Raw genomic sequence first — 56,086 nt, 5'->3', positions numbered from 1 at the left:
TCGCCGGCAAGGAACTGCGCGAGGCCACCCGCAACCGCTGGGTCGTCGCCACCACGCTGCTGATGGCGGCGCTGGCCCTGACGCTGAGCTTCCTCGGCTCCGCTCCCACCGGCACGGTCGGCGTCGGCCCGGTGGAGGTCACCATCGTCAGCCTGTCCAGCCTGACCATCTTCCTGCTGCCGCTGATCGCGCTGCTGCTGTCCTTCGACGCGGTGGTGGGTGAGATCGACCGCGGCACCATGACCCTGCTGCTGTCCTACCCGGTGGCGCGCTGGCAACTGCTGCTCGGCAAGTTCCTGGGTCATGCCGCGGTGATCGCGCTGGCCACCGTGGTCGGCTACGGCGCCGCCGGGGTGGCGATGGCGATGGGCGACGCGCCCATCGGCAATGAAAGCTGGCGCGCCTTCGCCTCGATGATCGGGTCCAGCGCGATGCTGGGCGCCGCCTTCACCGCGCTCGGCTATCTCGCCTCCACCATCGTGCGCGACCGCGGCACGGCGGCCGGCATCGCGGTGGCGGTCTGGCTCGGCTTCGTGCTGCTCTATGACATGGCCCTGCTCGGCCTGCTGGTCGGCGGCAGCGGCATCGGGGTGGAGGCGCTGAACTGGCTGCTGCTCGCCAACCCGGCCGACGCCTACCGCCTGTTCAACCTGACCGGCTTCAAGGGCGTCAGCACCTTCGCCGGAACCGCCGGCCTCGCCGCCCATGTACAGCTTTCGGTCCCGCTGCTGCTGGCCGTGATGGCCGGCTGGATCGCCGCCCCGCTGGCGCTGGCCGCCGCCCTCTTTTCGAGGAAGCAGATCTGATGCGCACCACCTCACTCCTGCGGACCGCCGCCGTCGCCGCCGCCCTGCTGCTGTCGCTGTCCGCCTGCAAGCAGGAAAAGGCGGAGGTCGCCCCGCCGCCGCCCGTGACCCTGACCGCCGACGCGATCGGCCATTACTGCGGCATGAACCTCGCCGACCATCCCGGTCCCAAGGGCCAGATCCTGGTGAAAGGGCAGCAGCGGCCGATCTGGCTGTCGTCGGTGCGCGACACCTTCGCCTTCACCATGCTGCCGGAGGAGCCGAAGGAGATCAGCGCCATCTACGTCACCGACGTCGGCAAGGCCAAGGACCCCACCGCCCCCGACCTGACCGTCTGGGTCGAGGCGCGCAAGGCCTGGTACGTGCTGGGCAGCAAGCTTCGCGGCGGCATGGGCGATGCGGAGCCCTATCCCTTCGCCGAGGAATCCGCCGCCCGCGCCTTCGCCGCCGCCAATGGCGGCACGGTCCAGCGCTTCGCCGACGTGCATGAGGACCAGATCCTCACCCCGCCGGCTAGCCCCGTCGCCGAGGGAGGCCACTGATGGCCGCCACCCTCACCAGACGCCGCGTCCTCGCCATCGGCGCTGCCGCCGCCGGCCTGTCGCTGCTGCCGCACCGGCTTCTGCATGCCGCGGGCGTGCCTGTCCGGGTCTGGCGCGGCGTGGCGCTGGGGGCGGATGCCAGCCTGACCATCGCCCATCCCGACCCCGCCGAGGCCGACCGCCTGATCGCACTGAGTCTTGATGAGGTATCGCGGCTGGAGCGCGTCTTCAGCCTCTACCGCGCCGACTCCGCGCTCCGCCGTCTCAACCGCGACGGTTCGCTGGAGGCGCCGCCGACCGACCTTGTCCGCCTTCTGGCCCAGGCCGCCGCCTTCGGCCGCAGCACCGGCGGCGCCTTCGACCCCACGGTTCAGCCGTTGTGGCAGCTCTATGCCGGCCATTTCGCCCGGCCCGGCGCCGACCCCGCCGGCCCGCCGGCAGGCGCCGTCCGTGCCGCGCGGGCGCTGGTCGATGTCCGGGCGCTGCGCGTGGAGCCCGACCGCATCGCCTTCGACCGTCCTGGCATGGCGGTGACGCTGAACGGCATCGCCCAGGGCTACATCACCGACCGGGTGACGGAGCGGCTGAAGGCCGAGGGCATGGACCGCGTGCTGGTCGATATGGGAGAGTTGCGGGCGCTCGGCCATCACCCCTCCGGCCGCCCCTGGACCGTCGGCCTCGCCGATCCGGCCGACCCCGACCGGACGGTTGCGACGCTGGAGCTTGCCGACGGCGCGCTGGCGACCACCGGCGGCTACGGCACCCGCTTCGATTCCGCCGGCCGCTTCACCCACCTGTTCGAGCCCGCGAGCGGTGCTTGCGCGGTCCATTGGCAGGCGGTTACGGTACAGGCACCGGACGCCACGACGGCCGATGCCCTGTCGACCGCGCTTTCGGTGGTGCCGGAAGATCGGGTGCCGGCCATCCTCGCAGCCCATCCCGGCGTCACCGCCCGCTTCACCCGCCCCGACGGCCGCATCCTGCGGCTGCCCGCCTAAACAGATCGGATCATCGTCATGGGAAGCTTCAGCCTGTTCCACTGGGCCATCGTTCTGCTGGTCGTTCTGCTGCTGTTCGGCGCCGGCAAGCTGCCGAGCGTGATGGGCGACTTCGCCAAAGGCATTAAGAGCTTCAAGTCCGGCCTGAAGGACGACGAGGAGGAGCGCAAGCCGATCGCGTGATGGGGAAGGGGGCGGCGTAATTGAACGTCGGCTCCGATGCCCCCACCCCAACCCTCCCCCGCCCAGCGGGGGAGGGACTGCCGCCGCTCTCCCGCACAAGCACTTGCCCCCTCCCCCGCCCAGCTCTCGCACAAAGCTACGCTTTGTGCTGACGCGGCAGGCGGACCGTAGGTCCGCTGAGAGCGGGGGAGGGTTGGGGTGGGGGTCTGACTTCCCACCTCCAAACAGTCCCCTCACGCCACCCGCAGCGCCCCCGCGGTGTCGTGGTAGAAGCCGTTCACCAGCGGCGCGTCGATCAGCCCGCCCAGTTCCGCCGCGACCTCGGCCCCGTCGCGCCGCCCATCGAGCACCGCGCGGAACGCTTCTGCCACCCGCACCATGTCCATCGCCTGCGGCGACAGGCGGAAGCGCGAAACACCCATCCCCACCAATGCCGGCAGCTCCGCCGTCAGGCACAGGCAACCGTGCGACATCGTCTGCGTCCCGTTGACCGTCAGGAAGGGCTGGCCGTCCATGGTCGTCACCGGCAACCCGTCCGGGTCGTTGCCGCAGACGAATTGGCAGCCATCCTTGTGCAGCCCATGAGCGCGCGCGTGATAGCAGCGGGCCGAGATGGCGAGCGGCGCCCGGCCCCAGGCCTGCACCTCCACCGCGACGCCCAACTCCCGCCCGGCCTTCGCCAGCGCCGCCACGGTGGCCGCCGGCAGTTCGGCCGGCAGCGACACCGCCACCGCGCCGCGCTCCGCCATCCAGGCCAGCGTCGCCTCGTTGTAGACGTTGATCGTCGGCCCGACGGCGTGCGGGCGCCCCGCCAGCAGCGCCAGCGCCCCCATATCGTTCGCCTCGACAATCCCGGCATCGGCCGACACCAGATCGCGCATCGCCGACCGTTCGCGCTCGCTGCCGACCAGGATCGGGCTGGCGAGCCACACCGTCTTGCCGGCCGCGGTCAGACGTTCGACCACCTCCCCCATCGCCTCGGCGAAGAAGGGCGCCCGCTTGAAGCAGACGATCTCGCCGACGATCACCGTGTCGACCGGGGCCTCGTCGGCGATGCGGGCGTAGAAGTCGCGCCAGCGGTCGACCGGCCAGTTGAACAGCACCGGCCCCAAAGTGAGTGACGCAGTCATTCCGTAATGCTCCTTACCGCCCGATGCTCAGCGCCAGGCGCGGGTGTAGGCGCCGGTGGTCTGGGTTCCGCCCTCGACCATCGCCTGCAGGTCGATGTGCGGCACCGGCCGGCCGGCGGCGAAGCTGTCCAGCGCCTCGCGATAGGCGCGGACGACGGCGCCGATATAGGCCTTGCCGCGCTGCCGCCCCTCGATCTTCAGCGCATGGACGCCGGCCGCCTTCAACTCGGGCAGCAGATCCATGGCATTCAGGCTGGTCGGCTCCTCGAACAGGTAGGCCGGCGCGCCGCCGGCGACGAAGCGGCCCTTGCACAGCGTCGGATAGCCCGCCTGCTCGCCCTCGCCGAAGACATTGATGGTGAAGCCGCCCAGCGTGGAGGCCAGCGCGCCGCCGCGTTGCTCGTAGCGGACATGGGTCGCCGGGGAACAGACGCCCTGCTTGTTCGGCGACAGGCCGGTGGCGTAGGAGGACAGCGAGCAGCGCCCCTCCGCCATTGGGCAAAGGCCGCCGAAGACGAACACCTCGGTCTCGACGTCGACCTCGGCATTCAGCTTGGCGATCTCCGGCACCGTCAGCACGCGCGGCAGCACCACCCGGCGCACGCCGAAGGCGTCGCGGTAGAGCCGGATCGCCTCCACATTCGCGGCCGAGGCCTGGACCGACAGGTGCAGGCGCAGGTCGGGATGGCGCTTGGCGGCATAGGCCAGCAGGCCCGGATCGGCCAGGATGACCGCATCCACCTTCAGCCGCGCCGCGTCGTCCACCGCCTTCTGCCAGGGACCGAGATTGCCCGCCTGCGGATAGGTGTTGATGGCGACATAGACCTCCACCTTGCGGGCGTGGGCATAGTCCACCGCGTCGGCCACATCCTGCCGGGTGAAGTTCAGCCCCGGAAAATTGCGGGCGTTGGTTTCGTCCCGGAAGCCGAGATAAACCGCGTCGGCCCCGGCATCGACGGCGGCGCGCAGGGCGGCGGGCGTGCCGGCCGGGCAGATCAGTTCGAAATTGTCCATGGTCCTCACGCCCCCGCCCCCGGATTCGTCCCCGGAACCGTCCCGGTCAGGCGTGCTTCGATCCTCGCGCCGATCCGCTCGATCCCGCGCCGCAGCGGCGGCGGCAGCAGCCGGCGCGCCGCTTCGACGCGGTCCAGCACCGGCCCGGCATTCCGGCGCAGCACCGGCAGGGCGCGGGCCAGCGGCCCGGCGATGGAGGCGGCGTCGGCCATCAGATCCATCTCGTCCTCGCCGTCCAGCGTGTTGCGCAACGCCAGGATCAGGGCGGTGTCGCCGGAAATGGTCAGCTCGCGCCGGAAGAACAGGGCATCGCCGTCGATCCGCCCCTCCAGCAGGTCGAGCAGCCGGGCATAGGGGCCGCGGATGACGGCATCGGCCGCAGCCGCACCGGTCCCAACCGCCCCGCGGGGCCGGGCATGCAGGGACAGCTCAGGCCCGACGCGCATCATCAGCGCGACCGGTGCATCCACCGGCTCGATCAGAACGCAGGCGTCCTGCATCTCGCGCAGTGCCTCGAAGGCGCGCGGATGGCGCTCCGCCAGCACGCGGAGAAGGCGGGCCAGCAACGCATCGCTGACCCTCTCCCCCAGCCGCGGGACGAGCCCGAGCCCCGCACGGCTCAGGCTGGCTTCGAAACGTCGGGCCCGGTCGTCATCAATCGCGGTCGGTGCGACAGCGGGCTCACGCATGGGCTCACGCATGGGCGGAGTCCCTCCTTATCGGTCATTCCGCCGCCCATCAAATCCGCTAATCGCCCGCCGTCATTGACGTCGGTCAAGTTTAAGCTTGAAAAGTCGCTCTCAGGCGGCGCTGGCCAGCCCTGCGCGGTCGATCAGGTCGTACAGTTCGCGGTCCTCGCGGCCGATGCGATGTTTCAGCGCAGCCACCACCTCGCGTGTCTCGCGGACAAAGGCTGCCGGATCCTTGGCGACCGCCACCGGTCCGGGCCAACGCGTGCGGTACAGGTCGAACCGTGCCCGCAAGTTCCCCATCTCCGCCTGGAAACGCGCCGCCGTGCTGCGCAGTTTCGCATCCGGGTGGGCGAGCAGGCGGGGGTAGAGCGCGCTGTCCTCCAGCGACAGGTGGACGGCGAAGATGCCGAACAGCTCCCGCACCGTGGCGGTGAGCGCCGCCGTGTCCGACTCCACGGTCTTCGAAGCGAGCAGCGCTTCGATGCGGCCGACCAGCTGGCCGACGCCGGCATGGTGGTCGCGGTAGAGTGCGGTGCTGACGGTGACGTTGGCCATGATTTTGTCTCCAACCGTTGCCACCCTTCATGGGCGGCGTTGAAGCCAGCATGCCGGCCCACCCATCCGGCATCGTTGCGCCACAGCAAGCAGTTCTCCGAAAGATCAGGGTAACGCGGTTCCGGCGTCCGCGCACTACCTGACTGTCCATGCCGCCGACAGGCTTTGCGATACAGCCGCGTGAGGGAGGGGAGCATGACAGCGACAAGACGGATGTTTCTGCAGGGTGCTTTGGCCGCGACAGCCATGGCGATGCAGCCGGCATTCGCCAAAGCACAGGCCACTCCGCAGGCCGGCGCACCGGCGATGCGCCGCATTCCCTCCACGGGCGAGGCGATTCCAACCGTGGGGCTCGGCACCTGGATCACTTTCAATGTCGGGGACGACGACGAACTGCGCGACGAATGCGCGGCGGTCATGGACGCCTTCTTCCGGGCCGGCGGCGGGATGATCGACTCCTCTCCCATGTACGGCTCCGCCCAGCAGGTGGTCGGATACGGCCTGCGGAAGCTGGGGCAGCCCAAAAGCCTGTTCTCGGCCGACAAGGTCTGGATTTCCTCCGGCAGCCGCGGGCCGTCGCAGATCGAACAGTCGCGCAGCCTGTGGGGTGTGCCGCGCTTCGACCTGCTGCAGGTCCACAACCTGCTGTCCTGGGAAGAGCATCTGCAGACGCTGTTCGCGATGAAGGCGGCAGGCCAACTCCGCTATGTCGGCATCACCACGTCCGAAGGCCGGCGCCACGACCTGCTGGAGACGATCTTGGCCAGCCGGCCGCTCGACTTCGTGCAGCTCACCTACAACATCGTCGACCGCGAGGTGGAGGACCGCATCCTGCCGCTGGCGGCCGACCGCGGCATCGGCGTCATCGTCAACCGCCCGTTCCAGCAGGGCGTCCTGCTCCGCCGGCTGGCCGGCCAGCCGCTGCCCGCCTGGGCCGGCGACATTGGCGCCTCCAGCTGGGCGCAGGTCGTCCTGAAATTCATCATCTCCCATCCCGCCGTCACGGTGGCCATACCGGCGACCAGTCAGGTCGCGCATGTGCGGGAGAATATGGCCGCGATGAGCGGACCGATGCCCGACGCCGCGATGAGAAAACGGATGGCCGACCATGTGAGGGCGCTCTGATGCCGGAATGGTGGACCTACTCCGCCGAGGATTTCCTGCTGTTCAGCCCGCGCACCTACTGGCGGCTGATCGAACGCCACAATGAGGCACTCTGGCCGGCGCAGTTGCTGACGCTGCTGGTGGGCATCGCGATCCTGTGGTTCCTGGTCCGGCCGCGGCCGTGGTCGCACCGGGCGGTCGCGGGAAGCCTTGCGGTGCTGTGGGTCTGGGTCGCCTGGAGCTTCCTGTGGGAGCGCTACGCCACCATCAACTGGGCGGCAGCCTACGTCGCACCGCTGTTCGCGCTTCAGGCCGTGCTGCTGGCGTCGGTCGGGAGGCGGATGCGCTGGTCGTTCGACCGGACGGGGCGTGGATCGGTGGCGCTCGGGCTGTTCCTCTATGCCCTTTTCCTGCACCCGCTGACGGCGGTGCTGGTGGGCCGGCCGATGCGGGGAGCGGAGGTTTTCGGCATCACGCCGGACCCGACCGCCATCGCGACGGTCGGGCTTGTCCTGATGGCGGTCGGGCGCTGGTCGTGGCTGCTGCTCGTCATCCCATTGCTCTGGTGCCTTGCCGGCTGGCTGACCCTGTACGGCATGGGAGCAGCGGAAAGCTGGGTCATGATGCTGGCTGCGGCGGGGACAGCGGCGGGGGCAGGGGCGGTGCTCGCCGTCCTGTCTGCCACCCGCCGGCCCGGTCAGAAATGAACCCACCTGTGGGACAGCCCACAGCGCTGAAGCGGGAATGCGCTCAGGATCGCTCCGACATCGCAATCGGCCTCCGGATGGAGCGATCCCATGACCGTCCTCTTCATCGCCATCGCCTCGTCGATCCTCAGCATTGCGCTGCTGGTCGGCTTCGAGCTCTGCATCCATCTGCCTTCGGAGCTCGCCGGGGCTAAGACCATTCCCTGCAACGGCAGAAGGCTTGGCGAGGACATCATGGGGTGATGGCAGGACGGATTCGTCCGTCGGTGCCCTTACGGCTGGCCGCTGCCGCCGGCGGCACCATAGATGTGGCCGGTGGTGTAGCTGCCGTCCTCCGCCGCAAGCTGGACATAGATGCCGGCAAGCTCGGCCGGCTGGCCGGGACGGCCCAGCGGGGTCTGGCCGCCGAACTGCTTCAGCTTCTCCTGAGTGGCGCCGCCGCTGACCTGCAGTGGGGTCCAGATCGGGCCGGGGGCCACGCCGTTGACGCGGATGCCCTTCGAGGCGAACTGCTTGGCCAGCGACTTGACGTAGTTCATCGTCGCCGCCTTGGTCTGGGCATAGTGGTACAGCTCCGGCGTCGGATCGTAGGACTGTTCCGAGGTTGTGCCGATGATGACCGAGCCGGGCTTCAGATGCGGCAGCGCCGCCTTGATGGTCCAGAACGGCGCGTAGATGTTGGTCTTCATCGTCGCGTCGAACTCCTCGCTGGTCAGGTCGAGGATGGATGGGCAGGCCTGCTGCCGCGCGGCGTTGCACACCAGGATGTCGAGCCCGCCGAGCCCGGCGACGGCATCCGCCACCATCTGCCGGCAGAACGCCTCCTCGCGCAGGTCGCCGGGGATGGCGACGGCCTTGCGGCCCGCCGCTTCGATCAGCGCCACGACCTCGCGGGCATCCGGCTCCTCGGTCGGGAAATAATTGATGGCGACGTCAGCGCCCTCGCGGGCATAGGCGATGGCGGCGGCACGTCCCATTCCGGAATCGCCGCCGGTGATCAGCGCCTTCCGCCCGGCCAGCCGGCCGGAGCCCTTGTAGCTGGTCTCGCCATGGTCCGGCGGCGGATCCATGTCGCGGGCCAGTCCCGGCCAGGGCTGCGACTGGCCGTTGAAGGGCGGCTGGGGGTATTTGTACCGCGGATCCTGCGGCGATACGGTGTCGTCACTCCGGTCCATGTGCGTCTCCTTGGTCGGGCGTCACACACAGAACCGGGTAGGGCCGGATTGGTTGCCGGCCGGGGCGGGCGGCAGCCATTCCGAAACTGGGAACGGCCGCCACGTCCCCCTGTCCTCACCCGCACATGCCGCCGCAGCAGGAGCCGTTGCGCCGCGCCAGCAGCCGCTCATAGGCGATGCTGACCACGCCGGCCGGCGGGATCACGCCCTGCAGCAGCGACAGCACGTCGGCCGTCAGCGTGCCGGGCGGGCAGTCCGTCACCTCGCAAACCGATGCGCCGCTGCCGTCCGGACCCAGCCGCGCGTCGTCGGCCGCGACCGCCACGTCGCCGTTGCGGTCGATGCGCACGCGCAGGCTGGTGGCCGCCGCCCCTTCGGGCCGGGCGATGCGGACCTGCCAGACCTCTGGACCCTGCTGCAGGTATTCCCAGGAGAAACCGGCGCCGAACAGGCTGAGGAGTTGGTGGTGCAGCGGGCGCGGGTCATGGTCGTTGACCAGCGAGAAGCCGTCGCCGGGAGTCAGATCCTGCACCGACTGGAAGATCAACTGGTGGCGCTGGTAGGGCGGGATGGCGCGGAGGTCGAGGACCGGTTCGGCCCGTGTGGCCTGGGTGCCTTGGAGGGTTGTGGTCGGCATCGTCGTCCGTCTGGCTGTGGGGGAGCGGCAGGATCGCCATGCACCGCTGTAACCCGGATCGCCAATGCCTTCTTTGCTCCAGCACAAACGCCGGAGAGGGTTTGCGCCGGAGAGGGTAGGGACGTCAGCCGCCCATCGCCTTGGTGAAGGCGTGGTCGTCGTCGGCCGACAACAGGGCGTCGGTTGCCGGCAAATTATGCAACAGAACCCTGCCGTCAGTACGCTTGGCGGTATAGGGCCAAGGCATCTTCATAGGTGACTTCGCGCGGATTGTTGATCAGGAGCCTTTGCACCTTCATGGCATCGGCAGCCAGCATCGGCAGATCATCGCGCCGCACGCCGACCTGCTCCAGTCGCTGCTCCATCGGCATGGCGGCGACCAGATCGCGCATGGCGCCGAGGAAGGCATCCGTCGCCTCGACCGGCGTGGTAAAGGCGCTGCCGGGCAGGATCGCCGAGGCGAGTTCGGCATAGAGCATCTCGGCCGCTGGCCGGTTGAACTCCAACACCGGTCCGAGCATGAGTGCGTTGCTCAACCCGTGCGGCACATGGAAATGGCCGCCCAACGGGTAGGCCAGGGCGTGGACCGCCCCGACCGGCGCGTTGGCGAAGGCGATGCCGGCGAGCAGCGAGCCCTGGAGCATCGCCGCGCGCGCGGCGACGTTGCGTCCGTCGGCGATGACGGTGCGGATGTTGCCGGCCAGCAGGCTCAACGCCCGCAGGGCGAGGCTGTCGGACAGGGGGTTCTTCTTATGGCGGGTGGTGTAGGCTTCGATGGCGTGGACCATCGCGTCGATGCCGGTCATCGCGGTGACCCGCGGCGGCAACCCCAGCGTCAGATGAGCGTCCAGCACCGCCAGATCGGGATAAAGCAGGCTGGAAACCACCCCCTTCTTCTCGCTGGTGGGCGTGGTGACGATGGCGATCGGCGTCACCTCCGACCCGGTGCCGGCGGTGGTCGGCACCTGGATCAGCGGCAGGCGCGGCCCCCTGGCGAGACCGATGCCATAGATGTCCGACAGATCCTGCGGCGTGCCGGTCAGCAGGGCGACCAGTTTCGCCGTGTCCAGCGAGCTGCCGCCGCCGACCCCGATCACGCCGTCGGCCCCGGCCTCCCGCGCCGCCTGCACTGCCAGCGCGACCGACTGCTCGGGCGGGTCGGCCACGACGTCGGAGAACAGGGCGCAGGCGGTGCCGGCGGCCCTGAAGCCGGCCTGCACCGCCTCCAGCAGCCCGCCTGCGACCAGACCCGCGTCGGTGACGATCAACGCGCGGCGGATTCCCAGTCCCTTTGCCATTTCGCCCAGCCGGGTCGCCGCCCCCGCCTCGCACACCAGCTTGGGGGTGGTTTCGAACACGAAGTCCATCATGTCTCGGTCCTCACCGGAAGGGGGGATCAGGCGGTTTCAGCCGGCGCGACCAGCCGCTCCAGCACGGCGCGAAGCGTCTCCGGCAGCGCCGCCGGACGGCGCGTCTCGCGATCGACGTAGACATGCACGAAATGGCCGCAGGCCGCCGGAGTCGGATCATCGTTGCGGAACAGCCCGACCTCGTAGCGGACACTGCTGGTGCCCAGCCGCGCCACGCGCAGCCCGGCCTCGACCCGGTCGGGAAAGCTGACCGGCGCGTAGTAGCTGCAGCCGGTGTCCACGACCAAACCGATCACCGGGCTGGTTTCGATGTCGAGCGCACCGTTCTCGATCAGGTACTGGTTCACCACCGTGTCGAAGTAGCTGTAATAGACAACGTTGTTGACGTGGCCGTAGGCGTCGTTGTCCATCCACCGGGTCGGGATGGTCTGGAAATGGGGGTAGGCGGCGCGGGTGTCGTGCTTGCGGTCCATGCGGGTTCCTCTCTGTCTCGGGTGGGCTTTTTTTGAGGGCTCAGGCAACGTCGAACAGGCCGGCGGCGCCCATGCCGCCACCGACACACATGGTGACGACGACATGGCGCACACCCCGGCGCTTGCCTTCGATCAGAGCGTGGGCGACCAGGCGGGCGCCCGACATGCCATAGGGATGACCGATGGCGATGGCCCCGCCGTTGACGTTCAGCCGCTCGTCGGCGATGCCGAGCCGGTCGCGGCAATGGATCACCTGCGCGGCAAAGGCCTCGTTCAACTCCCACAGCCCGATGTCGTCGACGGTCAGGCCGTGCTGCTTCAGCAGCTTCGGCACGGCGAAGACCGGACCGATCCCCATCTCGTCCGGGTCGCAGCCGGCAACGGCAATGCCCCGGTAGATGCCCAGCGGGTGCAGACCCCGCCGTTCGGCCTCCGCCGCCTCCATCAGCACGCTGGCTGACGCACCGTCCGACAGTTGCGAGGCGTTGCCGGCGGTGACGAAACGCCCTTCCCGGATCTGCTGGCCGTCGCGGAACACCGGCTTCAGCGCCGACAGCCCGGCCAGCGTGGTGTCCGGCCGGTTGCTCTCGTCGCGGTCCAGCGTGACGGTATGACGGGTGGTCTCGCCGGTCGCCTTGTCGAAGCGGGTCATGGTGGTGGTGAGCGGCACGATCTCCACGTCGAAACGCCCGGCGTCCTGCGCCTCGGCGGTACGGGCCTGGGAGCGGGCGGCGTAGGCATCCTGCGCCTCGCGCGGCACGCCGTAGCGCGCCGCCACGATCTCCGCCGTCTCGATCATGGCCATGTAGACGTCTGGGCGGTGCTCGACCAGCCAGGGGTCGCGCCAGCGGTCGACGTTCAGGCGCTCGGTCTGCACCAGCGACAGCGATTCCAGCCCGCCGCCGACCGCCACGGTCATGCCGTCGACGACGATCTGCTTGGCGGCTATGGCGATGGCCATCAGGCCGGAGGCGCATTGCCGGTCCACCGACTGTGCCGCCACCGAGGTTGGCAGCCCGGCGCGCAGCGCGCATTGCCGGGCCATGTTCATGTGGGTGGCGCCCTGCTGCAGCGCCGCCCCCATCACCACGTCGTCGATCTCGGCTGGGTCGATCCCGGCGCGGGCGACGGCGTGGGCGATGGCGTGCCCGCCCAGTGCCTGCGCCTGGGTATCGTTGAAGGCGCCGCGGTAGGCCTTGCCGATGGGCGTGCGGGCGGTCGATACGATGACGGCTTCTCTCAACGGTCCTCTCCTTGGCCGCGGCCCGCGTTCGGACCGGCGGCCTCCGCCGCGCGCTTCAGGATGCGGTCGACATGGCTCAGGCCGGCGTCGATCTCGTGCTGGCGGTCGAGCGAGGCGATCTCGGCGAAGCGGGCGGCCACGGCTTCCGGCGTCCGCTCGCCCTCCGGCAGAAAGACGCCATCCGATTCGACGATGGCGAGCCGGGCATAGGTACCGGCGCCGGCAAGGATCACCGTGCGGCTCGGCGCCTGCTCCGACACCAGGAACAGCGCCGCCGGGGTGACGAAGTCGGGGTTCAGCCGGGCCAATGCCGTCTCGTCGAGGATGTCGGAGGTCATGCGGGTCGCCGCCGTCGGAGCGACCGCGTTGACGTGGATGCCGTTGCGCACCCCCTCCAGATGCAGGACGTTCATCAGCCCGACCAGACCGGCCTTCGCGGCGCCGTAGTTCGATTGGCCGAAATTGCCGTAGACGCCCGAGGTCGAGGTCGTCATCAGGATGCGGCCGTAACCCTGCGCCCGCATGGTCGGCCAGACCGCGTGGGTGACGTTGGCCGCCCCCATCAGATGCACGTCGACGACCGAACGGAAATCCTCCAAATCCATCTTGGCGAAGCTCTTGTCGCGCAGGATGCCGGCGTTGTTGATCAGCACATCGATGCGGCCCCACAGACCCAGCGTGCGCTCGACCATGGCAGCGACCTGCGCCGGGTCGGTGACGTTCGCGCCATCGGCGATGGCCTCGCCGCCGCGGCTGCGGATCTCCGCGACCACGGTTTCGGCGGCGGTCTCGGCGTCGTCGGGGGCGCCGCGGCCGTCGCGCCCGCCGCCCAGGTCGTTGACCACCACCCTGGCACCGCGTGCCGCCAGTTCCAGCGCATAGCCGCGCCCCAGGCCGTTCCCCGCCCCGGTGACGATGGCGACGCGCCCGTCGAAGCGGATGCTGTCAGATTGAATGCTCATGCCGCGTCCACCTGTTCTTTCAAGAGGGTCAGGATGATCCAGTCGGCCGCCAGTGCCGGCTTACCGCCGCCTTCGATCTCCACCGTCACCGCATAGCGTGCGACCAGTTCCCGGTCCGACCGGCGGGTCGCCTCGCTCAACACGAAGCGCGCGCGGACCCGCGCGCCGGACCTGACCGGCGCCAGGAAGCGGACGCGGTCGAAGCCGTAATTGATGACCATCGCTTCCCCGGCAATCGTCGGCAGCACGCCCGTGCCCATCGCGGTCAGCAGCGACAGTGACAGGAATCCGTGGGCAATGGTGCCGCCGAAGGGGGTGTCGCGGCTTGCCCGCTCGGGATCGACATGGATGAACTGGTGATCGTCGATAACGTCGGCGAAGGCGTCGATGCGCTCCTGGGGGATCGCGAACCAACGCGACACGCCGATTTCGCCGCCGACGCGCCGTTCCAGGTCCCCAGGGTCAACAGGTTCGATCATTGAGGGTCTTCCCTGTGTCCGTTTGGCCGTTGAATGGCCGTTGATCGGATGCGGTCGCCACAAAGTTTGCTTGCGCCACGCACAAAAAACATACCAAGTAGTATGTGAGCGTGCCGATCCTGTCCAGGCAGAAATGTTGCCTGAAGCATGGATTGGTCCTAGCTTCGCCGCACTGACCGGCGCCGCGCCGTCGCGGCGGGTCGGGGCGGGCGAAACGGGTTGGTCGTCGACGAACATATTGAGCTGGAACTGGATGATGAGCAGTGAAAAGAACCCGCTGTCGCCCCGCATAGACAAGACCGGGAACATCGACATCCTGATCGCTGCTGCCGAATGCTTCATGGAGCAGGGATACCATGCGACGAGCATCGACGATGTGGCACGGCGTCTAGGCGCCACGAAAGGCCGCATCTATCATTATTATCGCTCAAAGACGGAGTTGTTCTTCGACGTCCACCGCGAGGGGATGCGGCGCAACTTCGAAGCCGTCACCCCAGTGATGAAGGGGCCGGAGCCGGCGGCGCGGCGCCTCAGCGCCATGTTCCGCCAGCACGCCCTCTCGATGATGGAAAATCTCGCCCTTGAGGCGGTGGTGGTTCAGGGCGTGGAGATGCACCGCTTCGGCGCCACGACGCCCGAGCAGCGCCGCACGCTGGCCGAGCTGATGACCGTGCGCAACGACTTCGAGAGCCTGTTCAAGCGGGTCGCCTACGAAGGCGTCGAGGACGGCTCGATCCGCACCAGCGACGTGTCGGTGGCGGTCAAGGTGGCGTTGGGCGCCATCAACTGGCTGTCGATCTGGTACCGCCCCCGTCCGGCGGAGACCCGCGACGACCGCGAGATCCTGGCCGACAAGATCGTTGATTCGATCATGCAGGGGCTGAACGCGCCGGACTGAAAAATGAGAAGCCCCTGAAAATGGAGAAGCCCCCGATCCCGCATCGGAACGAGGGCTTCGGTGTCCATGACGCCGCGGGCCGAGGCCGTGGGCTCGTCAGGCGAGGGTTTCCCGCTTGAAACGGATGCCCGCCGCCTCGCGGTCCCAGCACTCCTCCGTCAGCCCCTCGGCGCGCAGCGTGTGCTTCTGGAGCTTGCCACTGGCCGTCTTCGGCAATTCCTCCACCACCCGCACGTAGCGCGGCACCATGTAGTGCGCCACCCGCGCAGCCAGGAAGCCGACCAGTTCCGCCGGATCGATCGAGGCGCCGGGAACCGGGGCGACGACCGCCAGCACTTCGTCCTCGCCGACCGAACTGGGCACCGCGACCGTCACCGCCTCGCGCACCGCCGGGTGGGCGCAGATCTCCGCCTCCAGTTCGAAGGAGGAGATGTTTTCGCCGCGGCGGCGGATCACGTCCTTCAGGCGGTCGACGAAGAAGAAGCGGCCGTCCGCCTCCATGCGGAAGGCGTCGCCGGTGTGGAACCATCCGTTGCGCATGGCCGCCAGCGTCGCCTCCGGGTTCCGGTAATAGCCGGAGCCGAGAGCCCATGGGCGATGGGAGCGGATGATCAACTCGCCGACGGTGCCCGGTGGCAGCTCCGCGTCGTTGCCATCGACCACGCGCAACTCGAAGCAGGATCGTGCGCGGCCGCACAGGCCCGGCACCATCCCCTCCGGCCCTGCCGTCAGGGGGCTGGCGATCTCGGTCATGTTGTAGACGGTGTGGAGTTCGACGCCGAAGCGCGTGCCGAAGCGCGGTGCGTCTTCGCCGAAGGGGACGATGAAAACCTTCTTGAGGGTATGGTCGCGGTCGTCCGGCCCCGGCGGCGCCTTCAGAAGGAAGCTCGCCATGACTCCAAGCAGCAGAACCACCGTGCTGCCGGTGTCGCGGATCGAGTCCCAGAAGTCCGACGTCCGGAATTCCGGAACCATCGCCATGGACCCGCCCTTGCCCAGCATGCAATAGACGTAAAGCGTGCTGCCGCAATGGAAAATCGGACCGCAGATCATGCAGCGGTCGTCGGCCGTGATGCTGTCGAAGGCGTCCGGCCCCATCGTGTAGATCTGCACGTAGGACGTCACGACCCCCTTGGCCGCCCCGGTCGTGCCCGATGAATACATGATCGCATGCGGGTCCCAGGGCTGGATCGGCCGCTCCAGGTCCAGGTCCAGATCGGCGTCGGCGGGCGCATCGACCAGCGGCGCGATGGTGACGCCGGGCAACTCGGGTGGGTCCGAGTCCGCCGCGCCGACGGTCAGGACCGTAGCCACAGGCCCCCGCTCGATCTCCGCCAGGCGGCTGACCAATGCCGTGTGGGCGATGAGAAGTGCGGCACCGGCATTGTCCAGCATGTGCTCCAGCGGGCGTCCCCGGCTCGCCGTGTTGAGCGGCACATAGACCGCCCCGAGATAATTGATGGCGAACCACGAGGTCAGCAGATCGGGCCCGTTCCCCATCCAGCACAGCACATGGTCGCCCTGGCGCACGCCTTGAGCGCGCAGGGCCGCGGCGCGGCGGCGGACACGCTCCAGCATCTTCCGGTAGGTCCAGGTCTCGCCCCGCCAGAAAGCGACGAACACCGCGTCGGGCTGCAGTTCGGCCTGTCTTTCCAGAAGATTGCGCAAGACGCACTCGTCCGCCGTGGGGATCCGCCCCCGATCATCTCCGTGCATCGCCGAAAACCCTCCCTCTTCTTCCAACCTCGATGTCCAGCCGTTGGGCTGCCCACCGCCCGGCAGCGGCTGCCATTCATATGTTTGCATCACCAACTAAGCGATTGCAACATACTCGGTAGAATGTTAGATCATGAAGGCCGGCTCGAATGGCCGTCGGCTCGGGAGGAGAGGGGGGTGAACGAGATGGGCTTTGTTTCGGTTGAGCGGTCGGACGGGATGGCGCTGGTCCGCTACGACCGTGGCGGACGGGCCAATGCCTTGAGCGCGGAGGCCATGACGGAGCTGACGGACGCGGCCCGCCACCTGCGCGCCGACACCACCATACGGGCGGTGGTGCTGACCGGCACCGCCACGGTGTTTTCCGGCGGCATCGACCTGTCCGACCCACAGCTCTGGCCGACCGGCGGGGATGTCCTGGAGCAGCATGCCGCCATCGAGCGCGGCCGGACCCTGTGCGACGCCTGGGCGGCGCTGCCCCAACTGACCATCGCCGCCGTTGAAGGGCCGGCGATCGGCGGCGGAGGGGTGCTGGCGATGGCGTTGGACTGGCGGGTTTTCGGGCGCGGCGCACATCTGCGCCTACCGGAAGCCCGGCTCGGCTTCACCCTCGCCTGGGGCGGCCTCCCCCGTCTGGTGTCGCTGGTCGGCCCGGCCCGGGCAAAGCGGCTGCTGTTCACCGACCTGCGCGTCGATTCGGGGCTGGCCTTCGACTGGGGCCTCGCCGACCTCGTCGCCGAGGACGGCGCCGTTGTCGCGGACAGCCTGCGGCTGGCCCGTGACGCGGCAACGGTCCCGCCGCTGATCTTGCGCATGACCAAGCGTGCCATCGACGCCCAGACCGACCAGACGCGTCTGGCCCATGGCGACAGCGACCAGTTCCTGCTCGGCCGCCTGCTGCGCGACGCCGCCGGTGCCTGAGCCTTTCCCTCAAAACAGCACAAGAACCGGGAGGATAAACGCATGAAGACGTTCAAGACGGCCCTGCTTGCGGGCTTGGCCACCTTCACTCTGGCCGGCACCCCGATCGGCGCGGCCCAGGCGCAGGTTTCCGACAATGTCGTGAAGATCGCCGTGCTCGACGACATGACCGGCATCTACGCGGACCTCGCCGGACGCGGTTCGGTGGTCGCCGCGCAGATGGCCGTCGAGGATTTCGGCGGCAAGGTCAAGGGCGCGCCGGTCCAGGTCGTCTTCGCCGATCACCAGAACAAGGCCGACATTGCCGCCAGCATCTCCCGCCAATGGATCGACCGCGAACAGGTCGACGTGATCGTCGATGTCGGCAATTCCGCCGCGGCACTGGCGGTGCAGGAGGTGACGCGCGAGACCGGCCGGGTTCACCTGAACTCCACCGCCGGCACCACCGAACTGACCAACGAAAAATGTTCGCCGACCGGCGTCCACTGGACCTACGATACCTACGCGCTCGCCAACGGCGCCGGCCGTGCCCTGACCCAACAGGGCAACAAATCGTGGTTCTTCATCACCGCCGACTACACCTTCGGCCGCAGCCTGGAGACCAACACGGCGAACGCGGTCAAGAAGGCCGGCGGCGCGGTTCTGGGCGCGGTGCGGGCGCCGGTCGCGACGCCGGACTTCTCGTCTTTCCTGCTTCAGGCGCAGGCGTCGGGCGCGCAGGTGGTGGCGCTCGCCAACGCCGGGGGTGACTTCGTGAACGCGGTCAAGCAGGCCAACGAGTTCGGGCTGACCCAGGGCGGCCAGAAGATGGTCGGCATGCTCGTCTTCCTGACCGACATCGACAGCCTCGGCCTCGAGGTGACCAAGGGGATGGTCATCACCACCGGCTGGTATTGGGACACCGACGAGCGGACACGCGAGTTCGCACGGCGTTTCGGCCAGCGGCACGAGGGCAAGATGCCGACCATGGCCCAGGCCGGCGTCTACTCGGCGGTGCTGAACTACCTGAAGGCCATCGATGCCGCCGGCACCGACACGGGTCTGACGGTGGTCAACCAGCTGAAGAGCATGCCCATCGAGGACATGTTCGCTCGCAACGGGAAGGTCCGCGCCGACGGTCGCATGGTCCACGACATGCACCTCGTCGAGGTCAAGAGCCCCGCCGAATCAAAAGGCCGGTGGGATTATTACAAAATCCTCAGCACCATCTCCGGCGACGACGCCTTCCTGCCACTGTCCGAAAGCAAGTGCCCCCTGATCAAGGGCTGAGGATGGCGGGCTGCCGGCACGGCGCGGGAACGTGAGGGAGGCGACGGAGGTGCCGAAGAGTGACGACATCATCCCTTGGCGCCACCGCCGCACCGGAGAATTTTCGCGCATCGCGGCGATGCGCAGCGTAGATTCCGCCGGGTTACAGGACGCCCCTCCATTCTACCAAGGACGTCGATGGCCGGGGGCGACCGACGGGAGAAGCGGCGGACCGTCCGCCACCCCAGGGCCGCCAAGCAGGAGACCGATCCGATGGCCGAAACCGCCGTAGGCCGCTTCACCACCGGTTCGCCGATCCGCCATGTGATGGTGATGACCGCCACCGGCTCTGTCGGGCTGATCGCGGTGTTCGCGGTCGATCTGCTGAACCTGTTCTACATTTCACTGCTGGGCGAACGCGAACTGGCGGCGGCGGTGGGCTTCGCCGGCACCGTCCTGTTCCTGCAATCGTCGCTGTGCATCGGGCTGTCGATTGGCGCCGGAGCGCTGGTAGCGCGCGCGATAGGCGGCGGCCGGCGCGCGGAGGCGGAGAGGCTGGCGGGCTCCAGCCTGATCCTCACCGCGCTGGTCGCCGCAGTGGTCGGCCTGCTGACCTTGCCGCTGCTGGGGCCGGCGATGGATCTGCTGGGTGCCAGGGGAGCCACCAAGGACCTTGCGGTCGGCTATCTGACCATCCTGTCACCGACCCTGCCGTTGCTCGGGCTCGGTATGGGCAGTTCGGCGATGCTGCGGGCGCAGGGTGATGCGCGCCGCGCCATGACCGTCACACTCTATGCCGCACTGCTCACCGCGGCGCTGAACCCGGTTCTGATCTTCGGCCTGCGGCTGGACCTGACCGGTGCAGCGGTGACGGTCGTGCTGTCGCGCTGCCTGCTCGCCGCCGTCGGCTGGCACGGTGTGGCGCGGGTGCACCGGCTGTTCGCCGCCCCGGGTTGGACCGGGCTGATGAAGGATGCCAGGACCCTGGCCGGCATCGCCGGCCCGGCGGTCCTGACCAATCTCGCCACCCCGATGGCCGGCGTCTACGTCACCACCAGCATGGCCCGCTTCGGCGATGCGGCAGTCGCCGGGGCGGCCATCGTCGACCGCATGGTTCCGGTCGCCTTCGGCACGATCTTCGCCCTGACCGGCGCGGTCGGCCCGATCCTGGCGCAGAATCTGGGAGCAGGCCGTCTCGACCGGGTGCGGGCGACCCTGCAGGCCAGTCTGGCGCTGATCGTAGTCTGGGTTCTGGCGGTCTGGCTGGGTCTGTTCCTTGCCCGCGACTGGGTGGTGATCGCCTTTTCCGCCGAGGGCGTGTCGGCCGATCTGGTCCGCCTGTTCTGCACCGCCGTGGCCGGCGGGTTCCTGTTCGTCGGCTTCCTCTTCGTCGGCAACGCCGCGTTCAACAATTTGGGCTTCCCCCTGCTGGCGACCGGGTTCAACTGGGGCAGGGCGACACTGGGAACCATGCCGTTCGTGGCGGCGGGCGGTTGGCTGGGCGGGGCGCCGGGGGTGCTGATCGGACAGGCGGCGGGATCGGTGCTGTTCGGTATCGCGGCGGTCTGGGTGGCGTTTCGGGTGACCGGACGGCTCGGCCATAAGCAGTTGGGCCGGCCCGGAGGCGGCCCGGCACCGGAGGCCATGGCGGTGCCGGCCGACGTTCCGCTGTCCGACAAGGCGGCGGCGGCGCTGACCGTGCAGATCAACCAGCCGTGAGGCGGCACCGGGGGTGCCTCCACGGTGTCCTGCACCGAAGGAAGCGGAATTCCCCCATAGAGCGCGTACAAAGACACGCACAGGATTCACAGTCCAGATTTCACCGATTTTCCGATGAAACCAATGGGTCCCAATTGCACTTTATGGTTCCTTCCAGTGAAAGAACCGGCCGGGCGTCGGCGGCGGCGAGATCGTCCAGCAGGGCGTCAAGCTCCAGCCCATAGGCTTCGGCCGCCTCCCGCACGGTCATGAAAGGCGCCATGGCGCAGCCGGGACAGGCGAGGCCGCGGCGAAGCAGGACCGGCACCACCGCGGGGCGCTCGCGCATCAGCTCGGCCATGGTCATGTCGGCGAGCGTCATCTCGGCCACGGATGATGAGGCGGCCATGGTGGCATGCTCCTGCGCAGGGGACAGGCAACCACCATAGCTGCCCGGCGGCGAGCGATCTTTGCGCCACCGCAAGCGCCCCGCATTCAGCCGCGCGGCGGAACCGGCGGCAGATCCTCGGCGATGGCGACCAGCGCGTGGGGCTTGCGGATCACCACCTGCTGCCGGCCGCTTTCGACGATCCCCTGGCTTTCCCAGGCCGACAGGGTGCGGCTGACGGTGTGCAGCGTGGTACCGGTCATCTCCGCCACGTCCTGGCGCGACAGGGGGAAGTCGATCTCCACCCCCGCCTCCACCCGCCGGCCGGCATGGCGCACCAGACGCAGCAGGGCGTGTGCGATGCGGCGCTCCACCCGTTCGGTCGCGACCTCGCGCAGGCGGTTCTGCACTTCGCGCAGACGGCCACCGACGATGGACAGCGCGTTGCGGGCGATGACGGGATGGCGGTCCATCAGCTCGGTCATCGCGGCGGCCGGCCAGGACAGCTCGACGCAATCCGCCACGGCGACGGCATCGGCCGGATAGAGGCCGTCAGTGAAGATCGCCAGCGTCCCGAACATCTCGCCGGGGCCGATGAAGCGCATCACCACCTGCTGGCCGTCGGGACCGGTCTGCACGATCTTCACCCGCCCGTCGATCAGCGCATGGCCGGCGGCGGCCGGCTCCCCCTGGGTGAACAGGGCGGCGCCGCGGGCATGGCGCCGGGGACGGGCGAGCGCCACCGCCTCTGCCAGAGCGTCGGCATCCAGCCCGGCGAACAGCGGCATGCCGCGCAGAACGGCGGGATCGGGGGGCGGGGGCATGGCGGTCGTCCTGGCTCGGTCCGGGTCTGGCCCGACAGTGTAGCGGCCAAAGCATACCCATTCGTAAGCGAATTTGTTGCCGGTCAAAGCGCGCCCGCCCCCCGGTCGCCAGAATGACCGGACCGGACCACCGAAGAGCCCGCCAATGCATGCCCCCGCCCCCGTAACCAGCGCCCCCATCACAAGTGCCCCCATCACAAGTGCCCATCGCCTGATGTATCCGGCAGCCGCCCTCTATGCCGCGCTTGCCGTGCCGCTGTGGCTGGCGGCGGTCGGCGGCCTGCTGCCGGTGGGCTGGTCGCCGGCTCTGCATGCCCACGAGATGACGCTGGGATATGCGCTGGCGGTGGTCGGCGGATTCCTGATGACGCGGCTGTCGCGGCGAATGGTGGCGGTGGCCTTCCTGTGCTGGCTGGCCGGGCGGCTGGCGCTGCTGGGCGGGTTGCCGGCGGTGGTGGCCCTGCCGGTCGGCATCGCCTATCCGCTGCTGCTGTTCGTGGTCGCCGGCCTGCCATTCCTGCGCACCAGCCGCAGCGGACACAACGCGGTGTTCGGCCCGCTGATCGGCGCCTTCCTGGTGGCGGAGGCGCTGTTCTGGGCATCGGAGTTCGGGCTGGTCTCAGCCGGCCGAATGCCTGTCGGACTGCTGCTGATCGCGACGCTGCTGCTGACCATGGGCGGGCGGGTCATCCCGGCGGCGACGGCCGGCGCCCTGCGCCGCCGCGGCATCACCCTGGCGCAGCGGGTGCAGCCGCGGCTGGAGGCGATGGGCGTCGCCGGTGCCGTGCTCTGCCTGCTGTCGGCGGCGACCGGCCTGCTGCCGCCGCTGGGAGCCGCCGGTGCGGCGATGGCGGGGGCGAGCGCACTGCTGCGGCTGGCCCGCTGGAAACCGCTGCTCCTGCTGGGACAGCCGGAGATCGCCAGCCTGCATCTGGGCTATTTCTGCCTCGGCATCGGCTGGCTGATGATGGGTTTCGCGGAGCTTGCGGGTCTGCCGGCGGCGGCCGGCTGGCACATGCTGGGGGTGGGCGCGCTCGGCATCCTCGCCAGCGCCATGATGATCCGCACCACCCTGCAGCGGGAGGCGGAGCCGGAGCGCTTCCCGCCCGCCGCCACCGCCGCCGTCGCACTGATGGCCACGGCCACGGCTCTGCGCTTGGCGGCGGTCTGGTGGCCGTCGATGGCGCTGCTGGCGGCGGCGGGAGCCTTCTGGACTCTCTCCCAGTTCCTGACCGCCGCCGTCCTGCTCACCCGGCCGAGGCGTGGAAAGCGATGATCCCTCACCCCCGCCGCCAGATCCCCTTGCCCGGCAGCCGGTCGCGGTCATGGCTGCGGTCGAAATCCAGGGCCGGCCCCTTCGGCACGATCATGGTCGGGTTGATGGCGGGATTGACGTAGTAGCCCGCCTTGATGTGGTCGAGCTTCACCGTGTCGCGGATGCCTGGCCATTGGTACAGCTCGCGCAGATAGGCGGACAGGTTCGGGTAGTCCTCGATCCGGCGCAGATTGCATTTGAAGGCGCCGTAATAGGCAGCGTCGAAGCGCACCAGCGTGACGAACAGGCGCCAGTCGGCCTCGGTCAGATGCTCGCCCGCCAGATAGCGGCTGGCCGACAGGTGATCCTCCAGCCGGTCGAGCGTGGCGAACAGCCCGTCGAACGCCTCGTCGTAGCTGGCCTGCGACTTCGCGAAGCCGCAGCGATAGACGCCGTTGTTGACGCTGGCATAGACCAGCTCGTTCCAGTGGTCGGTTTCCGACCGCAGCGGCTCGGGATAGAGATCCAGCCGGTTGCCGGTCAGCCGATCGAAGGCGCTGTTCAGGATGCGGATGATGTCGGCCGATTCGTTGTTGACGATGCGGCGCTCCTGCCGATCCCACAGAACGGGCACCGACACCTTGCCGGTATAGGTGGGATCGCTGGCGGTATAGAGCCGGTAATGGTGGCGGAAGAGGTCGATGCCCTCGCCCGCGTCCTGATCCTCGGCATAGACCCAGCCGTCCTCGCCCAGCACCGGTTCGGCGGCGGACAGGCCGATCACCCCCTCCAACCCCTTCAGCACGCGGAAGATCAGCGTGCGCGAGGCCCAGGGGCAGAGATAGGAGACGTAGAGGTGATAGCGTCCGGCCGCCGCCGGCAGGGTGGGGCGCCCCTCCGCGTCCGGCGCGCCGTCCGGCGTGATCCAGTCGCGGAAGCGGGTCGGCTCGCGGTGGAAGGCGCCGTTTTTGATCTCGCTGGCCGCGATATCGCCCTTCACCCAGACACCATTCACAAGCTGCGGCATCGCGGCCTCCAATCACAAGGGGGTGAAATCGGGGGGTGGAAACGGGAAGGGACCGGCGAACCGGTCCCCTCCACACTGCAACAGACCGGAAAGGCCCTTCGGTCAGGACTTGACCGCCTCGATCTCGATCAGCAGCTGGATGTCGTCGCCGACGGCCGGGGCGCCGTACTTCATGCCGAAATCGGTGCGCTTCACCGTGCCGCGGGCGGAGAAGCCGGCGGTTTCCAGCTTGCTGGCCGGGCTGACGCCGTCCTTGTTGAAGGTGATGTCCAGCACCACCGGCTTGGTCACGCCCAGCATGGTCAGGTCGCCGTGCAGCTTGCCGGTCTTGTCGCCGGTCTTCTCGATCCTGGTGCTCTTGAAGGTCAGCTTCGGGAACTCCTTCGCGTTGAAGAAGTCGGGGGAGCGCAGATGCTCGTCACGCTTGGCGTGGTTGGTGTCGATGCTGGTGGCATCGATGGTGACGTTGACCGTGCTCTTCTCGACCGCGTCCTTGTCGAAGCTGATGTCGCCGCCGACGGTGTTGAAGCGGCCGATCACGTTGGAGAAGCCGATGTGGTTGACGATGAAGGCGACGGCCGTGTGCGCCGGGTCGATCTTGTAGCTGACCGGGGCGGCGAAGGCGGGGGTCAGGGCACCGGCGGCGGTCGCGACGAACAGGGCGGCGGCGAACAGGGTCTTCTTCATGAACGGAGCTCCGGGGATTGGGGGAGAATGACGGGGATGGAGGATCAGTAGGGCGACGCTTCGCCGCCGGTCAGCGCATAGGCCGCACCGATGGCGACCAGCGCCGGAAGGACAGCGACCACCGTGACGGCGGCCGACGAGGCGGCCCGGCCGACCGGACCGTGACCCTGGGGAACGAAGCGGCTGACATGGCCGGCCAGCAGGGCCGGCAGCGCCAGCAGCAGGACGGCGGTCTGCGCCTGGGTGAAAAGAGTCAGCACACCGGCCAGCAGAACCGCGATGCCGGTGGCGACCCGGCCCGACAGGCCCCAGCCATGGCGCTCGACCGGCCAGTTCCACAGCAGGAAGCCGCCGGCCGACGCCGCCAGCGCCAACGCCATCTGGGCGATGGAGGCCGACGAGCCGATCAGCGCCGTGCCGCCGACGGCCAGCGCCAGCGCCAGCAGCGAGGCGGCCGGTGCGGTCGGGCTCTCGGCCTTCTCGGCACCATGCGTCTGCGAACCGCGGGCAAAGGCGACCCACACGGCGGTGGCGAGCAGGATCACGACGCTGACGACCGCCGCCATGGAGTCCAGTGCGGGCAGGGCGATCCACAGCAGCGAACCGGCCAGCCACACCGCCAGCGCCGCCGAAACCGCCCGGCCGCGCAGGCCCGCCGCATCGGCAGCGACACCCAGCAGCAGACCGGCGGCGGAGGACCAAAACAGCTTGCCCATGCTCGACGGCGGGGGCAGGGCCGGCTGGCCGACCACCATCGCGAAGACCACCAGGAACCCGGCGGCGATCCCGGCGGCGGCCAGCGGACGGCGCAGCAGGTGCAGGGCACCGACGAGGATCAGGCTGACTGCCAAGGGCAGGGCGCTGGACTGGACGAAGGGATCTTGAAGCAACTCGGACATGCGGACGGCCGGCTTTGGATGGGGTGGCGCAGGATACGCTTGGTGCAGACCCTAACCTGTGCTCTGGTGAGCGCAAATTGACCAGTTTTGCAAAAAGCATCTGCAGGAATGAGCGGGAATAAATGGGAAACGGTAACAATTGGGATGACCTGCGTTACCTGCTGGCCGTGGCACGGCATGGCTCCCTGTCGGCCGCCGCCCGCGTCCTGGGGGTGAACCACAGCACGGTGCTGCGCCGGGTGACGGCGCTGGAACAAGCCATGGGCGCCCAGCTGTTCGACAAGCTGCCCGGCGGGTATGTGCTGACCGCGGCGGGCGACGAGATGCACCGCGTGGCGCAGAAGATGGAGGAGGATCTGGCCGCCGCCAACCGCCTGCTGTCCGGCCGCGACACCCGGATCGGCGGCAGCCTGCGCGTGACCACCGTCGACATCCTGACCCTCTACATCCTGCCGCACCACATCGCCGCCTTCCGCCGGCTGCATCCCGAACTGCGCGTCGATCTGGTGGCGGCGGAGGCGTCGCTCAGTCTGACCCGGCGCGAGGCCGACGTGGCGATCCGCGCCACCAGCCGGCCGCCGGAGAACCTCGTCGGGCGGGCGGTGTCGGGACTGGCTTTTGCGGTCTATGGCGCATCCTCCCATCTGGACCGGGTCGGCGGTTCCGACGACCTGGACAGGCATCCGTGGGTCGGGCTGGACGAGTCCTTCGAGCACACCTCCCTTGCCCAGTGGATGAAACGGACGGTGCCGGCGGCGTCCATCGGCTACCGGGTCAATTCGGTCGCCGGGGCGGTGGAGGCGGTGCGGGCCGGGATAGGACTCGGCCTGCTGCCCTGCGGGGTGGTGGACCGCGACCCCGCCTTCCGCCGCATCGGCGATCCGGTGCCGGAGGCCGACGCCAAGCTCTGGCTGCTGACGCACGAGGATCTGCGCCACATGGGCCGCGTCCGCGCCTTCCTCGACTTCATGGCCGACGCGCTGACCCGCGAACGCGACCTGCTGGAAGGGCGGTGTCCGATCCCCCTCTCTCCCCCCGATATCCTCCTCTCCCCCCCGCCGTAAGCTTGGCTTACGGCGCCGACAGGCGAAGCGCAGCTTCGCCGAAAGGCGGGGAGAGGGTCGGGGTGAGGGGGCGGCGCGGCGAGGATTCCTCGGAAGGCACACAGTGCATCCCCCTCACCCTAACCCTCTCCCCGGGGGGGAGAGGGGATTCTCCCGGCATCGCGGCCACGGGGCATGTGCATCCGGGCGCCCTGCCCCCGCCGCCGGGTGGACCACTGGAACTGCGGGTCGTCGGCGATCAGGTGGCGGTGGTCGGACAGCCGGTTGCGCTCCAGCCAGCCGACGGTCGCCTCCAGCTCCGACAGCGTCATTTCGGAACGCGCCTTCTTCATCAGTCGCTTCAGCACGGCGTTGTAGATGTGGTAGCCGGTCGGCCCCTCGGCGACGAGGTTGTTGTCCTCGTCCTCGATCACCTGCGCCGCGACCAGCTGGCCGATCCGCTGGCGCAGGTGATGCTCGGCGGCGCTCGGCGTCAGCGGCAGCTCCCCCGGATCGCGCGAGTGGGAGCCGAAATCGGGGCCGGGCGCCACCACCGCGAAACTCAACGCAGTGGCGTTGGATTCCAGCGGGATGATCTCCGGCTCCCGCTCCGTGCTGCGTTCGAAGGGAAGCTCCTGCTGGGGACGGCGGGTCTTCACCATGGCGCGGGTGCCCTGCTGGGTCTCCACCATGGTGCGGAACTGCTCGAACAGCGCGTCGGACGGATGGTAGATCAGCGCCCGCTGCCGGTCATAGGGGCCGCCATGCGGGTCCACCCGCGTCGCCCGCGCGATCGCCTGCTCCAGCCAAGGGCGCGAGCGGATGTGGGTCAGGCAGGCCACATGGGTGATGGACGGCGCGTCCAGCCCCTCATAGGCCATGGCGACGGAGACCAGCACCGCCGGCTCGGGCCGCAGGCGGAAGGCGGCCACCACCTCCTGCGCGTCGCGGCATTCGGAGATGGCAAGCCGCGCCATGCGCCCGGCCTGCTCCTTCGGCATCCAGCCCTGCAACGTCTCCAGATAGAAGCGCGCCGTCCCCTGGTCCGGCGCGATGACCAGCAGCTTGCCCAGTCCCGGATCGTCGCGCCCGCGCGACAGCTTCAGCTCCGCCCGCCGCTTGGCGCGATGCTCCCGGCAGGAGCGATAGGCCTCGCGCAGCATCGCCTGGGCGAAACCGGTGCGCAGCGCGGTGAACAGGGCGTCGCGCGTGTTCTCCCCCGCCTTGGACAGCGCATCGACCCAGCGGTTGGTGCGCTCCGCATCCAGCCACGAGGCCGACCCGTCCATCGCGCCGAAGGTGACGGGCAGGATCGCCTTCTCGGCCAGCGCCTGTCGGCGGGAATAGCCGACCACCGCCCAGCCCGGCGCCTTGAAGTCGATCTCCCGCACCTTGCGGGTTCCCTGCGGCGCGCGATAGGGCAGCCACAGGATCGGACGGCCGTCGGCGCGCTCAAGCGTCCCGCTCATCAGCAGCCGGGCCGACGCATTCTCCAGAAGCGGCAGGATCGACCGGCTCCAGGCGGTTTCCTCCTCGACCGCCGCCATGCGGTCGGTGTCGAACACCGCCGGCAGATGGTGCAGCTCGTCCACCGCCAGCAGGTAGCGGTGACGGCGGAACTCCTGCAGGTGCAGGTCCGGCGCCGCGGCGACCGCCTGGTATGTCGTGATGTAGCCCTGCAGGCCGCGGCAGAGGTCGCGCCCGTTCTCCGCCGCGCGCAGGGCAAGAGTGTGTCCCAAAACTTCGCGCCAGCGCGGATCGACGAAGGCCTCCTCCGCCTGCTGGCGCAGGCTGTCGCGCGGCACGATCCAGCACACCCGGTCGATCCGCCCCGCCTTGTGCAGCGCCGCGGCCATGATGACCGGCAGCAGCGATTTCCCCCCGCCGGGCGTGACCGCCGCCAGAACGTCGCGAACCTCCGTCTGCTGCTGGCCGATGGCGTCGGCGATGGCGCTGACCAGTTGCTGATGGGTTCTCAGCTGCGGCATTCAACCCTGCTCTCGCTGTGGCACGAGGGAGGAGCAAGCCTAAATTCCCGCGAGTCCCCCGGTCATGGGTGCAATCGGAGGTGAGGGACCCCATCGGGAGTAGTGCCGCCTCCGGTCGGGGGCAGCGATTTGCGCCGCCTAAGCCCTATGATGACGGCGGACTGCCGCAGCCTGATGTGCGTACCTGAAAGGGCATGAACCAAGCGCTGCCATACTCCAGACAAAAGGCCGAGTGCCGCACGAACGTCAATTTCTGAGTTGCGTACCTCAAAGCGTCGGAATATGGTTTGTGGCATGAACAATCAAATCAACGATGCACCCCTGACCCTGCGCGACGTGGCGGCGGCGGCCGGCGTCAGCCTTGCGACGGCGGATCGAGTGATCAACGGAAGGCCCGGCGTCAGCGCCAAGACCGCGCTCAAGGTGCATGAGGCGGTGCAGCGGCTGGGTTTCCGCCCGCTGGCGGCTGCGGCGGAGTTGGCGCGGTCGCGCTCCTGGCGCTTTGCCGTGGTCCTGCCCAGCGGCGGCAACCGCTTCATGATGGACATCGCCGACAATGTCCGCGCCCAGGCCGACTGGTTCCGCGCACGGCGCATCGCGGTGGAGATCATCGAGACTGACGTGTTCGACGCCGACATCCTGGCTACGGAATTGACCGGGCTGCCGGGCCGCTTCGACGCGGTGGCGCTGGTGGCGCTGGACCATCCGCGCATCCGCGCAGCCATCAATGATCTGGTGGAAGGCGGCATGTCGGTGGTGACACTGGTGTCGGACGCCCCGTCGTCGCGGCGTCAGCATTATGTCGGCATCGACAACATCGCCGCCGGCCGCACAGCCGGGTCTCTGCTCGGCCGTTTCCTCGGCCCGCCGCGCAAGGGTGAGGCCGGCGGCTCGGTCGGCATCGTCACCGGATCGGGCAGCCTGCGCGACCATGCCGAACGGCGCTTCGGCTTCGGGCAGGTGCTGGCGGAGGAATTTCCCCACCTGACCCGCCTGCCGCCGGTGGAGGGGCGCGACGATCCCGACCGCAACCGCGATCTGGTCCGCCGCATGCTGGCCGGCACGCCCGATCTGGTGGCGATCTACAACACCGGCGAAGGCTCCGTCGGCCTCGGCGAGGCGCTGGCCGAGGCCGGTCTCGCCCGCAAAATCCTCTGCGTCGGGCACGAGCTGACGCCCGCCACCCGCCGCATGCTGCTGGACGGCACCTTCGCCGCCCTGGTCGCCCAGGATCCGGGGCACGAGGCGCGCTCCATGGCTCGGGTGCTCCACGCCCTGGTTACGGGCCAAGAGATCGTCGCGGCGCAGGAGCATATCCGGGTCCAAGTCATCCTGCGCGACAACCTGCCCTGAAGACACCAAAGCCTGAAGGGGCATCAGATAAGGTCGACCGTCATGTTTCTCGGGATCGACATCGGCACATCCAGCGTCAAGGCGGTTCTGACCGACGCCGACGGGGCCGTCGCCGGCAGCGCGTCCCGCCCCTGCACCGTCTCCCGCCCCCATCCCCTGTGGTCGGAGCAGGAGCCGGAGGACTGGGTTTCCGCCGCCGTCGCCGCGGTGGACGAACTGGCCGAACGCCAGCCGGCAGCCCTTGCCGCCGTGCTCGGCATCGGCTTCTCCGGCCAGATGCACGGCGCGGTTCTGCTGGGCGCCGACAACCGGGTGCTGCGCCCGGCCATCCTGTGGAACGACGGCCGATCCCACCGCCAATGCGCGACGCTGGAGGAAACCCTTCCGACACTGCGCTCCATCAGCGGCAACATCGCCATGCCCGGCTTCACTGCGCCCAAGCTGCTGTGGGTGGCGGAGGAGGAGCCGGAAATCTTCGCAGCACTCGCCAAGGTGCTGCTGCCCAAGGCCTATGTCCGCTGGCGCTTCACCGGCGCGATGGTGGAGGAGATGTCGGACGCCTCCGGCACGCTGTGGCTCGACGTCGGCCGGCGCGACTGGTCGGACGACCTACTCGCCGCCACCGGCATGACCCGCGCCCACATGCCGGATCTGGCCGAAGGCTCCGACGCCGTCGCCCGGCTGTCGCCCGATCTCGCCCGCCGCTGGGGCATGCGGGAGCCGCCGGTGGTGGCGGGCGGGGCGGGGGACTGCGCGGCCAGCGCAGTCGGGCTCGGCGCCATCACGCCCGGCGACGGCTTCCTCAGCCTCGGCACCTCCGGCGTGCTGTGGCGAACGACGGACCGCTTCCTGCCCAACCCGGCGATGGCGGTCCATGCCTTCTGCCACGCGCTGTCTGGCGTCTGGCACCAGATGGGCGTCATGCTGTCCTCCGCCGCCTCGCTGGCCTGGGCCGCCTCCACCCTCGGCGCGCCGGAGGCGGAGCTGCTGGCCCCGCTCGGCGATGCGGTGGACGGCCCGTCGCCGGTCGCCTTCCTGCCCTACCTGTCGGGCGAGCGTACCCCCCACAACGACGCCACCGCGCGCGGCCTGTTCGCCGGCCTGTCTGCGGAGACCGGCCGGAACGCCATGGTACAGGCCGTGCTGGAAGGCGTCGCCTTCGCCGCCCGCGACAACCTCGTCGCGCTGGGGGCGGGTGCGCCCACTTCCTTCGACCTTGCCGGCGGCGGTTCCCGCTCGCGTCTGTGGGCGCGGATCTGCGCCGACGCGCTGGGCGTCACCATCCACCGCATCGAGGACGGCGAGGTCGGTGCCGCTCTCGGCGCCGCCCATCTCGGCCGCATGGCCGCAACCGGAGAGTCCCCCGCCACCGTCTGCCGCAAGCCCCGCCGCCTTGAGACCTTCACCCCCGATCCGGCCCGCACCGATGCGTACAGCCAGGCTTGGCTGCGCTGGCGCCGGCTCTACCCCCTTGCCAAGGAGTTCGCGTCTTGAGCACCGCCTCATTCTTCGGCGACCTGTCCCCGGTGGCCTATCGCGGACCGGACAGCCGCGACCCGCTGTCCTACCGCTGGTACGACAAGGACCGTGTGGTGCTGGGCAAGCGGATGGAGGACCATCTGCGGCTGGCCGCCTGCTACTGGCACAGCTTCTGCTGGCCGGGCGGCGACCCCTTCGGCGGCGAGACCTTCCTGCGCCCATGGATGCGCCCCGGCCTCGACCCGATGCAGGCGGCGCGCGCCAAGGCCGATGTCGCCTTCGAGATGTTCCGCCTGCTCGACGTTCCCTTCTTCTGCTTCCACGACCTCGACGCCGCACCGGAGGGCGCCACGCTGGTCGAAAGCGTCGACAACCTGAAAGTCATCACCGAACTGTTCGCGGCCAAGATGGAGACCGCCAAGGTCCGTCTGCTGTGGGGCACGGCAAACCTGTTCTCCCACCGCCGCTACATGGCCGGTGCGGCGACCAACCCGGACCCCGACGTCTTCCTCTACGCCTGCGGGCAGGTGCGCGCGGCACTGGAGGCCACCCATGCGCTGGGCGGCGCCAACTACGTCATGTGGGGCGGCCGCGAGGGCTACGAGACGCTGCTGAACACCGACCTGAAGCGCGAGCTGGACCAGATGGGCCGCTTCCTGGCGATGGTGGTGGAGCACAAGCACAGGATCGGCTTCGACGGCCCGATCCTGATCGAACCGAAGCCGCGCGAGCCGACCAAGCACCAGTACGACTTCGACGTCGCCACCGTCTACGGCTTCCTGGAGCGCTACGACCTGCTGGCCGACGTGCGGGTGAACATCGAGCAGAACCACGCCATCCTCGCCGGCCACAGCTTCCAGCACGAGGTGGCGCTGGCGCTGGCGCTCGGCATCTTCGGTTCGCTCGACATGAACCGCGGCGACGCGCTGCTGGGCTGGGACACCGACCAGTTCGCCAACGACATCGGCGAGCTGACAGTCGTCATGCACGACATCCTGAAGGGCGGCGGCTTCACCACCGGAGGCCTGAATTTCGACGCCAAGATCCGCCGCCAGTCGCTCGACCCGGAGGACCTGCTGCACGGCCACATCGGCGGCATCGACGCCTGCGCCCGCGCCCTGCTGCAGGCGGCTCAGATGCTGGAGGACGGCGCCCTGACCAAACCGCTGGCCGAGCGCTACGCCGGCTGGGACGGCGCGGAGGGACAGGCGATCCTGTCCGGCGGACGCGACCTCGCCACGCTCGCCGACCGGGCGCTGACCTCGGGCCTCAACCCCCAGCCCCGCTCCGGCCGGCAGGAGTATCTGGAGAACGTCGTCAACCGGTACGTTTGAATGGGGATGGTCCAACAATCCCCGTACCAAGTCCCCTCTCCCCCCCGAGGAGAGGGTTAGGGTGAGGGGGTCGCATCGCGGCCCTTCGACAAAAATCCAGCATGTGCATCCCCCTCACCCCGACCCTCTCCCCGGGGGGGAGAGGGGGAAATCGGAGACTTCACGTCGATCAACAAGGCCGCCCCGATGCGGCCACACAGGGAGGAAACACGATGAAGCACCGCCTTACCGCAGCAGCAGCCGGTCTGTTCATGACCCTGACCTCGACCACCGCGCTCGCCGCCGGCACCACCGTCGGCGTGTCCTGGTCCAACTTCCAGGAAGAGCGCTGGAAGACCGACGAGGCGGCGATCAAGGCGGTGATCGAGAAGGCCGGCGGCAAATACCTGTCGGCCGACGCCCAGTCCTCGCCGGCCAAGCAGTTGTCGGACATCGAATCGCTGATCTCCCGCGGCGCCCAGGCGCTGATCATCCTGGCGCAGGACGGCGACGCCATCCGCCCGGCGGTGGAGAAGGCGACGGCGGAAGGCATCCCGGTCGTCGGCTATGACCGGCTGATCGAAATCCCGTCGGCCTTCTACATCACCTTCGACAACAAGGAGGTCGGCCGGCTGCAGGCGCGCAGCGTCTTCGCGCTGAAGCCCAAGGGCAACTACGCCTTCATCAAGGGCAGTTCCACCGATCCCAACGCCGACTTCCTGTTCGCCGGCCAGATGGAGGTGCTGAAGGCCGCCATCGACCGCGGCGACGTGAAGAATGTCGGCGAGGCCTACACCGACAAGTGGCTCCCGGCCATCGCCCAGCAGAACATGGAGCAGATCCTGACCAAGACCGGCAACAAGGTCGATGCCGTGGTCGCTTCCAACGACGGCACGGCGGGCGGCGCCGTTGCGGCGCTGGCGGCGCAGGGCTTGGCCGGGACCGTGCCGGTGTCGGGCCAGGACGGGGACAAGGCGGCGCTGAACCGCATCGCACTCGGCACCCAGACGGTGTCGGTGTGGAAGGACGCACGCGAGCTTGGCCGCCGCGCCGCCGAGATCGCCATGGATCTCGCCGGCGGCAAGAAGATGACCGACATCGCTGGCGCCACGACCTTCGACGGCGGGCCGAAGAAACAGAAGATGACCTCCCTGTTCCTGACCCCGGTCGCCATCACCAAGGACAACCTCGCTCTCGTGGTCGATGCCGGCTGGGTGACCAAGGACGTGGTCTGCCAGGGCGTCAAGCCCGGCAGCGTCAAGGTCTGCAACTGATGGCCGAGCCGTCCACCACCCTGTCCCCGGCGTCTTCTCCGGATGCGCCGGCCGGACGGCGGGCCGGCATCGGCGACGCCCTGCGCGCGCTGGAGCTGGACACCCGCATGGTCGGGATGATCGGGGCGCTGGCCGTCGTCTGGATCGGCTTCGACATCCTGACTGGCGGCGCCTTCCTGACCCCGCGCAACCTGTGGAACCTGTCGGTGCAGACCGCGTCCATCGCGGTGATGGCGACCGGCATGGTGCTGGTCATCGTCACCCGCAACATCGACCTGTCGGTGGGCTCCATCCTGGGCTTCACCGGCATGGTGGTGGGCGTGCTCCAGGCCCGCATCCTGCCGGAGATCTGGGGCTTCGACCATCCGCTGACCTGGGTGGTGGCGGTGATGGCGGCGGTCGCCGTCGGCGGAGCGGTGGGAGCGCTGCAGGGCGCCGTCATCGCCTATCTCGGCGTCTCGTCCTTCATCGTCACGTTGGGCGGACTGCTGGTCTGGCGCGGTGCCGCCTGGTGGGTAACGACCGGCCAGACGGTGGCGCCGATGGACGGCCTGTTCAAGCGGCTGGGCGGCGGGTTCGAGGGCGCCATCGGCGCCGGCCCGAGCTGGGCGGTCGGCATCGCCGCCATCCTGCTGTCGGTCGCGGCCATCCTCGTGACGCGACGGCGGCGGGCCGGCTTCGGCTTTCCCGTCCGGCCCTTGTGGGCGGAAGGGGTGGTGATCCTGCTGGTCGCCGCCGCCATCGTCGGCGCGGTGCTGGTGGTGAACGCCTATCCACTTCCCATCCCGGTCGTGCGCCGGATGATGGAGGCGCAAGGGCTGACCACCGACGGCGGACTTCCCTTCGTGGCCCACGGCTTCGCCATACCGGTGCTGATCGCGCTGGCGGTGGGGGTGGGCGTGACCTTCCTGTCGCGGCGCACCCGCTTCGGCCGCTACGTCTTCGCCATCGGCGGCAACCCGGAGGCGGCGGAGCTTTCGGGCATCAACACGAAACGCGTGCTGGTGATGGTGTTCGGGCTGATGGGAGCGCTGTGCGGCCTATCCGCCTGCATCGCCACTGCCCGGCTGAACGCCGCCACCAACGCCAACGGCACGCTGGACGAGCTGTACGTCATCGCCGCGGCGATCATCGGCGGCACGTCGATGGCCGGCGGCGTCGGCACCATCCTGGGCGCGATGCTTGGTGCGCTGGTGATGCAGTCGCTGCAGTCCGGCATGGTTCTGCTGGGGGTGGACGCGCCGATGCAGAACATCGTCGTCGGCATCGTCCTGGTCGCCGCGGTCTACATCGACACGCTCTATCGCAAGGGGTTGAAATGACCGCTCTCGCCACGTCGGAACCGCTGACGGCAACCCGCCCGCTGGTCGAGATGCGCGACGTTTCCATCGCCTTCGGCGGCATCAAGGCGGTGGACGGCGTCAGCATCGACCTTTACCCCGGCGAGGTGGTCGGGCTGCTCGGCCACAACGGGGCCGGCAAATCGACGCTGATCAAGATCCTGTCCGGCGCCTATGCCGCCGACCATGGCGAGATCCGGGTGAACGGCGAGCCTGTCCACATCACGAGCCCGCGCGACGCCAAGCGCTGCGGCATCGAGACAATCTATCAGACCCTCGCCCTGGCCGACAATGTCGACGCCGCCGCCAACATCTTCCTCGGCCGGGAAAAGCTGACCCCCTGGGGCACGCTGGACGACCACGCGATGGAGGCGGAGGCGCGCAAGGTGATGGGCCGCCTGAACCCGCATTTCCGCCGCTTCAAGGAACCGGTCAAGGCTCTGTCCGGTGGTCAGCGCCAGTCGGTCGCCATCGCCCGCGCCATCCATTTCGACGCCCGCGTCCTGATCATGGACGAACCGACCGCTGCGCTCGGCCCCGCCGAAACCCAGCAGGTGGGCGAGCTGGTGAAGCAGCTGAAGCAGGAGGGCATCGGCATCTTCCTGATCTCCCACGACATCCACGACGTGTTCGACCTTGCCGACCGCATCCATGTGATGAAGAACGGCAAGCTGGTCGGCACCGCCCGCGTCGCCGACGTGACGAAGGACGAGGTGCTGGGCATGATCATCCTCGGCAAATGCCCGCCAGGTGCGGTTCCCGGTCCAGGGGCGGCGGGTTGAGCGACGACCTCCGGCCGGCAACGGCGTGGCGGCACCCCGGTGCCCGCGCGCGACGCCGGTCGAGTGTCTTCAAGCCTTTGACAATAGTGCATTTATTCGGCCGTCATCGCGGAGTGTCCTGGCTCCCCGCCTTCGCGGCGATGACGCCGAAAGAGGCGCCTGTCCATTCGGAAATGGGCAAAGCCCTATAGGTGACCGCCTATGGGTCAGCGGGGGAGGGAGGTGACAAAGTCGAGGCCATTTTGGTGAGCCTGGGTGATCGGGTGATCATTGCCAAGCTTGCGTTGGGCGACCGGAAGGGCCCGCTCAAACAACGCCCTCGCTTCAGCAGAATTCTCTTGCTTCAAAAGAAGCCTGGCAAGGTTGTTCATGGAGGTCAAGGTGCTGGGATGCTCCTCGCCGAGCACGCGGCGGCGGACTGCCAAAACCTGTTCCTGAAGCTCCCGCGCCCCGGCGAGATCGCCTTGGCTCCTCAAGGTCTCAGCGAGATTGTTCATGGAGATCAAGGTGCTGGGATGCTCCTCGCCGAGCACGCGGCGGCGGACTGCCAAAACCTGTTCCTGAAGCTCCCGCGCCCCGGCGAGATCGCCTTGGCTCCTCAAGGTCTCAGCGAGATTGTTCATGGAGTTCAAGGTGTCCGGGTGCTCCTCGCCGAGCACGCGACGGCTGACTGCCAAAGCCTGTTCATCCAATACCCGCGCCCCGGCGAGATCGCCTTGGCTCCAGAAGGTCGAAGCGAGATTGCTCATGGAGATCAAGATGTCCGGATGCTCTTCGCCGAGCACGCGGCGGCGGACTGCCAGAACCTGTTCCTGAAGCTCCCGCGCCCCGGCGAGATCGCCTTGGTCCCTCAAGGTCGAAGCGAGATTGTTCATGGAGGTCAAGGTGTCCGGGTGCTCCTCGCCGAGCACGCGGCGGCTGACTTCCAAAACCTGTTCCTGAAGCCTCCGCGCCCCGGCGAGATCACCTTGCTTCCAGAGAGTCGAAGCGAAATTGTCCATGCAGGTCAAGGTGTTCGGGTGCTCCTCGCCATATAAATGGCGCACGGCGTCAAGCCCCCTCCGCCGAACGGCGTTTGCCGGGCCGTAAGCTCCACGCTCACTCTCGTACCAGCCCAGCCAGCCCAGAAGTAAGGCGGTTTCCTTATCGTCCACAGACTCGGTCAACACACGGACATGTCCGATCAGCGGTTCAAGCGCGGCATGCTTGCGAATATCGACCGCCCCAGGCATCACCCGGTTCATCACCCTCACCGCCGCCGCCCGCAAATCTTCGGGAGCGGCAGCGTGGCGGCGCATCGTGCGGGTGGTCAGGATGTGGACCGTCACCTCCTCTGGACCAAGGCGGTCCACCAGCGCTTCCGCTTCGGCAGCCTGGATCCCCAGCAGGGCGATCCGGCGACCGGCGGCCTTGTCGCCCGCATGCTTTGCCAGGACAGCCTCGATGTACTTCGTCGGGATCGGGTCGGACGCCAGGAGGGAGGCGAGTTGCAGCACCAGCACGCCCTCCGGCCGGAGGCGGCCGATGCTTTGCAGCAGGGTGACGGCTATGCCGGGATGGTGGCCGTTCGGAAGCTCGCCCGCCAGTTCCTCCATCAGGACCAGCGCGTCGGCGCTGGGATTGCGCAGCTCTTTCAAAAATTCGGCATAGCTCATGGCGCGCAGGGCGGCGCCGGCGACATCCACGGCCAGGGCGTGGCGGCCCAGTTCGGCCACGATCTCCGCGGCCATCGCACGCTCCGCCTCGTCACGCGGCGGCTGGCGGCTGGTGAGCAGGCGGAAAGCGTCCTCCGGCGTCAGCACGTCCAGCCGGTGGATCGTCCCGCAGCCGTCCAGCCGGGTGCCGCGCGTGGTGATCAGGGTGCGGCCGTTGGTGCTGGGCGCCGTCCAGTGGGCCAGCACGGCGGCGTTGGCGTCGCTCGGCAGATCGTCGACGATCCACAGATACGGCTTGCCCAGCGCTTCCAGATGGCGGCCGACCTGCGCCGCGACGGCGGACGGCTCCATCCCCTGCACGGGCAGGCCGAAGCGCAGGGCCAGATCGAACAGGTGACGGCCGGCGCTGCCTTCCGCCTCCGCCTCGCGCCCGTCCGGGGCCACCGTGCCGGTGCGCGAGGCCGAAAGCCAGACGATGCCGCCGGGATAGGCGGCGCCGAAGCGCAGCGCATATTCCTCGGCCAGCATCGACTTGCCGATGCCGCCCATGCCCTGGACCTGCACAAGGTCGCCGCCGGGCCGCGCGCCGGTGATGACGGTGACGGCAGCGGCGGTCAGCCCGTCATGGACGCTCCAGAGGTCCGGCACACGGCCGACGAAGCGGTTGGAACCGATGCGCCGCTTGCTCGCCAGCCAGGGTGGCGCCTGCAAGGGGCGGATGTCGCCGATCCAGGTCGCCGCGCGGTCCAGGCGCCGGGCGATGCGCCGGGCCAGATCGGCTGGATCGGCGGTCCCCTCCAGATACCGGCGGTCCCGCAGTTCGACGGGCTGGATGTGGTCGGCACCCAATTCCGGGTTGACGACAAGGATGCGGCGCGCCAGATCGCCACCCTCATGCTGAGCGGCGAGGTAGGCGGCCGTCAGCTCCCACTGGCAGGGGCGGGAGCGTGCGTAGGCCGGGGAGTACCAAGCCACCAGCATGCGCGCCTGCCCCAACCCGTCGACGATGGACCGGGTGATGGCATCCGTGTCGCCGATCTCCCGCTCGTCGAACCACACCGAAAGGCCGAGGCGCTTCAACTCTTCGACCAGAGGGCGCGCCATCTCCGCGTCCGCATGCGGGTAGCTGACAAACAGATCGTTCATGATAGGGGAAATCCGGTCCGCCTTTTCTCTGTAACAGAGTAGTACAGGCTAAGGCCGCGGGGAAGCCCGACACGGGACCGGCTTCGCTCGTCGGGAGGGTATCCGCCGGCCGTCCATAGGCCCGTGCCGTGTGTTGGGCAATCCCCCCGCATCCCGCGATCCCGTCCTGAACCCGCCTATTGCGGCGAGTTCGCCTGCTGGGGCTGGACGCCGCGCTGTTCGACGAAGGTGCGGAACTCCTCCTAATTGGCGGCGGCGGATTGGGCGGCGGGTTGCGGCTCATTCCCGGCCGTTCCCTGGCGAAGCCACCGCTCGGCGGGCTCGAAGCGGGTCCAGCCGGGCACGTCGGCGGCCAGATTGACCTCCTTCCATTTCGGATGACGCGGCGGCTTCAGGAACTCGTCGAACCTGCCGAAGAAGGCATCGACGAAGCGGGCGACCTTGCGGTGCCGCTCCAGGTCGCGTTCCCAGCCATAGACGGCCATGACTGCGCCGACGGCGACGGTGTCGACCTGTTCGCCGGGCTTGATGAGCCCTTCATAATCCGCACTGGTCAGGCGCGAGGGCAGATAGGTGTCGAGCAGGGAAGCGCTCATCGGGATCGACAGGAAATGCAGGCCGTCGCCCGCCTTTAGGTCGCGGAACAGGCGGGTCGGCTTGCCGGCGACATAGGCCATGGCCGCGATCTCGCCCCGCCGCAGCTTCTCCAGCGCCAGGGACTGGTCGTTGCCCTGCGGCTCCACCTTGATGCCCAGCATGCCGAAGACCAGCGACGCCGTCATGTGCGTGCCGCTTCCCTGCACGTCGAAGTTCACCTTGCGCCCGGCGAGATCCTCGATGCGCGTCACGTCGGGCGCTGCCAGGATGTGCATTTCCTCGTTGTAGAGCTTGGTGATGAATTTGACGCGCCGGTCCAGGTTGGGCAGAAGCCGTTCCCGCTTGGCATAGGCCAGCACGTCGGACTGCACGATGCCGACGTCGATCCCCTTCAGCAGAACGATGTCCTTCAGGTTCTGGACCGACCCCTTGCCCAGCATCGGCAGGACGCGCAATGCGTCTCCGTCGTCGAGCACCGCGGCCAGATCGGCGGCGATGCGCACATAGGTCCCCTCGACCCCGCCCGAGACGATCCCGACGGTCCCGCCATTGGCACTGACGCCGCGCGGATCGGCAGCATATGCCGGAGAAACGGCGCCCGCGAACAGGCAGGCTCCCAAAAGAAGAACGCGGACAATCGATGCCTTCATGTTGGCTCCCTCCCTGGTTCCCGAAATCTTGCTACCTGGATTTGCCGGCGAGCCAGACTGTCAGCTTTTGCAGTTGCTGTTCCGCGTCGCCGCTGCCGGCGGCGACCGCCCGTCGATACCAGGCGGCGGCTTGTTCGGGATCGGGCGGAAGCCCGCGGACGCGCAGCCGTTCGTGGATCAGCGGATCGTGCGTCCGGCCGAGCGCCAGGGCCGCCGCCGCATTGCCGGTCTCGGCGACCATCTCGTAATAGAGCCGCGCCCCCGCCAGATCGCCCTGCGCGAACAGGTCGTCGCCCCTCTTCATCAGCGTCGTCTCGGCAACGGCGGACGGAAGCCGCGCCGGGCGCTGCACCGCCGCCTCCCGCGGCTGCGCCCGCTCCGGGGCCGGCGGCGGGGCGGCAGCCGGCGGAAGGGCCGCCACGGCGACCGTGGTGAGGGGGGCGATGACCGCCGGCTCCGGCGGGGCAGGGGGCGAGGACGGGGAAGCCGCGGCCGGCTGAACGGCCACCGGCGCATCGGCGGGCGGCGGGGTGGCGGCAACGACCGGCGGTTCGGCGGTCACTTCCGGTGAAGGTGCCGATGTCGGTTCGATTGCCGCCTCGACCGTCTGTTCCGGTGGCGGTTCAAGTGGCGCATCGGCGACCGGTCCAGGCACGGGGTCTGGCGCGGGCGCGTTGGCCTCGCCTTCCGTCGGCTCCGGCATGGCCTGCGGGCCCGACTGTCCGGATGCCGCCGAATCCGGTTCCGTCCTGTCGGCAAGCGCTGCGGTCTCGATGCTCTGCGACGAGCCGCCCTGGGCGGGTGGCGGGGTGCCGCCCGGTTCCGGCGTGGCGGCGCTGTCGGCCGCGGCGGTCTCGGTGACCGTCGGCAGGATGGGTATCGTCAGATCCCGGGCCTGCTTGGCGATCACGCCGCCGCCGTGATCGGTCACCGCGGTGAGGTGCAGCGTCACACTGCCCGCCGTCTCGGGCGGCAGAGTCATGGTGAGACCGGGCAGCTCCTCCAACCGCACCCGCCACGTGTCGTCGGCGATCTTGTCGCCGCTCGACAGGGTGGTCCCCGGTGGCAGATCGTCGATCAGCACATAGGTGATCGCCTCATGCTGCGGGTTCGGCTGCCCATAGGGCGAGGTGACGGCGATGGACAGCAGGGTCGGCTGTCCCGGAATTCCGCCGGATGCCTGTGCGGCTATGAAGGGGATCAGCCGCCAATCCGTCTCCGCCTCGTTTCCCTTCTGGATCACCGTCGTCCGGGTGGGGGTCGCCTCCGCCTGCGGCATGGGGGCAGGTGCCTTCTCCCGCGTGCCGAGCCAGGATTCCAGCGTGTTGTCCGCCGGCCCCTCCGCCGCGCCGGTCCACACGAGGCAGCAGCCGGTTCCGAAGGCATCGGAATTGAGCCGCGCGGACACATCGGCCGGTTGAAGGGGAAGCGCAAGAACACCCAGTACGGCAAAACAAGGCCGGACGCCGCCTGTGATGGGAAGTAAAGAGCGTGCGCTTTCCCATCTGCCTCCGTGTCGGAGAACATAGGCACGATGCAGAAAACGGCGCAGTGAACCGGACTGCGTTTCTCGCATGGCGGCATCCTCCCTGGCAAAATCCCCTTGGACCCGCCTTGACGACAGGGTGCATTTCGGGACTTTTGAAAGACATGCGGCGTTGATTTCCGCCGCGAGTTGTTTCGAATTATTTATTATCTGAACGACCGGCCACGATCGTTTTATTCTATGATGTGACAGAAGAAAAACAACCATCCCGTAGAGGTCATTTTCCGCTTTACGGCAAAGGGAGGATTACTTCGTAATATTTGGATATGAATCGGATGGAGAAGCACCGGCACCGGCGGCTGGACCCTCCGCCGGAACGGGGTGCCGCCACCGGTCCGGCGACACCCCGCCCGCGAGGAAACGGATCACCGGATCCGCGCCGGGTTTCCCATCACCGTCGCGCCGGCCGGAACGTCGCGCGTCACCACGCTGCCGGCGCCGACGATGGCATCGTCGCCGATGGTGACGCCGGGCAGGATCAGCGCGCCGCCGCCGATCCAGACATTGCGGCCGATATGGATGGGCCGCCCGAACTCCAGCCCGGCTTCCCTCGCGGCGAAGTCGCGCGGATGGTCGGCGGTCAGGATCTGGACTCCCGGCCCGATCTGCGTCTTGTCGCCGATGCTCACCGCGACGACGTCCAGGATGACGCAGTTGAAGTTGAGAAAGACCCCGGCGCCGAGGTTGATGTTGTAGCCATAGTCGCAATGGAAGGGCGGGCGGATGACCGCCCCTTCGCCCACCGCGGCGAAGCGCTCCAGCAGAAGTTTGCGCCTTTCGCCGGGCGGCAGCGCGAGTGCGGCATTGTAGCGGACCATCCACTCCTTGGCGGCGGCTTGGTCGGCCTGGATCTCCGGGGCCGAGGCGTCATAGAGATCGCCGGCCAGCATCTTTTCCTTTTCGCTGCGTCCCTCGGACGTCCGCATCGCTCATCCTCCGCATCATTCGCTCGTCCGGCGGCAATGTCCGACAGTTGTCCGCCATGGGCGCCCGATTAGAGCAGATGTCGAAAAGCGATGCGCCGACGCGTGAGGATGGGTCAGCCTTCGCCTTGGCCGGAGCGGGCGCCCAGCAGATTGCCGCGGCGGCGGCGGACCTCGACGCTCTGGCCGGGGGTGATGGGCAGGAACTCCTTCGGGCGCTCGTCGCTGCCGGCGATGGCGCGGTAGGTGGCGGCGTTCGCCTCCTGCACGTCGTTGCCGCGGCGGACCTGATCCAGGAATTTCTGGCTCGGCATCATGATGTATTCGATGTCGTTGATGCGCCGCCCGTCCTTCGACACCGTCTTTTCCACCCTGTCGAGGATGCCCTCCTCGACCAGGGAATCGACGGCGGAGGTCACGGTGCGCAGCGTGTCGCGCCGCCGGCTCCACTCGTTCATGCCGCTGTTGTTGATGATGTCGTCGGCCGACAGGATCATCGGCGGCACGCTGTGCACCCCGTCGGGCAGGCGGGCCAGATCGAGGTCGCCATATTCGATCGACAGCCGGTTGTAGAGCCAGCGCGCCACCGGGCTCTTCAGCCGCATGATCCACTGGTAGGAGATCGGCTTGAATTCCAGGTTGCGGATGGCCGAGGCGACCAGCGCGTTGAACTCCAGATAGGTGTCGTTCTCGTCCTCCTCGCCGCCCTCGCCGGTGCGCGGGCGGATGTAGAGCGTCGGGAAGACCGAGGATTCCAGGACGGGCCGCGCCGACTTGCGGCCGCTCTCCGGCACCTTGCTGATGATCATGCGGGTACGGGCCAGGATCTCCAGCGCCTCGCGGATTTCCGCCGTGTCCATGGTGCGGTTGACCGCGCGCAGCTCCCGCCGGATTTCATAGAGCGAGAAATGGACACGCACCCGGTCCTGCTTGTCGCCCATCAGCGACAGCCGCGAGCGGTCCATGGCGAGGCGGCGGACCACCTGCTCGACGATCTGCTCGCGCTCCGACGGGAACACCTCATACTCGACCATGCGCTTGTCGGCCGGATCCTCGCCGGGGCCGGGTTTGGCCGGGCGGTAGATGCGGGCGGGCTGCAGGGTCAGCGTGAACAGGGCGTCCTTGAAGGGAAACTCCTTGTGGACCGACTGGACGAACGCGTTGGCGGCCGGCAACTCCGGCTCCGTCCCCCGGCCTTTGGACACGAAGACGAATCGCGGCGCCGTGTCGTAAAGCGCGATCATATGGGACTGACTGCGGTCCTCCATCTCGAACAGAGTCAGTTGGACCGCGTTCGCCTTGCTCATGGCTCATCCCTCCTCGCCAAAGGCCACGATAGGAGGTGCCGTCGAAGGGAGGCAACCGGCAGGGCGGAGTCCGCCCGCAGACCTGTGTCCCGTTTGCCCGCGTTTGTGTAGGAAATGCCCGCGCCTGTATCCCGTTTGCCCGCGCTTCGGTCGCAGGCCGCCGATTGGCGCCGCTTCGCGGGCGTCGGGCAGACCGGATCCGTGCGAATCGCGCGGCCGTTCGGCGAAACGCGAGCAAATGGGACAGAGACTCGGGGCTGCGGCTTCCCTCCATGGGACCACGAAGCGCGAGCAAATGGGACAGCCCCGGCGCCGGAGGACTCCCAAACGCGAGCATTGGGGACACAGCAAATCCCGTGATGCGGCCGGCCGAACCGCGAAACGCGGGCAAATGGGACAGATCCGGCCGGCGAGGCTGGCCGGCTGCCTTCCTCCGCGGCAACAGTCCGCGGGCCGGACCGCAGACCATGGCCTCAAACCGCGGGCAACCGGGATAGCCCGCGGCGGAACGGAGGGCGCCGGTCTCCGCGAAACCGCGGGCAAACGGGATCGAATCCGATTCGCAAGCCAAGCGCGACCAAAGGGGACACATCCGCGACCAAGGACGACACAGGCGCGGGCCGATGGGACACAACCGCGGGCGAAGGGGACACAACCGGATCGGTCCCTTTTGCCCGCGATTCGACGGATGCCGCTGCCGGCGGAATCCTTCGCCCAAGTTCGCCGGCCCCATCCATGCCGGCCCCAAGCCTCGCGGAGTTTTCCCCATGCCCACACCGACGCCGTCCGCATCAGCGGCAAATCCCCCCGATACCAGACGGTGGGGACGGATTCCCGCCTGGTGGCTGGATCATCCCGGCCTGGACGCCGACGGCTTCGCCGTCCTCGCGGCGCTCGCCACCTTCGCCGACGAGGACGGCCTGTGCTGGCCGTCGCAATCGACGCTGGCCGCCAAGCTGAAGCGCTCGCGCCCCACCATCAACCGCATCATCCAGGGCCTGAGCGACATCGGGCTGGTCGGGGTCGAGCACCGTCGCGGCCGCGACGGCGCCCGCCTGTCCTGCCTCTACCGCCTGCGCTTCACCCCACTTGATAACGCCGGAGACTCCGACCGGGAGTCCGTCTCCGCCCGCCCTGTCCAGCCTGCCGACAGGGATGACTCGGACATGCACAGCCCCTGTCCGCCGGCGAGTCAGGAACAGGTCCATTCCAAACAGATTCCAGACTCGCTCGCTTCGGGCGGGCACGGCCGGGCGCAGACGGTTCCGGAGGACTGGATGCCGACCGCCGACGACCTCGCATGGGCCAAGGTCCGTCACGCGGAAATCGACCTCGGCCGCCATGTCGAGGGGTTCATCCTGCGCTGCCGGGCCCACGGCTACCGCTACCGCGATGTCTCCTCCGCCTGGCGGGCCTGGCTGGCGCAGGATGCCGCGGCGGGCAAGGCCCCGGTCGTCCGCAACCGCCCGTCTGCGACAGTGATCGCCCCAACCACCCGTCCGTCCGCCGCCGCCGAACAGCGGTTGGGCGCCTGGGCCGCCGCCGCCGCGGAACTGCGCCAGCGCGCAACCACCCCCTCCTGGTCGTAAAAGGGGAGACCGATGACCGCACCCAATAAAAGCGGCCCCAAGCGAAGCGCCACCATCACCGCCCTGCCGCGCTCCCCATCCTCCGCGTCCCCATCGTCGCCGGCGGCGGCCTTCGACCCGGCACTGCCGGCGCCTCTTCGGCAGGTCCGCCTGAACGCCGCACTGCCGCCGCCGCTCCAGCGGCTTCTGGCCCAGGGCCGGACCGACCGCCGCCCGCGCTTCGGCGACGACGGCTTCGACGGCATGATCGAGTTGTGGTCGCCGCCGGACGGCGTCACCGCCGCCGAGGCCGCGCTCGCCCGCCAAAGCCTTGAGGAGCTGTACGTCACGGTGCTGGCCCCGGCCGACAGTGACCATCTGCTCGGCCGCGTGCTGACGCTGCTCAGCCATTTCCCCGCCAAGGGGCTGTCGCCCGAAGTGGAACGGATGATGGCGCTCGACTGGGCCGAGGATTTGGGCGAATACCCGGCCTGGGTCATCGATGCCGCAGCCCGCAGTTGGCGCCGCAGCCGGAAATGGCGTCCGTCCATCGCCGAGATGCGGGCTCTGTGCGAGGAACTGTGCGCACCCGAACGGGCGCTGGCCGACCGGCTGGGCGCGCTCGCCGTAGCCGCCCCGCGCGATTCTCGCGGCACCGGCCTGCAGGCGGTCGCGACCGGGGCGCTGCGCCGGATGGGCGGGATGGGGTGACTCCGTTGCGTCCATACGGTGGACGGTGGTTGCCGGCGGTCCATATCAAGGGACCCGTCCGCTTCACAGTGCCGACCGATGCCCGACAGCGCTCATATCCCGTCCCCCTCCGCCCCCCGCTTCGGCTGGTGCTGCCAGTATATCCCGCCCGATGGCGACGCCGGACTTGCCAAGCGCATGAATCCCGGCACCGTCACCATCGCGACGCTGAGCAAGCTGGGCCCCGCCCGCGCCGAGGAAAAACTGACCGAGGTGCTGCGCCGCAACCTGCTGGCCCTGCATCTGCAGCTGGACGAGGTCGCGCGGCATCCGGCCTACCGCCGCCTGCTGCGCGTCAACAGCGGGCTGCTGCCGGCCTACACGCACGAGATCGGACGGCCGCTCTACCGCCAGCCCGGCATCCAGGCGCTTGTGCGGAGCGGGCTGGAGCATGCCGGCCGCAAGGCGATGGAGGCGGGGATCCGCATCGGGCTGCATCCGGACCAGTATTGCGTGCTGAACAGCGCCAACCCGTCCACCCTCGACAATTCGGTGGCGGAGCTGGAATACCATGCCGACATCCTGCGGATGATGGGGCTGGCCGGCGGCTGGCACCCGCGGGGCGCCCACGTCAACATCCATGGCGGCGGGCGCGGGGAGGGGATCGCCGGCTTCCGCCGCGGTCTCGCCCTGCTGTCGGAGGATGCGCGCAACCTGCTGACCGTCGAGAACGACGAGATGTCCTTCGGCCTGGACGACCTGCTGCCGCTGGCCGGCGCCGTGCCGATCGTGCTCGACCTCCACCATCACTGGGTCCGCACGCAAGGGGAGTATCTGCGTCCCGACGATCCGCGCATCGCCGCCGTGATCGGCTCGTGGCGCGGGGTGCGCCCGGTCGCCCACATCAGCGTGTCGCGCGAGGATCTGCTGGCGGACTGGCCGGCCGACAGCCTGCCGGACTATGCGGCGCTGGCGGCGCGCGGGCTGACCACGAAGGATCTGCGCGCCCATTCCCAGCGCATGTGGAACCGCGCCGTGAACCGGCTGGTGGCGGACCACCTCTCCTGGGCCGATTTCGAGGTGGAGGCCAAGGCCAAGAACCTCGCGGTTGACGATCTGGAGCTGGACGCCCTCGGCAGCGGGGCAGTGGTCTCCTCGCCCGATCTGCAGCCTTGACCGACGGTTGCACTCAACTACTCTGTTGGCGGAGACGAATGACAGCCGACTGATTTCACGTGAGGGTTTGGACGTGGCCGACGACATCCGGGATGAAAACCTGGACGCGCTTTCGCAGCTGCAGGCGATGCTGGACACCGTGCCCGACGGGATCGTCATCATCGACGACCGGGGCCGGATCAAGACCTTCAATCCTGCCTGCGAGCGCCTGTTCGGCTGGACCGCCGCCGAGGTGATCGGCAGCAACGTCAAGATGCTGATGCCATCCCCCTATCGGGAGGAACATGACGGCTATCTGGAGCGCTACCACCGCACCGGCGAACGCCGCATCATCGGCATCGGGCGCGAGGTGACCGGCCTGCGCAAGGACGGCTCCTGCTTCCCCATGGATCTGTCGATCGGCGAGGCGAGCCAGGACGGCGCCCCCGTCTATATCGGCATCATCCGCGACCTGACCGCGGCCAAGCAGGCGGAGGCGGCGCTGCGGGAGCGCGAGGCCCGCCTGACCTCCATCCTGGAAACGGTGCCGGAAGCGATCATCGTCATCGACGAGAAGGGGCTGATCGAATCCTTCAGCCCGGCGGCCGAACGGCTGTTCGGCTATGCGGCGGCGGAGGTGATCGGCCGCAACATCAGCATGCTGATGCCCTCGCCCTACCGGGAGCAGCATGACGGCTATCTGGAGCGCTACGGGCGGACGGGGGAGCGCCGCATCATCGGCATCGGCCGCATCGTCTCCGGCCTGCGGCGCGACGGGTCGGTGTTCCCGATGGAACTGGCGGTGGGTGAGGTGCTGCTGGCCGGCCAGCGCCGCTTCACCGGCTTCGTCCGCGACCTGACCGAACGTCAGGCGACCGAACGGCGCCTGCAGGAGCTTCAGTCGGAACTGCTGCATGTCAGCCGGGTCAGCGCCATGGGCCAGATGGCCTCGACGCTGGCGCACGAGTTGAACCAGCCGCTGACCGCCGTCATCAACTACGCCAAGGCCGCCAAGCGGTTGATGGAACGGCCGGAAACGGTGTCCAAGGCGATGGACATGGTCGACAAGGCGAGCGCCCAGGCCACCCGCGCTGGCCAGATCATCCGCCACCTGCGCAGCTTCATCGAAAAGGGCAAGACCCACCGCTCCGTCGAGCCGCTCAACAAGGTGGTGGAGGAGGCGAGCGCGCTCGCCCTCGTCGGCGCCAAGGAGCGGGAGCTTCATGTGCGCTTCGACTTCGATGCCGCCGACCCGCTGGTCCTCATCGACAAGGTCCAGGTCCAGCAGGTGATCCTCAACCTCGTCCGCAACGCGATCGAGGCGATGGCGCAGGGAACCCCGGCAGGGGCGCAGCGGGTGCTGACCGTCCACACCGGTGCGGAGCCGGGCGAGCCCGCCTTCCGCCGCGTCGCCATCGGCGACAGCGGTCCCGGCGTGCCGGAGACGGTGCGCGCCCAGCTGTTCCAGCCCTTCGTCACCACCAAGAGCAGCGGCATGGGGCTGGGCCTGTCGATCTGCCGCTCCATCATCGAGGCCCATGGCGGGCGGCTGTGGCTGGAGCCTCCGGCGACACCCCCGGCATCGGGCGCCAGCTTCGCCTTCACCGTTCCGCTGTCCGCATCGGATTCGGGTGGGGATGCTGTCCTGGAGGCCGGCGATGCCCGCTGACGCCATGCCCAATGCGGATTCCGACCTCACCGTCTTCATCCTCGACGACGACGACGCCATCCGCGATTCCCTGGAAGTCCTGCTGGATTGCGCCGGATTCCGGGTGGAGAGCTTCTCCACCCCGCTCGGCTTCCTGGAGTCCGGCGCGCCGTCGCGCCCCGGCTGCCTGTTGGTCGATGTGCGGATGCCGCAGATGAGCGGCCTGGACGTGCAGGAACGGCTGACCCGCGGCGGCCATTCCATGCCGGTGGTGGTGATGACCGGCCATGGCGACGTCCCGCTCGCCGTGCGCGCGATGAAGGCGGGGGCGGTCGATTTCGTCGAGAAGCCGTTCGAGGAGGAGGCGCTGCTCATTGCCGTGCGCTCCGCCCTCACCCTTGCCCGCGCGTCGGAAAGCCGGACCGCAGATGCCGCCCCGCCGGCCGTGGTCTCGGAACAGTCGGCATCCCCGCCCGCCGTCTCGGCGCCGCCGGAGGTTCTGGACCGCCTCGCCGCCCTGACACCTCGGGAAATGGATGTGCTGCGCTGGCTGGTGGCCGGCAAGTCGAACAAGGTTATCGCCTTCGAACTGTCGATCAGCCCGCGCACCGTGGAGATCCACCGCGCCCGCGTGATGGAGAAGATGCGGGCCGACAGCCTGCCGACCCTGGTGCGCATGGCGATCGCCGCGGGCGTGGTCCCCGGCGGCGGGTGATCTGCATCAAAACAGCGCCGCATACGCAATGGTCCGTATATCGGCACCCTCCGCAGCCTTTTATCTTCCATGACGCGCCGCACCCTCGGCGCTGTTCTTGTCTGCATGGAAGTTCGGAGGCCGTCATGGATCACCTGGGCAACAAGCCGGGCAACGGGCCGGGCGGGGAACCGGGTGCCGGAATCGTCCACATCGTCGACGACGATGAGCCGGTCCGCGACTCCCTGAAGGCCCTGCTTGAAGCCTTCTCCTTCGACGTGCGGGACTTTTCGTCCTGCCGGGAATTCCTCGACCGTTACGACGGGAACCCGCAGGGCTGCCTCGTTCTCGACCTGCATATGCCGGTGATGAGCGGCCTGGAGTTCCTGGAGCGCCACGGCGGCGACCTGCACGGCATGCCGGTGATCATGGTGTCCGGCCGCGGCGACCCCGCGACCTTCGCCCGCGCCAAGGAGGCCGGTGTGGTCGCCGTGCTGGAGAAGCCGTTCGACGAGGATCAGCTGATCGACATGCTGAACGGTCTGATGCCGTCGCCGGCCGCCGCCGCCTGATCGGATACGGCCCGCTACGTAGGTACACTTACGTACGCAAACTTCCTTAGGTACATCACCGAACTGCACAGGACGGCGGCGGATCGATAGCTTCAGGCCATCAGATGCACCCCGGAACGAACCGGAGCGCACCGCACCGAAAAGGTCGAGGCCACCATGTCCACGCACGCCGCCATTGCCGCCCACGCCAACCGCGCCGTTCCTGGTTATCTGGTCTCCGCCCTGGCGATTTCCCCCGCCTCCGGCATGGGCGCCGCCATCCAGCCGCGCAACCCCGCCGATCCGCTCGCCAGCCTGGGCCACTCCAAGGTCTACGAGCGCGAGACCACGGTGTTCAGCGAAGGCGATGCGGCCGGTTCGGTGTTCCGGGTGATGAGCGGCATGGTCCGCCTCTACAAGATGCTGCCCGACGGCCGGCGCCAGATCATCGGCTTCCTGCAGGCCGGCGACATGATGGGTCTGGCCTTCGCCGCCCAGTATCTCTACACCGCCGAAACCGTCACGGCGACCACGATCCAGCGCATCCCGCGGCTGGAACTGGACGCCCTGATGGACGCGCAGCCGGCCTTCGCCCGCAAGCTCCTGTCGGCGACCACCTCGGAGCTGATCGCCGCGCAGGACCAGATGGTGCTGCTGGGCCGCAAGTCGGCCGCCGAGAAGGTCGCCACCTTCCTGCTGCGCCTCAGCGACCGCAAGGGCGGCGAGCAGACCATCGACCTGCCGATGGGCCGCAGCGACATCGCCGACCATCTGGGCCTGACCACCGAGACCGTGTCGCGCACACTGACCAAGCTGAAGTCGACCCGCCTGATCCGCATCCTCGTCGGCGGCAAGCTGGAACTGCTGGACCGCGACGCCCTGGCCGACCTCGCCGGCGGCTTCTGATCCTTACTGCCTGATCTTCAAAAGTTTCGAAGAACCGGCCGTGCGCCGGGCGCCCCAAAGGTTCTCTGGGCGTCCCGGACTGCAGCGGTGCGCCTTAACGGCACATCCCACGGCTTTTCCGCACACATCACCGCGACGGCGTCACGGCGTTCTTCGCGGACAGCAAGTGGATGATGACCATGACCGTCACGACCCTCTCCGACCTGAACGCCCTGATCTCGCGCGTGAAGGCGGCGCAAGCGCGCTTCGCCGAGTATCCGCAGGAGAAGGTGGACCTGATCTTCCGCAGCGCGGCGCTTGCCGCCGCCGACGCCCGCATTCCGCTCGCCAAGATGGCGGTGGCGGAGACCGGCATGGGCGTGATGGAAGACAAGGTCATCAAGAACCACTTCGCCGCCGAATACATCTACAACAAGTACAAGGACGACAAGACCTGCGGCGTCCTGTCGGAGGACGATGATGCCGGCATCCTCACCATCGCCGAGCCGGTCGGCCTGATCTGCGGCATTGTCCCCACCACCAACCCGACCTCCACCGCCATCTTCAAGGCGCTGATCGCGCTGAAGACCCGCAACGGACTGGTCCTCTCCCCCCATCCCCGCGCCCGCAAATCGACCTGCGAGGCCGCCCGCCTGGTGCTCGCCGCCGCGGTCGAGGCCGGCGCCCCCGACGACATCATCGGCTGGATCGACGAGCCCTCGCTGGAGCTCTCCAACGCCGTCATGCACCACCCGGACATCAACCTGATCCTCGCCACCGGCGGGCCGGGCATGGTCAAGGCCGCCTATTCGTCGGGCAAGCCCGCCATCGGCGTCGGCGCCGGCAACACCCCGGCCGTCATCGACGAGTTCGCCGACATCAAGCGCGCGGTGGCCTCCATCCTGATGTCCAAGACCTTCGACAACGGCGTGGTCTGCGCGTCCGAACAGTCGGCGGTGGTGGTCGATGCCGTCTATGACGCCGTGCGCGACCGCTTCGCCCACCATGGCGGCTACATCCTGTCGGCCCGCGAGGCCGATGCCGTGCGCAAGGTCCTGCTGACCGACGGCCATCTGAATGCCGACATCGTCGGCCAGCCCGCCCACGCCATCGCTGCCATGGCCGGCCTCACCGTCCCCCAAGCCACCAAGGTGCTGATCGCCGAAGTCACGGACGTCGACGAGGCCGAGCCCTTCGCCCATGAAAAGCTGTCGCCCACTCTGGCGCTCTACCGCGCCAAGGACTTCCATGAGGCTTGCGACAAGGCCGCCGCGCTGGTGGCGCTCGGCGGCATCGGCCACACCTCCGCCCTCTACACCGACCAGGACCAGCAGGCCGAACGCATCCGCCATTTCGGCGACAAGATGAAGACCGCCCGCATCCTGATCAACACGCCGTCGTCGCATGGCGGCATCGGCGACCTCTACAATTTCCGCCTCGCGCCGTCGCTGACGCTGGGCTGCGGGTCGTGGGGCGGCAACTCGATCTCCGAGAATGTCGGGCCGCAGCACCTGATCAACAAGAAGACGGTGGCGAAGAGGGCGGAGAACATGCTGTGGCACAAGCTGCCCAAGTCGATCTACTTCCGCCGCGGCTGCCTGCCGTTTGCGCTTGAGGAGCTGCGCGGCAAGAAGCGCTGCCTGATCGTCACCGACCGCTTCCTGTTCGAGAACGGCCATGTCGCCGAGAGCGTCCGCGTGCTGAAGTCGCTGGGGCTGGAGGTGGAGACCTTCTTCGAGGTCAGCGCCGACCCGACGCTGGCGGTGGTGCGCAAGGGCGTCGCTCTGGCCAATGCCTTCCAGCCCGACGTGATCCTGGCGCTGGGCGGCGGCTCGCCGATGGACGCGGCCAAGATCATCTGGGTGATGTACGAGGCGCCCGAGGTGGCGTTCGAGGATCTGGCGCTGCGCTTCATGGACATCCGCAAGCGCATCTACACCTTCCCCAAGCTGGGCTTGAAGGCGCAGCTGGTGGCGGTGCCGACCACGTCCGGCACCGGCTCGGAAGTGACGCCCTTCGCCGTTGTGACCGACGAGCGCACCGGCACCAAATACCCGATCGCCGATTACGAGTTGACGCCGACGCTGGCGATCATCGACGCCAACCTGGTGATGGACATGCCCAAGGGGCTGACGGCGGCGGGCGGCATCGACGCGGTGACGCATGCGCTGGAGGCCTATGTCTCGGTGGTGGCGAACGAGTACACCGACGGGCAGGCCCTGCAGGCGCTGAAGCTGCTGAAGGAGAACCTGCCCTCGGCCTACCGCAACGGCTCGAAGGACCCGAAGGCGCGGGAGCTGGTGCACAATGCGGCGACGCTGGCCGGCATCGCGTTTGCCAACGCCTTCCTTGGGGTCTGCCATTCGATGGCGCACAAGCTGGGGGCGGAGTTCCACATTCCGCACGGCATCGCCAACGCGCTGCTGATCGCCAACGTGATCCGCTACAACGCGGCGGACATCCCGACCAAGCAAACGGCGTTCAGCCAGTATGACCGGCCCAAGGGCGTGGCGCGCTATGCGCAGATCGCCCGGCATCTGGAACTGGGCGGCAGCCGCGACCATGAGCGGGTGGAGAAGCTGATCGGCTGGGTCGAGGAGCTGAAGCAGGCCCTGGAGATCCCGGCCTCGATCCAGGCGGCGGGGGTGCCGGAGGCGGCGTTCCTGGCGCGGGTCGATGCGATCGCCGAGGCGGCCTTCGACGACCAGTGCACCGGCGCCAACCCGCGCTATCCGCTGGTTGCCGAGATCAGGCAGCTGCTCATCGACAGCTATTATGGCCGCGCCTATGCCGAGCCGGAGAGCGACCGGAGCCCGGCGGTGCTGAGCGTGGTCGGCCAGACGAAAACAGCCGCCGAATAAAGCCCAACCTTGCGTGATCGTCTGGGGTCGTCGAGCCGGGGTGACAACCCCGCGCCCGGCGGCCCCCGACGCGTTTTCAGACGCCTTCGCCCTGCTGCCCCTGCTGGGTCAGGGTGGCGATGAAGCGCTGTGTGCGCTCGCGCTTGGGGTGGGTGAACAGTTCCCGCGAGGGGCCGGTCTCCACCACCTCGCCGCCGTCGAGGAACACCACCTCATGCGCGATGCGCGAGGCGAGGCGCAGGTCGTGGGTGGCCATCACCATGGTGGTGCCCTCCGCCGCCAGCGTGCCCAGCACCTCCACCACCTCGCCCGACAGTTCGGGGTCCAGCGCGGAGGTCGGTTCGTCGCACAGCAGCACGCGGGGCGACGGCGCCAGCGCGCGGGCGATGGCGACGCGCTGCTGCTGGCCGCCCGACAGGGTCGCCGGCCACGCATCGGCCTTGTGGGCCATGCCGACCTTGTGCAGCAGGGCCATCGCGCGTTCGCGCGCCTTTTCCGCCGGCCATTTCTGCACGGTCACCAGCCCTTCCATCACATTCTCCACCGCCGTGCGGTGGGGGAAGAGCTGGAAGTTCTGGAAAACCATGCCGGTCTGGCCGCGCAGCCGCTGGATGTCCTTCCAGGTCGGCTTGCCGCCGGGCTGGAAGGAAAGTTCCTCCTCCCCGATGCGCACGGTTCCGGAGGTCGGGATTTCCAGCAGGTTGATGCAGCGCAGAAGCGTGCTCTTGCCGCCGCCGGACGGGCCGATCAGCGCGGTGACGCGCCCTTCCGCCACGGTCACGGACACGCCCTTCAGCACGGTCAGCTCGCCGAAACGCTTTTCGATGTTCGATAGCCGGATCACGACTTGGCCTCCAGGAAACCGCCATACTGCCCGAACCGGCGTTCCAGCCGGACCTGCAGCGCAGACAGGATGGAGCTCAGCGCCAGATAGATCAGCGCCGCTTCCACATAGAGGATCAGCGGCTCGTAGCTGGTGGCGACGATGCGCTGGGCGGCCTGGAACAGCTCCGGCACCGTGATGGCGGCGGCGAGCGAGGTGTCCTTGACCAGCGAGATGAAGGTGTTGGACAGGGGCGGCACCGCGACGCGGGCGGCCTGCGGCAGGATGGTGCGGCGCATCGCCTGCGACCAGCTCATGCCGATGGAATAGGCAGCCTCCCACTGCCCCTTCGGCACCGATCCGATGACGGCGCGGATGATCTCCGAGGTGTAGGCGCCGACATTCAGCGTGAAGCCGATCAGCGCCGCCGGGAAGGCGTCCAGCACGATGCCGACGCTGGGCAGGCCGTAGAAGATCAGGAACAGCTGCACCAGCAGCGGCGTGCCGCGGATGATCCAGACATAGAAGCGGACGACGGCGGCGAGCGGCGCCGGCCCGAACAGACGGACCACCGCCGCCACCAGTCCGACCGTCAGGCCCAGCGCGAAGGATGCCAGCGTCAGCGGCACGGTGAAGACCAGTGCCGCCCACAGCAGCGACGGAAGCGAGTCCGCCATCAGGGTAAGCCAGTGCAGCAAGGGGGAAGGTGCCTCTCGTGGTGAAGGAACGACAATGCCCCCGGCCCGGTCGGGGCAGGGGGCATTGGAAACGGTTTACCGCTTGATTGGCGGTTACTTGGAAACGTCGGCGCCGAAATACTTCTGCGAAATCGTCCCGTAGGTGCCGTCGGCCTTCATGGCGGCAAGCGCCTCGTTGATGGCGGCGACCAGCTTGGCCTCGCCCTTGCGGACGATGATGCCGGACTGGTCGGCATTGTCCTGGGTCGCGGCGATCTTCACGTTGGCGTTCGGCTTCTGCTTCTTGAAGTCCAGGAAGGACAGGCTGTCGTTGACCGTCGCCTCGGCCCGTCCGTTCAGGACCAGCTGGATCGACTGGTCGAAGCCGTCGGTGGCGACCAGCTGCGCGCCCGACGCCTCGGCCAGCTTGCCGAAATTGCTGGTCAGCGACTGCGCCGATTTCCTGCCCTTCAGATCGTTGAAGCTCTTGATCGCGTCATTGTCGCC

52 protein-coding genes and 1 pseudogene (2 of these 53 only partly in view) are annotated in these 56,086 nt (G+C 68.6%); 27 read left to right on the top strand and 26 right to left on the bottom strand.

Features of this window, described 5'->3' with window-relative positions; all coding sequences use genetic code 11:
- The 4 genes and pseudogenes from FZ983_RS19265 to FZ983_RS19250 all read left to right on the top strand — a co-directional run.
- Positions 1–806, top strand: partial view of an ABC transporter permease subunit gene (locus tag FZ983_RS19265; protein ID WP_149225130.1) — the 3' portion only. Its footprint begins 19 nt before the window's first position; 806 of the gene's 825 nt are visible here — the last part of the coding sequence; its start codon lies off the left edge, out of view; it ends in the stop codon at positions 804–806.
- Complete coding sequence (locus FZ983_RS19260) at positions 806–1,348, top strand: nitrous oxide reductase accessory protein NosL (protein ID WP_149225129.1); 543 nt, start codon at positions 806–808, stop codon at positions 1,346–1,348. Before FZ983_RS19265 ends, FZ983_RS19260 begins: the two co-directional genes overlap by 1 nt.
- Positions 1,348–2,346: an FAD:protein FMN transferase gene (locus FZ983_RS19255; protein ID WP_149225128.1), complete on the top strand. Its 999-nt coding sequence runs from the start codon at positions 1,348–1,350 to the stop codon at positions 2,344–2,346. The genes FZ983_RS19260 and FZ983_RS19255 overlap by 1 nt, the downstream gene beginning before the upstream one ends.
- A gap of 18 nt (positions 2,347–2,364) precedes the next feature.
- Positions 2,365–2,508 (top strand): annotated as a pseudogene (locus FZ983_RS19250) (twin-arginine translocase TatA/TatE family subunit); the annotation flags it as partial.
- Positions 2,509–2,762: 254 nt separating this feature from the next.
- Here the strand turns inward: FZ983_RS19250 and FZ983_RS19245 are convergent.
- From FZ983_RS19245 to FZ983_RS19230, 4 genes are all read right to left on the bottom strand, one after another.
- On the bottom strand, positions 2,763–3,659 hold the full coding sequence (locus FZ983_RS19245) for a U32 family peptidase (RefSeq protein WP_149225126.1): 897 nt from the start codon (positions 3,657–3,659) through the stop codon (positions 2,763–2,765).
- 27 nt (positions 3,660–3,686) lie between these two features.
- Complete coding sequence (locus FZ983_RS19240; RefSeq protein ID WP_149225125.1) at positions 3,687–4,673, bottom strand: peptidase U32 family protein; 987 nt, start codon at positions 4,671–4,673, stop codon at positions 3,687–3,689.
- Between the two features lie 5 nt (positions 4,674–4,678).
- Positions 4,679–5,374 carry an SCP2 sterol-binding domain-containing protein gene (locus tag FZ983_RS19235; protein WP_149225124.1) on the bottom strand — a complete coding sequence of 232 codons (696 nt, stop codon included), beginning with the start codon at positions 5,372–5,374 and terminating at the stop codon, positions 4,679–4,681.
- 99 nt (positions 5,375–5,473) lie between these two features.
- Positions 5,474–5,920, bottom strand: a complete 447-nt coding sequence (locus FZ983_RS19230; RefSeq protein WP_149225123.1) for a hemerythrin domain-containing protein — start codon at positions 5,918–5,920, stop codon at positions 5,474–5,476.
- A gap of 195 nt (positions 5,921–6,115) precedes the next feature.
- Between FZ983_RS19230 and FZ983_RS19225 the strand changes: the two genes are divergently transcribed.
- The 3 genes from FZ983_RS19225 to FZ983_RS34180 all read left to right on the top strand — a co-directional run bounded on the left by FZ983_RS19225 (position 6,116) and on the right by FZ983_RS34180 (position 7,974).
- The gene (locus FZ983_RS19225) at positions 6,116–7,045 is read left to right on the top strand and encodes an aldo/keto reductase (protein WP_149225122.1); all 930 of its coding nucleotides are present in this window, start codon (positions 6,116–6,118) and stop codon (positions 7,043–7,045) included.
- Positions 7,045–7,731, top strand: a complete 687-nt coding sequence (locus tag FZ983_RS19220; protein ID WP_149225121.1) for a DUF6064 family protein — start codon at positions 7,045–7,047, stop codon at positions 7,729–7,731. The genes FZ983_RS19225 and FZ983_RS19220 overlap by 1 nt, the downstream gene beginning before the upstream one ends.
- 90 nt (positions 7,732–7,821) lie before the next feature.
- A complete protein-coding gene (locus tag FZ983_RS34180; RefSeq protein WP_188092406.1) occupies positions 7,822–7,974 on the top strand; it encodes a hypothetical protein in 153 nt (50 codons plus the stop codon).
- Between the two features lie 29 nt (positions 7,975–8,003).
- Here the strand turns inward: FZ983_RS34180 and FZ983_RS19215 are convergent, their stop codons facing one another.
- From FZ983_RS19215 to FZ983_RS19185, 7 genes are all read right to left on the bottom strand, one after another.
- Positions 8,004–8,906, bottom strand: coding sequence for an SDR family oxidoreductase (locus FZ983_RS19215; protein WP_149225120.1), 903 nt, complete (start codon positions 8,904–8,906; stop codon positions 8,004–8,006).
- 115 nt (positions 8,907–9,021) lie between these two features.
- A complete protein-coding gene (locus FZ983_RS19210; RefSeq protein WP_149225119.1) occupies positions 9,022–9,543 on the bottom strand; it encodes a DUF2249 domain-containing protein in 522 nt (173 codons plus the stop codon).
- A 215-nt stretch (positions 9,544–9,758) separates the two neighbouring features.
- A complete protein-coding gene (locus tag FZ983_RS19205) occupies positions 9,759–10,913 on the bottom strand; it encodes an iron-containing alcohol dehydrogenase (protein ID WP_149225118.1) in 1,155 nt (384 codons plus the stop codon).
- A 26-nt stretch (positions 10,914–10,939) separates the two neighbouring features.
- Positions 10,940–11,386 (bottom strand): thioesterase family protein, encoded by a 447-nt coding sequence (locus FZ983_RS19200; protein ID WP_149225117.1) that lies wholly within the window; start codon positions 11,384–11,386, stop codon positions 10,940–10,942.
- 40 nt (positions 11,387–11,426) lie between these two features.
- Entirely contained in the window at positions 11,427–12,629 is a 1,203-nt protein-coding gene (locus FZ983_RS19195; protein ID WP_149225116.1) for an acetyl-CoA C-acyltransferase, read from the bottom strand.
- The gene (locus FZ983_RS19190) at positions 12,626–13,591 is read right to left on the bottom strand and encodes an SDR family NAD(P)-dependent oxidoreductase (RefSeq protein WP_149225115.1); all 966 of its coding nucleotides are present in this window, start codon (positions 13,589–13,591) and stop codon (positions 12,626–12,628) included. Before FZ983_RS19190 ends, FZ983_RS19195 begins: the two co-directional genes overlap by 4 nt.
- Positions 13,588–14,070: a MaoC family dehydratase gene (locus FZ983_RS19185; RefSeq protein WP_149225114.1), complete on the bottom strand. Its 483-nt coding sequence runs from the start codon at positions 14,068–14,070 to the stop codon at positions 13,588–13,590. Before FZ983_RS19185 ends, FZ983_RS19190 begins: the two co-directional genes overlap by 4 nt.
- Before the next feature lie 256 nt (positions 14,071–14,326).
- On the opposite strand from FZ983_RS19185, the gene FZ983_RS19180 reads away from it, so the two are divergent.
- Positions 14,327–14,968, top strand: a complete 642-nt coding sequence (locus tag FZ983_RS19180) for a TetR/AcrR family transcriptional regulator (RefSeq protein ID WP_149225113.1) — start codon at positions 14,327–14,329, stop codon at positions 14,966–14,968.
- Between the two features lie 96 nt (positions 14,969–15,064).
- Here the strand turns inward: FZ983_RS19180 and FZ983_RS19175 are convergent, their stop codons facing one another.
- The gene (locus tag FZ983_RS19175) at positions 15,065–16,636 is read right to left on the bottom strand and encodes an AMP-binding protein (RefSeq protein WP_247883836.1); all 1,572 of its coding nucleotides are present in this window, start codon (positions 16,634–16,636) and stop codon (positions 15,065–15,067) included.
- 234 nt (positions 16,637–16,870) lie between these two features.
- On the opposite strand from FZ983_RS19175, the gene FZ983_RS19170 reads away from it, so the two are divergent.
- From FZ983_RS19170 to FZ983_RS19160, 3 genes are all read left to right on the top strand, one after another.
- Positions 16,871–17,605 carry an enoyl-CoA hydratase/isomerase family protein gene (locus FZ983_RS19170; protein ID WP_247883842.1) on the top strand — a complete coding sequence of 245 codons (735 nt, stop codon included), beginning with the start codon at positions 16,871–16,873 and terminating at the stop codon, positions 17,603–17,605.
- Positions 17,606–17,647: 42 nt separating this feature from the next.
- Positions 17,648–18,874, top strand: coding sequence for an ABC transporter substrate-binding protein (locus tag FZ983_RS19165; protein WP_149225110.1), 1,227 nt, complete (start codon positions 17,648–17,650; stop codon positions 18,872–18,874).
- Positions 18,875–19,051: 177 nt separating this feature from the next.
- Positions 19,052–20,572, top strand: coding sequence for an MATE family efflux transporter (locus FZ983_RS19160; protein WP_247883835.1), 1,521 nt, complete (start codon positions 19,052–19,054; stop codon positions 20,570–20,572).
- A 100-nt stretch (positions 20,573–20,672) separates the two neighbouring features.
- Here the strand turns inward: FZ983_RS19160 and FZ983_RS19155 are convergent, their stop codons facing one another.
- Together FZ983_RS19155 and FZ983_RS19150 are read right to left on the bottom strand one after the other, a co-directional pair.
- On the bottom strand, positions 20,673–20,960 hold the full coding sequence (locus FZ983_RS19155; protein ID WP_247883834.1) for a DUF1858 domain-containing protein: 288 nt from the start codon (positions 20,958–20,960) through the stop codon (positions 20,673–20,675).
- Between the two features lie 86 nt (positions 20,961–21,046).
- On the bottom strand, positions 21,047–21,763 hold the full coding sequence (locus FZ983_RS19150; RefSeq protein WP_149225108.1) for a Crp/Fnr family transcriptional regulator: 717 nt from the start codon (positions 21,761–21,763) through the stop codon (positions 21,047–21,049).
- A gap of 145 nt (positions 21,764–21,908) precedes the next feature.
- Between FZ983_RS19150 and FZ983_RS19145 the strand changes: the two genes are divergently transcribed.
- The gene (locus tag FZ983_RS19145; RefSeq protein WP_149225107.1) at positions 21,909–23,039 is read left to right on the top strand and encodes an NnrS family protein; all 1,131 of its coding nucleotides are present in this window, start codon (positions 21,909–21,911) and stop codon (positions 23,037–23,039) included.
- A gap of 4 nt (positions 23,040–23,043) precedes the next feature.
- Here FZ983_RS19145 and FZ983_RS19140 read toward each other — a convergent pair whose 3' ends face one another.
- From FZ983_RS19140 to FZ983_RS19130, 3 genes are all read right to left on the bottom strand, one after another.
- Positions 23,044–24,045, bottom strand: a complete 1,002-nt coding sequence (locus tag FZ983_RS19140; protein WP_149225106.1) for a glutathione S-transferase family protein — start codon at positions 24,043–24,045, stop codon at positions 23,044–23,046.
- A gap of 102 nt (positions 24,046–24,147) precedes the next feature.
- Positions 24,148–24,732 carry a YceI family protein gene (locus tag FZ983_RS19135; RefSeq protein ID WP_149225105.1) on the bottom strand — a complete coding sequence of 195 codons (585 nt, stop codon included), beginning with the start codon at positions 24,730–24,732 and terminating at the stop codon, positions 24,148–24,150.
- A gap of 44 nt (positions 24,733–24,776) precedes the next feature.
- Positions 24,777–25,631: a hypothetical protein gene (locus tag FZ983_RS19130; protein WP_149225104.1), complete on the bottom strand. Its 855-nt coding sequence runs from the start codon at positions 25,629–25,631 to the stop codon at positions 24,777–24,779.
- Between the two features lie 122 nt (positions 25,632–25,753).
- Between FZ983_RS19130 and FZ983_RS19125 the strand changes: the two genes are divergently transcribed.
- Entirely contained in the window at positions 25,754–26,695 is a 942-nt protein-coding gene (locus tag FZ983_RS19125) for a LysR family transcriptional regulator (protein WP_149225103.1), read from the top strand.
- A 119-nt stretch (positions 26,696–26,814) separates the two neighbouring features.
- On the opposite strand, the gene FZ983_RS19120 is transcribed toward FZ983_RS19125, so the two are convergent.
- Complete coding sequence (locus FZ983_RS19120; protein WP_247883832.1) at positions 26,815–28,662, bottom strand: DEAD/DEAH box helicase family protein; 1,848 nt, start codon at positions 28,660–28,662, stop codon at positions 26,815–26,817.
- A 294-nt stretch (positions 28,663–28,956) separates the two neighbouring features.
- On the opposite strand from FZ983_RS19120, the gene FZ983_RS19115 reads away from it, so the two are divergent.
- From FZ983_RS19115 to FZ983_RS19090, 6 genes are all read left to right on the top strand, one after another.
- Positions 28,957–30,015, top strand: coding sequence for a LacI family DNA-binding transcriptional regulator (locus FZ983_RS19115; protein ID WP_149225102.1), 1,059 nt, complete (start codon positions 28,957–28,959; stop codon positions 30,013–30,015).
- Between the two features lie 42 nt (positions 30,016–30,057).
- Complete coding sequence (gene xylB, locus FZ983_RS19110) at positions 30,058–31,509, top strand: xylulokinase (RefSeq protein ID WP_149225101.1); 1,452 nt, start codon at positions 30,058–30,060, stop codon at positions 31,507–31,509.
- Positions 31,506–32,828 (top strand): xylose isomerase, encoded by a 1,323-nt coding sequence (gene xylA / locus FZ983_RS19105; protein WP_149225100.1) that lies wholly within the window; start codon positions 31,506–31,508, stop codon positions 32,826–32,828. Before xylB ends, xylA begins: the two co-directional genes overlap by 4 nt.
- Before the next feature lie 212 nt (positions 32,829–33,040).
- Positions 33,041–34,081, top strand: coding sequence for a D-xylose ABC transporter substrate-binding protein (xylF, locus tag FZ983_RS19100; protein ID WP_149225099.1), 1,041 nt, complete (start codon positions 33,041–33,043; stop codon positions 34,079–34,081).
- On the top strand, positions 34,081–35,403 hold the full coding sequence (locus FZ983_RS19095) for a sugar ABC transporter permease (RefSeq protein ID WP_149225098.1): 1,323 nt from the start codon (positions 34,081–34,083) through the stop codon (positions 35,401–35,403). Before xylF ends, FZ983_RS19095 begins: the two co-directional genes overlap by 1 nt.
- Positions 35,400–36,203 carry an ATP-binding cassette domain-containing protein gene (locus FZ983_RS19090; RefSeq protein WP_188092404.1) on the top strand — a complete coding sequence of 268 codons (804 nt, stop codon included), beginning with the start codon at positions 35,400–35,402 and terminating at the stop codon, positions 36,201–36,203. The genes FZ983_RS19095 and FZ983_RS19090 overlap by 4 nt, the downstream gene beginning before the upstream one ends.
- A 206-nt stretch (positions 36,204–36,409) precedes the next feature.
- Here FZ983_RS19090 and fxsT read toward each other — a convergent pair whose 3' ends face one another.
- The 5 genes from fxsT to FZ983_RS19065 all read right to left on the bottom strand — a co-directional run bounded on the left by fxsT (position 36,410) and on the right by FZ983_RS19065 (position 44,027).
- Entirely contained in the window at positions 36,410–39,004 is a 2,595-nt protein-coding gene (fxsT, locus tag FZ983_RS19085; RefSeq protein WP_149225097.1) for an FxSxx-COOH system tetratricopeptide repeat protein, read from the bottom strand.
- Between the two features lie 242 nt (positions 39,005–39,246).
- Entirely contained in the window at positions 39,247–40,251 is a 1,005-nt protein-coding gene (locus FZ983_RS19080; RefSeq protein WP_149225096.1) for a TAXI family TRAP transporter solute-binding subunit, read from the bottom strand.
- 31 nt (positions 40,252–40,282) lie between these two features.
- On the bottom strand, positions 40,283–41,659 hold the full coding sequence (locus FZ983_RS34175) for a hypothetical protein (RefSeq protein WP_188092403.1): 1,377 nt from the start codon (positions 41,657–41,659) through the stop codon (positions 40,283–40,285).
- A 503-nt stretch (positions 41,660–42,162) separates the two neighbouring features.
- The gene (locus FZ983_RS19070) at positions 42,163–42,723 is read right to left on the bottom strand and encodes a sugar O-acetyltransferase (RefSeq protein ID WP_149225095.1); all 561 of its coding nucleotides are present in this window, start codon (positions 42,721–42,723) and stop codon (positions 42,163–42,165) included.
- A 113-nt stretch (positions 42,724–42,836) separates the two neighbouring features.
- Positions 42,837–44,027 carry a plasmid replication protein gene (locus FZ983_RS19065; protein ID WP_149225094.1) on the bottom strand — a complete coding sequence of 397 codons (1,191 nt, stop codon included), beginning with the start codon at positions 44,025–44,027 and terminating at the stop codon, positions 42,837–42,839.
- 767 nt (positions 44,028–44,794) lie between these two features.
- Between FZ983_RS19065 and FZ983_RS19060 the strand changes: the two genes are divergently transcribed.
- The 8 genes from FZ983_RS19060 to adhE all read left to right on the top strand — a co-directional run bounded on the left by FZ983_RS19060 (position 44,795) and on the right by adhE (position 54,079).
- A complete protein-coding gene (locus FZ983_RS19060) occupies positions 44,795–45,616 on the top strand; it encodes a helix-turn-helix domain-containing protein (RefSeq protein ID WP_149225093.1) in 822 nt (273 codons plus the stop codon).
- Positions 45,617–45,628: 12 nt separating this feature from the next.
- The gene (locus FZ983_RS19055; protein WP_149225092.1) at positions 45,629–46,306 is read left to right on the top strand and encodes a hypothetical protein; all 678 of its coding nucleotides are present in this window, start codon (positions 45,629–45,631) and stop codon (positions 46,304–46,306) included.
- 78 nt (positions 46,307–46,384) lie between these two features.
- On the top strand, positions 46,385–47,461 hold the full coding sequence (locus tag FZ983_RS19050) for a UV damage endonuclease UvsE (RefSeq protein ID WP_149225091.1): 1,077 nt from the start codon (positions 46,385–46,387) through the stop codon (positions 47,459–47,461).
- A gap of 73 nt (positions 47,462–47,534) precedes the next feature.
- A complete protein-coding gene (locus FZ983_RS19045; protein WP_247883831.1) occupies positions 47,535–49,109 on the top strand; it encodes a PAS domain-containing sensor histidine kinase in 1,575 nt (524 codons plus the stop codon).
- On the top strand, positions 49,099–49,803 hold the full coding sequence (locus FZ983_RS19040; protein ID WP_149225089.1) for a response regulator: 705 nt from the start codon (positions 49,099–49,101) through the stop codon (positions 49,801–49,803). Before FZ983_RS19045 ends, FZ983_RS19040 begins: the two co-directional genes overlap by 11 nt.
- A 125-nt stretch (positions 49,804–49,928) precedes the next feature.
- Positions 49,929–50,354, top strand: coding sequence for a response regulator (locus FZ983_RS19035; RefSeq protein ID WP_149225088.1), 426 nt, complete (start codon positions 49,929–49,931; stop codon positions 50,352–50,354).
- 156 nt (positions 50,355–50,510) lie between these two features.
- Complete coding sequence (locus FZ983_RS19030; RefSeq protein ID WP_149225087.1) at positions 50,511–51,239, top strand: helix-turn-helix domain-containing protein; 729 nt, start codon at positions 50,511–50,513, stop codon at positions 51,237–51,239.
- Between the two features lie 170 nt (positions 51,240–51,409).
- Positions 51,410–54,079, top strand: a complete 2,670-nt coding sequence (gene adhE / locus FZ983_RS19025; protein ID WP_282187006.1) for a bifunctional acetaldehyde-CoA/alcohol dehydrogenase — start codon at positions 51,410–51,412, stop codon at positions 54,077–54,079.
- Positions 54,080–54,155: 76 nt separating this feature from the next.
- On the opposite strand, the gene FZ983_RS19020 is transcribed toward adhE, so the two are convergent.
- From FZ983_RS19020 to FZ983_RS19010, 3 genes are all read right to left on the bottom strand, one after another.
- Positions 54,156–54,923, bottom strand: coding sequence for an amino acid ABC transporter ATP-binding protein (locus tag FZ983_RS19020; RefSeq protein WP_149225086.1), 768 nt, complete (start codon positions 54,921–54,923; stop codon positions 54,156–54,158).
- On the bottom strand, positions 54,920–55,579 hold the full coding sequence (locus FZ983_RS19015) for an amino acid ABC transporter permease (protein ID WP_247883829.1): 660 nt from the start codon (positions 55,577–55,579) through the stop codon (positions 54,920–54,922). The genes FZ983_RS19020 and FZ983_RS19015 overlap by 4 nt, the downstream gene beginning before the upstream one ends.
- A gap of 114 nt (positions 55,580–55,693) precedes the next feature.
- Positions 55,694–56,086, bottom strand: the 3' portion of a protein-coding gene (locus FZ983_RS19010; RefSeq protein ID WP_149225084.1) for an amino acid ABC transporter substrate-binding protein. It continues 381 nt past the right edge of the window; 393 of the gene's 774 nt are visible here — the last part of the coding sequence; the start codon falls outside the window, past its right edge — the gene reads right to left on this strand; its stop codon occupies positions 55,694–55,696.

The organism is Azospirillum sp. B21 (genome assembly GCF_008364825.1).
Taxonomy (GTDB): Bacteria; Pseudomonadota; Alphaproteobacteria; order Azospirillales; family Azospirillaceae; genus Azospirillum.
The sequence above is the reverse complement of the archived record's forward strand: the minus strand, read 5'-3'. Positions and strand labels throughout refer to the sequence as shown.

Excerpts from the sequence above, each read along its gene's own strand:
- FZ983_RS19260 (WP_149225129.1), top strand. The coding sequence starts at position 806 with ATGCGCACCACCTCACTCCTGCGGACCGCCGCCGTCGCCGCCGCCCTG.
- FZ983_RS19255 (WP_149225128.1), top strand. The coding sequence starts at position 1,348 with ATGGCCGCCACCCTCACCAGACGCCGCGTCCTCGCCATCGGCGCTGCC.
- FZ983_RS19245 (WP_149225126.1), bottom strand. The coding sequence starts at position 3,659 with ATGACTGCGTCACTCACTTTGGGGCCGGTGCTGTTCAACTGGCCGGTC.
- FZ983_RS19240 (WP_149225125.1), bottom strand. The coding sequence starts at position 4,673 with ATGGACAATTTCGAACTGATCTGCCCGGCCGGCACGCCCGCCGCCCTG.
- FZ983_RS19235 (WP_149225124.1), bottom strand. The coding sequence starts at position 5,374 with ATGCGTGAGCCCATGCGTGAGCCCGCTGTCGCACCGACCGCGATTGAT.
- FZ983_RS19230 (WP_149225123.1), bottom strand. The coding sequence starts at position 5,920 with ATGGCCAACGTCACCGTCAGCACCGCACTCTACCGCGACCACCATGCC.
- FZ983_RS19225 (WP_149225122.1), top strand. The coding sequence starts at position 6,116 with ATGACAGCGACAAGACGGATGTTTCTGCAGGGTGCTTTGGCCGCGACA.
- FZ983_RS19220 (WP_149225121.1), top strand. The coding sequence starts at position 7,045 with ATGCCGGAATGGTGGACCTACTCCGCCGAGGATTTCCTGCTGTTCAGC.
- FZ983_RS34180 (WP_188092406.1), top strand. The coding sequence starts at position 7,822 with ATGACCGTCCTCTTCATCGCCATCGCCTCGTCGATCCTCAGCATTGCG.
- FZ983_RS19215 (WP_149225120.1), bottom strand. The coding sequence starts at position 8,906 with ATGGACCGGAGTGACGACACCGTATCGCCGCAGGATCCGCGGTACAAA.
- FZ983_RS19210 (WP_149225119.1), bottom strand. The coding sequence starts at position 9,543 with ATGCCGACCACAACCCTCCAAGGCACCCAGGCCACACGGGCCGAACCG.
- FZ983_RS19205 (WP_149225118.1), bottom strand. The coding sequence starts at position 10,913 with ATGATGGACTTCGTGTTCGAAACCACCCCCAAGCTGGTGTGCGAGGCG.
- FZ983_RS19200 (WP_149225117.1), bottom strand. The coding sequence starts at position 11,386 with ATGGACCGCAAGCACGACACCCGCGCCGCCTACCCCCATTTCCAGACC.
- FZ983_RS19190 (WP_149225115.1), bottom strand. The coding sequence starts at position 13,591 with ATGAGCATTCAATCTGACAGCATCCGCTTCGACGGGCGCGTCGCCATC.
- FZ983_RS19185 (WP_149225114.1), bottom strand. The coding sequence starts at position 14,070 with ATGATCGAACCTGTTGACCCTGGGGACCTGGAACGGCGCGTCGGCGGC.
- FZ983_RS19180 (WP_149225113.1), top strand. The coding sequence starts at position 14,327 with ATGAGCAGTGAAAAGAACCCGCTGTCGCCCCGCATAGACAAGACCGGG.
- FZ983_RS19170 (WP_247883842.1), top strand. The coding sequence starts at position 16,871 with ATGGGCTTTGTTTCGGTTGAGCGGTCGGACGGGATGGCGCTGGTCCGC.
- FZ983_RS19165 (WP_149225110.1), top strand. The coding sequence starts at position 17,648 with ATGAAGACGTTCAAGACGGCCCTGCTTGCGGGCTTGGCCACCTTCACT.
- FZ983_RS19160 (WP_247883835.1), top strand. The coding sequence starts at position 19,052 with ATGGCCGGGGGCGACCGACGGGAGAAGCGGCGGACCGTCCGCCACCCC.
- FZ983_RS19155 (WP_247883834.1), bottom strand. The coding sequence starts at position 20,960 with ATGGCCGCCTCATCATCCGTGGCCGAGATGACGCTCGCCGACATGACC.
- FZ983_RS19150 (WP_149225108.1), bottom strand. The coding sequence starts at position 21,763 with ATGCCCCCGCCCCCCGATCCCGCCGTTCTGCGCGGCATGCCGCTGTTC.
- FZ983_RS19145 (WP_149225107.1), top strand. The coding sequence starts at position 21,909 with ATGCATGCCCCCGCCCCCGTAACCAGCGCCCCCATCACAAGTGCCCCC.
- FZ983_RS19140 (WP_149225106.1), bottom strand. The coding sequence starts at position 24,045 with ATGCCGCAGCTTGTGAATGGTGTCTGGGTGAAGGGCGATATCGCGGCC.
- FZ983_RS19135 (WP_149225105.1), bottom strand. The coding sequence starts at position 24,732 with ATGAAGAAGACCCTGTTCGCCGCCGCCCTGTTCGTCGCGACCGCCGCC.
- FZ983_RS19130 (WP_149225104.1), bottom strand. The coding sequence starts at position 25,631 with ATGTCCGAGTTGCTTCAAGATCCCTTCGTCCAGTCCAGCGCCCTGCCC.
- FZ983_RS19125 (WP_149225103.1), top strand. The coding sequence starts at position 25,754 with ATGGGAAACGGTAACAATTGGGATGACCTGCGTTACCTGCTGGCCGTG.
- FZ983_RS19120 (WP_247883832.1), bottom strand. The coding sequence starts at position 28,662 with ATGCCGCAGCTGAGAACCCATCAGCAACTGGTCAGCGCCATCGCCGAC.
- FZ983_RS19115 (WP_149225102.1), top strand. The coding sequence starts at position 28,957 with ATGAACAATCAAATCAACGATGCACCCCTGACCCTGCGCGACGTGGCG.
- xylB (WP_149225101.1), top strand. The coding sequence starts at position 30,058 with ATGTTTCTCGGGATCGACATCGGCACATCCAGCGTCAAGGCGGTTCTG.
- xylF (WP_149225099.1), top strand. The coding sequence starts at position 33,041 with ATGAAGCACCGCCTTACCGCAGCAGCAGCCGGTCTGTTCATGACCCTG.
- FZ983_RS19095 (WP_149225098.1), top strand. The coding sequence starts at position 34,081 with ATGGCCGAGCCGTCCACCACCCTGTCCCCGGCGTCTTCTCCGGATGCG.
- FZ983_RS19090 (WP_188092404.1), top strand. The coding sequence starts at position 35,400 with ATGACCGCTCTCGCCACGTCGGAACCGCTGACGGCAACCCGCCCGCTG.
- fxsT (WP_149225097.1), bottom strand. The coding sequence starts at position 39,004 with ATGAACGATCTGTTTGTCAGCTACCCGCATGCGGACGCGGAGATGGCG.
- FZ983_RS19080 (WP_149225096.1), bottom strand. The coding sequence starts at position 40,251 with ATGAAGGCATCGATTGTCCGCGTTCTTCTTTTGGGAGCCTGCCTGTTC.
- FZ983_RS19070 (WP_149225095.1), bottom strand. The coding sequence starts at position 42,723 with ATGCGGACGTCCGAGGGACGCAGCGAAAAGGAAAAGATGCTGGCCGGC.
- FZ983_RS19065 (WP_149225094.1), bottom strand. The coding sequence starts at position 44,027 with ATGAGCAAGGCGAACGCGGTCCAACTGACTCTGTTCGAGATGGAGGAC.
- FZ983_RS19060 (WP_149225093.1), top strand. The coding sequence starts at position 44,795 with ATGCCCACACCGACGCCGTCCGCATCAGCGGCAAATCCCCCCGATACC.
- FZ983_RS19055 (WP_149225092.1), top strand. The coding sequence starts at position 45,629 with ATGACCGCACCCAATAAAAGCGGCCCCAAGCGAAGCGCCACCATCACC.
- FZ983_RS19050 (WP_149225091.1), top strand. The coding sequence starts at position 46,385 with ATGCCCGACAGCGCTCATATCCCGTCCCCCTCCGCCCCCCGCTTCGGC.
- FZ983_RS19040 (WP_149225089.1), top strand. The coding sequence starts at position 49,099 with ATGCCCGCTGACGCCATGCCCAATGCGGATTCCGACCTCACCGTCTTC.
- FZ983_RS19035 (WP_149225088.1), top strand. The coding sequence starts at position 49,929 with ATGGATCACCTGGGCAACAAGCCGGGCAACGGGCCGGGCGGGGAACCG.
- FZ983_RS19030 (WP_149225087.1), top strand. The coding sequence starts at position 50,511 with ATGTCCACGCACGCCGCCATTGCCGCCCACGCCAACCGCGCCGTTCCT.
- adhE (WP_282187006.1), top strand. The coding sequence starts at position 51,410 with ATGATGACCATGACCGTCACGACCCTCTCCGACCTGAACGCCCTGATC.
- FZ983_RS19015 (WP_247883829.1), bottom strand. The coding sequence starts at position 55,579 with ATGGCGGACTCGCTTCCGTCGCTGCTGTGGGCGGCACTGGTCTTCACC.